55 protein-coding genes (2 of these 55 cut by a window edge) are annotated in these 57,671 nt (G+C 41.1%); 25 read left to right on the top strand and 30 right to left on the bottom strand.

Features of this window, described 5'->3' with window-relative positions:
• Both IC612_RS00790 and IC612_RS00785 read left to right on the top strand, forming a co-directional pair.
• Positions 1 to 317, top strand: partial view of an LPS export ABC transporter periplasmic protein LptC gene (locus IC612_RS00790; RefSeq protein ID WP_194738261.1) — the 3' portion only. It extends 274 nt beyond the left edge of the window; the window shows 317 of its 591 coding nt (coding positions 275–591); the start codon falls outside the window, past its left edge; it ends in the stop codon at positions 315 to 317.
• An 8-nt stretch (positions 318 to 325) separates the two neighbouring features.
• The gene (locus tag IC612_RS00785) at positions 326 to 1,408 is read left to right on the top strand and encodes an anhydro-N-acetylmuramic acid kinase (protein ID WP_194738260.1); all 1,083 of its coding nucleotides are present in this window, start codon (positions 326 to 328) and stop codon (positions 1,406 to 1,408) included.
• A gap of 56 nt (positions 1,409 to 1,464) precedes the next feature.
• Here IC612_RS00785 and IC612_RS00780 read toward each other — a convergent pair whose 3' ends face one another.
• Positions 1,465 to 1,851, bottom strand: a complete 387-nt coding sequence (locus IC612_RS00780; protein WP_194738259.1) for an SRPBCC family protein — start codon at positions 1,849 to 1,851, stop codon at positions 1,465 to 1,467.
• A 34-nt stretch (positions 1,852 to 1,885) separates the two neighbouring features.
• Between IC612_RS00780 and IC612_RS00775 the strand changes: the two genes are divergently transcribed.
• Positions 1,886 to 2,494: an NUDIX hydrolase gene (locus tag IC612_RS00775; protein ID WP_194738258.1), complete on the top strand. Its 609-nt coding sequence runs from the start codon at positions 1,886 to 1,888 to the stop codon at positions 2,492 to 2,494.
• Between the two features lie 8 nt (positions 2,495 to 2,502).
• Here the strand turns inward: IC612_RS00775 and IC612_RS00770 are convergent, their stop codons facing one another.
• The 8 genes from IC612_RS00770 to IC612_RS00735 form a co-directional block, all read right to left on the bottom strand.
• Positions 2,503 to 3,774, bottom strand: coding sequence for a UDP-N-acetylmuramoyl-tripeptide--D-alanyl-D-alanine ligase (locus tag IC612_RS00770; protein WP_194738257.1), 1,272 nt, complete (start codon positions 3,772 to 3,774; stop codon positions 2,503 to 2,505).
• A 116-nt stretch (positions 3,775 to 3,890) separates the two neighbouring features.
• Positions 3,891 to 4,754, bottom strand: a complete 864-nt coding sequence (atpG, locus tag IC612_RS00765) for an ATP synthase F1 subunit gamma (protein WP_194738256.1) — start codon at positions 4,752 to 4,754, stop codon at positions 3,891 to 3,893.
• Positions 4,755 to 4,816: 62 nt separating this feature from the next.
• On the bottom strand, positions 4,817 to 6,391 hold the full coding sequence (gene atpA / locus IC612_RS00760; protein WP_194738255.1) for a F0F1 ATP synthase subunit alpha: 1,575 nt from the start codon (positions 6,389 to 6,391) through the stop codon (positions 4,817 to 4,819).
• Between the two features lie 19 nt (positions 6,392 to 6,410).
• Positions 6,411 to 6,950 carry an ATP synthase F1 subunit delta gene (gene atpH, locus IC612_RS00755; RefSeq protein ID WP_194738254.1) on the bottom strand — a complete coding sequence of 180 codons (540 nt, stop codon included), beginning with the start codon at positions 6,948 to 6,950 and terminating at the stop codon, positions 6,411 to 6,413.
• Positions 6,951 to 6,955: 5 nt separating this feature from the next.
• Positions 6,956 to 7,447, bottom strand: coding sequence for a F0F1 ATP synthase subunit B (locus tag IC612_RS00750; RefSeq protein ID WP_194738253.1), 492 nt, complete (start codon positions 7,445 to 7,447; stop codon positions 6,956 to 6,958).
• Between the two features lie 102 nt (positions 7,448 to 7,549).
• Positions 7,550 to 7,768 (bottom strand): ATP synthase F0 subunit C, encoded by a 219-nt coding sequence (locus IC612_RS00745; protein WP_114304230.1) that lies wholly within the window; start codon positions 7,766 to 7,768, stop codon positions 7,550 to 7,552.
• A gap of 43 nt (positions 7,769 to 7,811) precedes the next feature.
• Entirely contained in the window at positions 7,812 to 8,921 is a 1,110-nt protein-coding gene (atpB, locus tag IC612_RS00740; RefSeq protein WP_194738252.1) for a F0F1 ATP synthase subunit A, read from the bottom strand.
• Between the two features lie 70 nt (positions 8,922 to 8,991).
• Positions 8,992 to 9,261, bottom strand: a complete 270-nt coding sequence (locus IC612_RS00735; RefSeq protein WP_194738251.1) for a hypothetical protein — start codon at positions 9,259 to 9,261, stop codon at positions 8,992 to 8,994.
• 68 nt (positions 9,262 to 9,329) lie between these two features.
• Here IC612_RS00735 and ffh point away from each other — a divergent pair, with 68 nt between their 5' ends.
• A complete protein-coding gene (gene ffh, locus IC612_RS00730) occupies positions 9,330 to 10,703 on the top strand; it encodes a signal recognition particle protein (RefSeq protein WP_194738250.1) in 1,374 nt (457 codons plus the stop codon).
• A gap of 63 nt (positions 10,704 to 10,766) precedes the next feature.
• On the opposite strand, the gene IC612_RS00725 is transcribed toward ffh, so the two are convergent.
• Positions 10,767 to 11,726, bottom strand: coding sequence for a PhoH family protein (locus IC612_RS00725; RefSeq protein WP_194738249.1), 960 nt, complete (start codon positions 11,724 to 11,726; stop codon positions 10,767 to 10,769).
• A 115-nt stretch (positions 11,727 to 11,841) separates the two neighbouring features.
• Between IC612_RS00725 and IC612_RS00720 the strand changes: the two genes are divergently transcribed.
• Together IC612_RS00720 and IC612_RS00715 are read left to right on the top strand one after the other, a co-directional pair.
• Positions 11,842 to 12,672, top strand: a complete 831-nt coding sequence (locus IC612_RS00720; RefSeq protein WP_194738248.1) for an SAM hydrolase/SAM-dependent halogenase family protein — start codon at positions 11,842 to 11,844, stop codon at positions 12,670 to 12,672.
• 24 nt (positions 12,673 to 12,696) lie between these two features.
• The gene (locus IC612_RS00715; protein ID WP_194738247.1) at positions 12,697 to 13,263 is read left to right on the top strand and encodes a CopD family protein; all 567 of its coding nucleotides are present in this window, start codon (positions 12,697 to 12,699) and stop codon (positions 13,261 to 13,263) included.
• An 8-nt stretch (positions 13,264 to 13,271) separates the two neighbouring features.
• Here the strand turns inward: IC612_RS00715 and IC612_RS00710 are convergent, their stop codons facing one another.
• The gene (locus tag IC612_RS00710; protein WP_194738246.1) at positions 13,272 to 13,706 is read right to left on the bottom strand and encodes a DUF4268 domain-containing protein; all 435 of its coding nucleotides are present in this window, start codon (positions 13,704 to 13,706) and stop codon (positions 13,272 to 13,274) included.
• 85 nt (positions 13,707 to 13,791) lie between these two features.
• On the opposite strand from IC612_RS00710, the gene IC612_RS00705 reads away from it, so the two are divergent.
• The 5 genes from IC612_RS00705 to IC612_RS00685 all read left to right on the top strand — a co-directional run bounded on the left by IC612_RS00705 (position 13,792) and on the right by IC612_RS00685 (position 18,663).
• Complete coding sequence (locus IC612_RS00705) at positions 13,792 to 14,208, top strand: RrF2 family transcriptional regulator (RefSeq protein ID WP_194738245.1); 417 nt, start codon at positions 13,792 to 13,794, stop codon at positions 14,206 to 14,208.
• A gap of 61 nt (positions 14,209 to 14,269) precedes the next feature.
• A complete protein-coding gene (locus IC612_RS00700) occupies positions 14,270 to 14,962 on the top strand; it encodes a phosphoadenylyl-sulfate reductase (protein WP_228512815.1) in 693 nt (230 codons plus the stop codon).
• 10 nt (positions 14,963 to 14,972) lie between these two features.
• The gene (gene cysD / locus IC612_RS00695; RefSeq protein WP_194738244.1) at positions 14,973 to 15,881 is read left to right on the top strand and encodes a sulfate adenylyltransferase subunit CysD; all 909 of its coding nucleotides are present in this window, start codon (positions 14,973 to 14,975) and stop codon (positions 15,879 to 15,881) included.
• Between the two features lie 17 nt (positions 15,882 to 15,898).
• Positions 15,899 to 17,137 carry a sulfate adenylyltransferase subunit 1 gene (locus IC612_RS00690; protein WP_194738243.1) on the top strand — a complete coding sequence of 413 codons (1,239 nt, stop codon included), beginning with the start codon at positions 15,899 to 15,901 and terminating at the stop codon, positions 17,135 to 17,137.
• A gap of 2 nt (positions 17,138 to 17,139) precedes the next feature.
• Positions 17,140 to 18,663 (top strand): TSUP family transporter, encoded by a 1,524-nt coding sequence (locus IC612_RS00685; RefSeq protein WP_194738242.1) that lies wholly within the window; start codon positions 17,140 to 17,142, stop codon positions 18,661 to 18,663.
• A 57-nt stretch (positions 18,664 to 18,720) separates the two neighbouring features.
• On the opposite strand, the gene IC612_RS00680 is transcribed toward IC612_RS00685, so the two are convergent.
• The 4 genes from IC612_RS00680 to IC612_RS00665 form a co-directional block, all read right to left on the bottom strand.
• A complete protein-coding gene (locus IC612_RS00680; RefSeq protein WP_194738241.1) occupies positions 18,721 to 19,917 on the bottom strand; it encodes a glycine C-acetyltransferase in 1,197 nt (398 codons plus the stop codon).
• An 83-nt stretch (positions 19,918 to 20,000) separates the two neighbouring features.
• Positions 20,001 to 21,455, bottom strand: coding sequence for a D-alanyl-D-alanine carboxypeptidase/D-alanyl-D-alanine endopeptidase (dacB, locus tag IC612_RS00675; protein ID WP_194738240.1), 1,455 nt, complete (start codon positions 21,453 to 21,455; stop codon positions 20,001 to 20,003).
• Positions 21,456 to 21,574: 119 nt separating this feature from the next.
• Positions 21,575 to 24,013 (bottom strand): replication restart helicase PriA, encoded by a 2,439-nt coding sequence (gene priA / locus IC612_RS00670; RefSeq protein ID WP_194738239.1) that lies wholly within the window; start codon positions 24,011 to 24,013, stop codon positions 21,575 to 21,577.
• 102 nt (positions 24,014 to 24,115) lie between these two features.
• Positions 24,116 to 25,279 (bottom strand): proline dehydrogenase family protein, encoded by a 1,164-nt coding sequence (locus tag IC612_RS00665; protein WP_194738238.1) that lies wholly within the window; start codon positions 25,277 to 25,279, stop codon positions 24,116 to 24,118.
• Between the two features lie 90 nt (positions 25,280 to 25,369).
• On the opposite strand from IC612_RS00665, the gene aroB reads away from it, so the two are divergent.
• The gene (gene aroB, locus IC612_RS00660; RefSeq protein WP_194738237.1) at positions 25,370 to 26,407 is read left to right on the top strand and encodes a 3-dehydroquinate synthase; all 1,038 of its coding nucleotides are present in this window, start codon (positions 25,370 to 25,372) and stop codon (positions 26,405 to 26,407) included.
• A gap of 173 nt (positions 26,408 to 26,580) precedes the next feature.
• Positions 26,581 to 27,174: a porin family protein gene (locus IC612_RS00655; RefSeq protein ID WP_194738236.1), complete on the top strand. Its 594-nt coding sequence runs from the start codon at positions 26,581 to 26,583 to the stop codon at positions 27,172 to 27,174.
• A gap of 47 nt (positions 27,175 to 27,221) precedes the next feature.
• Here IC612_RS00655 and purF read toward each other — a convergent pair whose 3' ends face one another.
• The 4 genes from purF to IC612_RS00635 are packed head-to-tail and all read right to left on the bottom strand — an operon-like array spanning position 27,222 to position 30,819.
• Positions 27,222 to 28,712, bottom strand: coding sequence for an amidophosphoribosyltransferase (purF, locus tag IC612_RS00650; RefSeq protein ID WP_194738235.1), 1,491 nt, complete (start codon positions 28,710 to 28,712; stop codon positions 27,222 to 27,224).
• Positions 28,713 to 28,732: 20 nt separating this feature from the next.
• Positions 28,733 to 29,461, bottom strand: coding sequence for a phosphoribosylaminoimidazolesuccinocarboxamide synthase (gene purC, locus IC612_RS00645; protein WP_194738234.1), 729 nt, complete (start codon positions 29,459 to 29,461; stop codon positions 28,733 to 28,735).
• A gap of 45 nt (positions 29,462 to 29,506) precedes the next feature.
• The gene (locus IC612_RS00640) at positions 29,507 to 30,211 is read right to left on the bottom strand and encodes a DUF3307 domain-containing protein (protein ID WP_194738233.1); all 705 of its coding nucleotides are present in this window, start codon (positions 30,209 to 30,211) and stop codon (positions 29,507 to 29,509) included.
• The gene (locus IC612_RS00635; RefSeq protein WP_228512814.1) at positions 30,208 to 30,819 is read right to left on the bottom strand and encodes a SatD family protein; all 612 of its coding nucleotides are present in this window, start codon (positions 30,817 to 30,819) and stop codon (positions 30,208 to 30,210) included. The genes IC612_RS00640 and IC612_RS00635 overlap by 4 nt, the downstream gene beginning before the upstream one ends.
• 117 nt (positions 30,820 to 30,936) lie before the next feature.
• Here IC612_RS00635 and IC612_RS00630 point away from each other — a divergent pair, with 117 nt between their 5' ends.
• The 3 genes from IC612_RS00630 to IC612_RS00620 all read left to right on the top strand — a co-directional run bounded on the left by IC612_RS00630 (position 30,937) and on the right by IC612_RS00620 (position 33,029).
• A complete protein-coding gene (locus IC612_RS00630; RefSeq protein ID WP_194738232.1) occupies positions 30,937 to 32,076 on the top strand; it encodes an acyl-CoA dehydrogenase family protein in 1,140 nt (379 codons plus the stop codon).
• 126 nt (positions 32,077 to 32,202) lie between these two features.
• Complete coding sequence (locus IC612_RS00625; protein ID WP_194738231.1) at positions 32,203 to 32,823, top strand: DUF4230 domain-containing protein; 621 nt, start codon at positions 32,203 to 32,205, stop codon at positions 32,821 to 32,823.
• Between the two features lie 5 nt (positions 32,824 to 32,828).
• On the top strand, positions 32,829 to 33,029 hold the full coding sequence (locus IC612_RS00620) for a hypothetical protein (protein ID WP_194738230.1): 201 nt from the start codon (positions 32,829 to 32,831) through the stop codon (positions 33,027 to 33,029).
• An 82-nt stretch (positions 33,030 to 33,111) separates the two neighbouring features.
• On the opposite strand, the gene cphA is transcribed toward IC612_RS00620, so the two are convergent.
• Entirely contained in the window at positions 33,112 to 35,742 is a 2,631-nt protein-coding gene (gene cphA, locus IC612_RS00615) for a cyanophycin synthetase (RefSeq protein WP_194738229.1), read from the bottom strand.
• 183 nt (positions 35,743 to 35,925) lie between these two features.
• Between cphA and IC612_RS00610 the strand changes: the two genes are divergently transcribed.
• From IC612_RS00610 to IC612_RS00600, 3 genes are all read left to right on the top strand, one after another.
• Positions 35,926 to 36,822: a cyanophycinase gene (locus IC612_RS00610; RefSeq protein ID WP_194738228.1), complete on the top strand. Its 897-nt coding sequence runs from the start codon at positions 35,926 to 35,928 to the stop codon at positions 36,820 to 36,822.
• Entirely contained in the window at positions 36,819 to 37,667 is an 849-nt protein-coding gene (locus tag IC612_RS00605) for an isoaspartyl peptidase/L-asparaginase (protein WP_194738227.1), read from the top strand. The genes IC612_RS00610 and IC612_RS00605 overlap by 4 nt, the downstream gene beginning before the upstream one ends.
• Before the next feature lie 102 nt (positions 37,668 to 37,769).
• Entirely contained in the window at positions 37,770 to 38,069 is a 300-nt protein-coding gene (locus tag IC612_RS00600) for a YtxH domain-containing protein (RefSeq protein WP_194738226.1), read from the top strand.
• A 70-nt stretch (positions 38,070 to 38,139) separates the two neighbouring features.
• Here IC612_RS00600 and hisS read toward each other — a convergent pair whose 3' ends face one another.
• Positions 38,140 to 39,483 carry a histidine--tRNA ligase gene (hisS, locus tag IC612_RS00595; RefSeq protein WP_194738225.1) on the bottom strand — a complete coding sequence of 448 codons (1,344 nt, stop codon included), beginning with the start codon at positions 39,481 to 39,483 and terminating at the stop codon, positions 38,140 to 38,142.
• An 80-nt stretch (positions 39,484 to 39,563) separates the two neighbouring features.
• Complete coding sequence (locus IC612_RS00590; protein WP_194738224.1) at positions 39,564 to 39,932, bottom strand: single-stranded DNA-binding protein; 369 nt, start codon at positions 39,930 to 39,932, stop codon at positions 39,564 to 39,566.
• A gap of 241 nt (positions 39,933 to 40,173) precedes the next feature.
• Here IC612_RS00590 and IC612_RS00585 point away from each other — a divergent pair, with 241 nt between their 5' ends.
• Complete coding sequence (locus IC612_RS00585; RefSeq protein ID WP_228512813.1) at positions 40,174 to 40,512, top strand: hypothetical protein; 339 nt, start codon at positions 40,174 to 40,176, stop codon at positions 40,510 to 40,512.
• 36 nt (positions 40,513 to 40,548) lie between these two features.
• On the opposite strand, the gene IC612_RS00580 is transcribed toward IC612_RS00585, so the two are convergent.
• The 4 genes from IC612_RS00580 to recQ all read right to left on the bottom strand — a co-directional run bounded on the left by IC612_RS00580 (position 40,549) and on the right by recQ (position 47,981).
• Positions 40,549 to 41,373, bottom strand: a complete 825-nt coding sequence (locus tag IC612_RS00580; RefSeq protein WP_194738223.1) for a CvfB family protein — start codon at positions 41,371 to 41,373, stop codon at positions 40,549 to 40,551.
• Positions 41,374 to 41,513: 140 nt separating this feature from the next.
• Complete coding sequence (lpdA, locus tag IC612_RS00575; RefSeq protein WP_194738413.1) at positions 41,514 to 42,917, bottom strand: dihydrolipoyl dehydrogenase; 1,404 nt, start codon at positions 42,915 to 42,917, stop codon at positions 41,514 to 41,516.
• A gap of 132 nt (positions 42,918 to 43,049) precedes the next feature.
• A complete protein-coding gene (locus IC612_RS00570; RefSeq protein ID WP_194738222.1) occupies positions 43,050 to 45,611 on the bottom strand; it encodes an adenosylcobalamin-dependent ribonucleoside-diphosphate reductase in 2,562 nt (853 codons plus the stop codon).
• A gap of 165 nt (positions 45,612 to 45,776) precedes the next feature.
• Entirely contained in the window at positions 45,777 to 47,981 is a 2,205-nt protein-coding gene (recQ, locus tag IC612_RS00565; RefSeq protein ID WP_194738221.1) for a DNA helicase RecQ, read from the bottom strand.
• A gap of 102 nt (positions 47,982 to 48,083) precedes the next feature.
• Between recQ and IC612_RS00560 the strand changes: the two genes are divergently transcribed.
• The 3 genes from IC612_RS00560 (at position 48,084) to IC612_RS00550 (ending at position 51,599) form a co-directional block, all read left to right on the top strand.
• Positions 48,084 to 49,043: a KpsF/GutQ family sugar-phosphate isomerase gene (locus IC612_RS00560; RefSeq protein WP_194738220.1), complete on the top strand. Its 960-nt coding sequence runs from the start codon at positions 48,084 to 48,086 to the stop codon at positions 49,041 to 49,043.
• Between the two features lie 68 nt (positions 49,044 to 49,111).
• Positions 49,112 to 49,936: a twin-arginine translocase subunit TatC gene (tatC, locus tag IC612_RS00555; protein ID WP_194738219.1), complete on the top strand. Its 825-nt coding sequence runs from the start codon at positions 49,112 to 49,114 to the stop codon at positions 49,934 to 49,936.
• 46 nt (positions 49,937 to 49,982) lie between these two features.
• A complete protein-coding gene (locus tag IC612_RS00550; RefSeq protein ID WP_194738218.1) occupies positions 49,983 to 51,599 on the top strand; it encodes a M1 family metallopeptidase in 1,617 nt (538 codons plus the stop codon).
• A gap of 1 nt (position 51,600) precedes the next feature.
• Here IC612_RS00550 and dacB (IC612_RS00545) read toward each other — a convergent pair whose 3' ends face one another.
• The 4 genes from dacB (IC612_RS00545) to IC612_RS10080 form a co-directional block, all read right to left on the bottom strand.
• Complete coding sequence (gene dacB / locus IC612_RS00545; RefSeq protein ID WP_194738217.1) at positions 51,601 to 52,968, bottom strand: D-alanyl-D-alanine carboxypeptidase/D-alanyl-D-alanine endopeptidase; 1,368 nt, start codon at positions 52,966 to 52,968, stop codon at positions 51,601 to 51,603.
• Between the two features lie 118 nt (positions 52,969 to 53,086).
• Positions 53,087 to 53,461 (bottom strand): hypothetical protein, encoded by a 375-nt coding sequence (locus tag IC612_RS00540; RefSeq protein WP_194738216.1) that lies wholly within the window; start codon positions 53,459 to 53,461, stop codon positions 53,087 to 53,089.
• Between the two features lie 122 nt (positions 53,462 to 53,583).
• A complete protein-coding gene (locus IC612_RS00535) occupies positions 53,584 to 54,285 on the bottom strand; it encodes an SAM-dependent methyltransferase (protein WP_194738215.1) in 702 nt (233 codons plus the stop codon).
• 1 nt (position 54,286) lies between these two features.
• The gene (locus tag IC612_RS10080; protein WP_407676048.1) at positions 54,287 to 54,430 is read right to left on the bottom strand and encodes a low molecular weight phosphatase family protein; all 144 of its coding nucleotides are present in this window, start codon (positions 54,428 to 54,430) and stop codon (positions 54,287 to 54,289) included.
• A 663-nt stretch (positions 54,431 to 55,093) separates the two neighbouring features.
• Between IC612_RS10080 and IC612_RS00525 the strand changes: the two genes are divergently transcribed.
• Positions 55,094 to 55,876 carry an alpha/beta fold hydrolase gene (locus IC612_RS00525; RefSeq protein ID WP_194738213.1) on the top strand — a complete coding sequence of 261 codons (783 nt, stop codon included), beginning with the start codon at positions 55,094 to 55,096 and terminating at the stop codon, positions 55,874 to 55,876.
• A 4-nt stretch (positions 55,877 to 55,880) separates the two neighbouring features.
• Positions 55,881 to 57,671, top strand: the 5' portion of a protein-coding gene (locus IC612_RS00520; protein ID WP_228512812.1) for a response regulator. Its footprint extends 663 nt past the window's final position; 1,791 of the gene's 2,454 nt are visible here — the first part of the coding sequence; its start codon is at positions 55,881 to 55,883; its stop codon lies off the right edge, out of view.

Here is a 57,671-nt window from a genome sequence, read left to right as displayed (position 1 = left end):
ATAAGAAAAAACCGCAAAAACCGGGTAAAATCTGGTCGGACTACGCACGATTCAATGAGCTGCGCAATTTCTATACTGCAAAAGGAAATGTAAAGATTCTCACCAACGAAGGGCAGAGCTTTGCCATGCAGTCCATCTATTGGGACCGCAGAAATAAAAAGATGTTTACCCGCGATACGGTCTACGTTACGGACAAAGACGGATCTATCCTGGTGGGAGCCAACGGAATGGTAGCAAAAGACGACCTCTCAGAATATACGTTTTATAATAATTCTGGTAGCTTTCCTTCCCAGGAAATCCCTGCCGCAGGTAAATAACCATAACCATGCAGGAGTCCTTCCCACTAGCCTACAGTAAACAAATCCATGCATTGGGGCTTATGTCGGGAACCAGCCTGGACGGTCTGGACATCGGCTATTTTTCGTTTGTACAAGACCCAGACCTTAACTGGCACTATGAGATCCTTCAATGTGCTACCCTACCCTACAGCGATTTCTGGGAACAAAGCTTGCGCGGTGCATCTCTTCTAAATGCGGAGGAGCTTCTAGAACTTAACACCCTTTATGGCCGGTACCTGGCACAACACGTCAAGGAATTTGTACAGAAACATAGTATATCTAAAATAGATGTGGTAGCCTCCCACGGGCATACGGTACTGCATAATCCTAAGAAGGGGTATACATTGCAAATTGGTGACGGCAGGGCAATAAAACTGGAATTTCCTAATTGCCAGGTAGTATACGATTTTAGGATGCAGGATGTGCTTCTAGGTGGAAATGGAGCTCCTTTGGTTCCCATCGGCGACGCACATCTTTTCTCCAACTACCAAGCGTGTCTTAATTTAGGTGGTTTTTCCAACATTTCGTTCCAATGGAACGATGTAAGAACAGCCTTTGACATTTCGCCGGTGAATACAGTCCTTAACCATTACGCATCTCAATTAGGACATCCATACGATAAAGATGGGACACTTGCGCGCACGGGTAATTTAGACTCAGAATTACTTGCAAGGCTTGATTCTCTGGAGTTCTATACGTATCCAGCGCCCAAATCGCTCGGTATGGAATGGGTTGAAAAACACATATTTCCATTACTTTCTACTACCGATCCTCATGGAGCACTCACTACCTTCACACACCACTGTGCAGGGGTTATTTCCCGAACACTAGTCCAATACGATCTACATTCGGTACTAGTCACCGGGGGAGGCGCTTACAATTCTTATCTTGTAGAACTTATAAAAGACTACTCTGGATGTAATCTGTTCGTTCCTGAAGCGCAACTAATAGAGTATAAGGAAGCACTAATTTTTGCGTTCATGGGTGTGCTTCGCATGCACAATATCAATAATGTCTTGGCCAGTGCGACCGGAGCGCAACGAGACCACTCCACCGGACTACTTTTATAAAAAATCCACTTAGGCTTTTACTCTAAGTGGATTCTTACTTTCTAAATAACTCTAAGTTACAATTGCTCAATCTTATCGGTTAACGCATTGATGAAGTTTTGAAGTGGCTTTTCAACCATCATCTTAATAAATGGATTGAATTTACCTTCGAACAGAAGCTGCACTTCTGTCTGTGTATCACTTATAGGATTTAAAAGTCCTTCTAGAGCAAAATCCAAGCTGGAACTTGCAGAGCGCAGCGTGATCTTTTCCTCGCTTACCTGATCAATTTTAAGAGCAATCTCTGGCATTCCTTTGAGCGAAAACTTAAAACCGTCCTCACGTGCTTCAAATTTTTGCAGTCCTTCGGGCATTAAATGCTCGTAGTCTTGTGGATTCTTTAGCATTTCGCGTAGTTGAGAAACCGATTTATTTACAGTGACTTTTCTTCCTTCTAAATTCATTTTTATATTTTTGCATGTATCTTAATCCTTACAAATGTATAAAGTTTTCGTCAACGAGAAAAGACTCACCTTGAGTAATATGCCTACTGAAGGTGAAAAATCCATACATTTTGAAGGAACTGTAAGTATTGAAGTAGCACTGGATTTGCTTGAGAACACATCGCGTAGCTGTTTAACATTATACCATAAAGATATCGATGTACTCTGGGAGGCGTTTTGCTCTCAATTTAAGTTAGTGGAAGCAGCCGGAGGCCTGGTACAAAACGCTGAGGGCGATATCCTATTCATTTACAGGCTACAACGGTGGGATCTACCGAAAGGAAAAATCGAAAAAGGAGAATCCTTAAGCCAAGCAGCTTTACGTGAGGTAGAGGAGGAAACCTCCTTGGAACCACTCGAACTGGGAGAGTCCCTTGGATCTACCTACCACACATACAGCGAGCGCGATTCTACACGTGTATTAAAAACCACGCATTGGTACCGAATGAAGTACTATGGGGAAAAAGTACCTGTACCGCAATTAGAAGAGGGAATCACTGCAGTGGAATGGAAAAATGAAGATGCAATAAAAAACCAAGTACTTTCCTCTACCTTTAGAAACATTGCTCTGATCCTTGAGACTTCTGAACGGGAATGCCCTTAGGGTTGTATTTATAAGTTTTCTAGGCATTTTTCCAGAGCGGTACCTCTGGATCCCTTTATCAGTATATTTTGCTCTTTGATTGGATTACGGTTAAGACCTTCTATTAACTCGTACACATCGCTATAGTTCTCGTTTTGGGCACCTACCTGCGCAAACTCCACTCCTACCGTAATTATACGTTCCAAACCACTTTTTTGAGCCAGTCCATAGATATCCGCATGCTCCTGCATACTGTATTCACCCAGTTCTTTCATTGCACCAAGCACAGCACATTTGGATCCCTGGAACTGAGAAAAATTGGCTAGTGCTTCCTTCATACTGGATGGGTTGGCATTGTATGTGTCAAGTACTAGTGTATGGTGGTCCTTCGTCACAACTTGGGAACGCATATTGCTTGGAACATACTGTTCAATACCTTCTTTAATTTTCTGAAGGGGTACACCGAAATGCAGCCCTAAGGCTACGGCAGCCGAGAGGTTAGAGAAATTGTAGGCTCCGGTCAAATTAGAGATCGCCTTCTGCCCTTCAAAAGAAATCCCTATATATCGGTCCTCTTCCAAGGGAGTGAAAAGATACTGACCACTATGGACTCCAAAACGTATTGCAGGCTGATAGCCTTCCATTTTCGCTACCTGAAGGGTATCTTCTTGGTTTACTAGAGCGGTTGCTCCCTCTGATTTAAGATAATCATAAAGTTCGGACTTCCCTTTAATTACTCCTTCCAATCCCCCAAAACCTTCCAGATGCGCTTTGCCAAAGTTTGTAATATAACCGAAGGTAGGTCTTGCAATTTCGCAAAGGAAAGCAATTTCTCCCTGATGGTTCGCACCCATTTCTATTACAGCGATCTGATGTTCTGCACGCACGGAGAGCAGAGAAAGCGGAACGCCTATATGGTTATTAAAATTACCTTTGGTATACTGAGTGCGAAAATGCTGGGATAAAACCGCATGAATAAGTTCCTTGCTGGTAGTTTTCCCATTGCTTCCTGTAAGTCCAATGACAGGGATGTTAAGGTGTTTTCGGTGGAATCGAGCCAGTTGCTGAAGAAATACCAGAGTGGAATCTACTCGAAAGATCTTGTCCTGAGGTGCTGCAAACGCAGCATCTTCCACAATAACGGCAATTGCCCCCCTATCAATAGCCTGCCGCGCATTTTGCGCTGCATTAAAACTAGAGCCCGTAAAGGCAAAAAAAACAGAGCCTTCTACCACCTCTCTGCTGTCTATACACACACCACTACTTTCCAGTAGTATAGGATAAAACAATTCCACATTCATACAACAAAAATACAATTTACACTCTGATTCCACGCTTTTGTTTACCTATTAGGATAAAAAAAAAGCATGGATGCAGTTTGGCTGCTCCATGCTTTTTATTACGGTTGTAAATACTTTTAAGAGTTCTTCAATGCTTCCGCTCCGGATACAATTTCCAAAATCTCATTGGTGATTGCTGCCTGACGGGCTTTATTATAGTAGATTACCAATTCGTTTTTGAGTGCCTGGGCATTGTCGGTAGCCTTATGCATTGCAGTCATTCGGGCTCCGTGCTCAGAGGCTATAGAATCCAACAGTGCTTTATACACTTGGGTCTTAATGGACTTTGGTATTAGGTTTTCTATAATCTCATTACGATCAGGTTCGAAGATATAATCCGTTTCGGTTTCCTTTTTATCCGTTTCAGGTAGCGAAATTGGAAGAAGCTTTTCCGTCTGTACGATTTGTGTCGCTGCGTTGACAAAGCGGTTGTAAATCAAATACACTTCATCGAATCTACCTTCCCTAAAGTCACGCATCACTGTCTCCGCAGTAGCTGCCACCGCATCAAAACTGATATGGTCCAAAATGGTGCTCTGGTTATCGTAAATGTTGGCAGAGCGTCTAACAGCATCGTATACCTTTTTACCTACTGTAAGTACTTCCACTTCTACCCCGCCTCTTCTGGAAAGCTGCGCAGTTAGTTCCTTTACGATAGAGGAGTTAAATGCACCCGCAAGACCTTTATTGGAAGTAACCGGAATGAAAAGAACCCTCTTCACATCCCTCTTTTGAGCGAATACGGAAGTCTGGTCCGGATCAGAACTGGAGTTCACATTTTGAATGATCTCCTGTAGCTTTTCACTGTACGGCCTAAGCATTACGATTGCATCCTGTGCGCGTTTCAGTTTCGAGGCCGAAACCATTTTCATCGCACTGGTGATCTGCATCGTGGAGGAGATTGAGGTAATTCTTCCTCTGATTTCTTTTAGATTTGCCATTCTTTCTCTAAATGGTTAATATTAAAATCTGAAGGCACGAAGGCCTTCAGAGCTCTCTTTAATTAATACTTGGAGGAAATATCTGCAGCAGCCTGCTTAAGCACTCCAGTAATGGAGTCATCAATCTTACCAGATTTAATAGCAGCCATAGTTTCTGGATGCTTAGACTTTAAAAGGTCTACGTACTCCACCATGAAGGCTTTTACCTTGTTTACAGGAACGTTACGTAAAAGATTCTCAGTACCTGCATAAATCATTGCAACTTGATTCTCCACTGGCAGTGGCGAATTCACTGGTTGCTTAAGTACTTCCACGTTCTTCTCTCCTTTTGAGATCACCGCCTGCGTTACCGCATCCAGGTCAGATCCAAATTTAGCGAAGGCTTCAAGTTCTTTGTATTGTGCCTGATCTAGTTTCAATGTTCCAGATACTTTTTTCATGGACTTAATCTGCGCATTACCACCAACACGCGATACAGAAATACCTACGTTGATCGCAGGACGAACCCCAGAATTAAAGAGATCCGATTCTAAGAAAATCTGTCCGTCGGTAATTGAAATAACATTGGTTGGGATATAGGCGGATACGTCACCAGCCTGAGTCTCAATGATTGGAAGCGCAGTTAAAGATCCCCCGCCTTTTACCATCGGTCTCAAACTTTCTGGTAAATCGTTCATTTGACTTGCAATCTTATCGTCTTTAATCACTTTAGCAGCTCTTTCAAGTAATCTTGAGTGCAAGTAAAATACGTCTCCAGGATAAGCTTCACGACCCGGTGGTCTTCTTAGTAGTAGGGAAAGCTCACGGTATGCGACTGCTTGTTTGGATAGATCATCGTAAATAATAAGAGCCGGTCTTCCGGTATCACGGAAATACTCCCCGATGGCAGCACCAGCCATTGGTGCATACACCTGCATTGGTGCGGGATCGGATGCGTTGGCGGCAACTACTACAGTATACGCCATAGCTCCACGGTCCTCTAAGGTTTTTACAATCTGTGCCACGGTGGATCCTTTTTGTCCCACAGCTACATAGATACAGAATACAGGCTCACCTGCATCGTAAAATTCCTTTTGGTTTATGATGGTGTCAATTGCCACAGTGGTTTTACCTGTCTGACGGTCGCCAATAATAAGTTCTCTCTGACCACGTCCAATAGGTATCATCGAGTCGATTGCCACGATACCTGTTTGTAGTGGTTCGTTTACAGGCTGACGGAAAATTACTCCCGGAGCTTTTCTTTCAAGCGGCATCTCGTAGAGTTCTCCAGCGATCGGTCCTTTTCCATCGATTGGATTACCTAACGTATCAACCACACGGCCAAGCATTCCTTCACCTACACGAATAGAGGAAATACGTTGGGTTCTCTGTACAGTATCACCTTCTTTTACTCTTTTGGATTCTCCTAGTAAAGCTACCCCCACATTATCTTCTTCAAGGTTCAATACGATACCCTCTACCCCGCTTTCAAAACGGACAAGTTCCCCGTACTGTACATTCTCCAAACCGTATACACGTGCAATACCGTCTCCAATCTGTAGCACGGTACCCACTTCCTCTACGTTGGATTGGGTGTCGAAATTTGCTAATTGTTGTTTCAAAATTGCTGAAACCTCAGCCGGATTTATTTCTGCCATCTTATGGTTGTTTTTAATCTTAATTTAATTGAAAATCTTTTTTGATCTGGTTCAGTTTAGAACGCACTGAAGCGTCCAACTGTTGGTCACCCACGCGCAGTACATAACCTCCCAGAAGTTCCTTATTGACCACTTTGTCTAAACGGTAGTTTCCCGAAGTGTTGACTAAATTGGACTGGCTGATTATCTGTTCCACGATAGAATCTGAAATAGGGCTTGCAGTAGTAAGTACCACTTTCTGAAGTCCTTCCATTTCCTCAACCCTATTTATAAACTCGGTTGCAATATCTTTTAAATGGGATTCTCTGCCCTGCTTGATTACCAATTGAATGATGTTCTGGGAAACAGGAGAAAAAGCCTTGAAGATTTCTTTGGCAATGGATTGCTTTTTCTTGGAATCCACCACAGGAGAAAGAAAAAGATTATTCAAGTCCTTAGAAGTGTTCATTATATTGATCACGTCCTGCATTTCTCCTCTGACCATCTGCGTCTGTGATGACTCTTCTGTAAAGTCAAGCAATCCCTGTGCGTAGCGCTTGGCAACTTTCGATGTAAGCATTCCTATTAATTAAGGGTTTTGTTAGATAGATAGTTTTCTACTAAAGTGTTCTGCGCAGCCGTATCGTCTAGTTTTTGCTTAAGGATAGATTCTGCGATACTAACCGATAGGGTACCGATCTGATTCTTGATATCGTTCAATGCAGCCGCCTTCTCGGATTCAATAGATTGCTTAGCGCTGGCAATCATTTTTTCACCTTCTACTTTAGCAGCTTCTCTGGCTTCACCTACAATGCGGTCCTTAATCTCACGTGCCTCTTTTAAAATAGCGTCGCGCTCGATTTTAGCTTCACGGATAATTTTTTCATTGTCCGACTTAAGCTGCTCCATCTCCTTCTTGGCCAACTTTGCCTGGTTAAGTGCATCAATGATAGAGGTTTCTCTGTCGTTAACCATATTTAAAATAGGTTTCCAAGCAAACTTGCTTAGTAAAAACAACAGGATCAAAAATGTAAGTCCCATCCAGAACAATAAGCCTATACCCGGTTCAATTATCATAATGTTATTCTTTAATTCAGTTAAAAATTATGGAAATCATTTACAAATTCCAGGCAGCAGCCAACCGCTCACTGCCAGGAAAATTGTTGTTGTGTGGAGTGATTACTTGATGAAAGCACCAAAGATAATCGCAATAAGACCAGCACCTTCAATAAGACCAGCTGCAATAAGCATAGCTGCTTGAATCTTACCTGCTTGCTCTGGCTGTCTTGCGATAGCATCCATTGCATGCCCACCGATTTTACCAATACCAAGACCTACGCCTAATACTGCTAAACCGATACCTACGTAAATCAATCCAGCTCCAGTTGTTAAATCCATAATTAAAATATTTAGGTTAAAAAAATATATTCGTTAGTTGTTGTTATGCTACTAGTGTATCCTTTCCAGCACTGTCACTGTCGTTGTGTGCATGGTCGTGGTCGTGGTCCTCTACTGCCATTCCAATATATAAGGCGGACAATACAGTAAAGATATACGCCTGGAGCGCAGCAACCAACAATTCAAGCACAGAAACAAATAGTGCAAGTGGTACTGAGGCCAGACCTAGGAACGCATTTTTAAATATAAAGATGAGAGATATAATGGCAAGGATCATGATATGCCCAGCAGTTACGTTAGCAAAGAGACGCATCATAAGTGCGAACGGCTTAGTCAACACACCAACTATTTCAATAGGCACCATGATAGGATAAAGTGCAAGAGGTACTGGTGGCATGAAGATATGTTTCCAATAGCTCTTATTTGCACTAAATAAAGTAATGACAAGAGTAACTATTGCAAGGAATGCTGTAACGGCAATGTTTCCGGTTAAGTTGGAACCAAATGGCGCAAAAGGAATCAAGCCAAAAAGGTTATTAAACCAGATAAAGAAAAACACGGTCAAAAGATAAGGCATGTACTTTTTGTATTTAGCAGATCCAATGTTTGGAATCGCCACCTCATCTCTTATAAACACGATAATTGGTTCAAGGAAACGTCCAATGCCTGTAGGCACTCCATTCTTGTAGCTGCGGGCAATACCTATAAATACCAAAAGCATTATAAACACAGAAACCAGCATAGCCGCCACGTTCTTGGTAATTGAGAAATCGTAAAACACACTAGAGGAGTCTTGCGAACCTCCGATCAGGCTAAACATTGCAGCCCTTTCTATACCTTTGGTAGATTTGATAATACCGTGGTCCATGGTATACCCTTCGATTTCCTCTCCATGAGCCACGCTGCTGCTCATAAATGTATGCCACCCGGAGGCATCCTTTAGGATAATTGGAAGAGGTATGGAGATATGCTTCTCGTCCGCCGTACCTTCATTAAGAGTCAGTACATGCCATTCATTACTGTCACCAATATGGTGCATAATCATATCAACCGCATTAAATTCCTGGCCTTCCGAATCCTGAGCCGCAGACACCAAACCTCCTGATAATGTAAATAAAACAGCTAAAAAGAACGAAGAAAATCTCTTAATCATGATATATTTTTATCGGTTTGCAAATATATTGATTAAATTACATTCTGCCAATACCGCTAAATGATTTTTATTATAAATTATTTAGCCTTCGAATCACGTGATAATAAAGGAAAAACGAGGCAAATAAAAAGACCCCAACAAGGATAAAAAACACGGACTTTTCTTTTGGGAGAACTACAAGGGCGATGACCATCCAAACCACATCCTTAGTCATATTCAGCACCAAAAACTTCATTGCCGCATTAGAGCCGGCAAGGAAGTACTTTATAAAAACCTGGTAAACCAATACATTTGCCGCAACCAACGTAACTGAAAGCAGCACAAGGGGAATGAAATTCATTTGGTAAAGGTAAACAACTTTTAAAAATTATTTAAAATGCGTATTTTTGCCACGCTTAAATAAAAAATATGTTTCAGAGTTTACAGGATAAGTTAGATAAAGCCCTTCACAATATACAGGGTCGGGGGAAAATAACTGAAATCAATGTGGCGGAGACCGTCAAGGAGATCCGAAGAGCGCTGGTGGATGCGGACGTAAACTACAAGGTAGCCAAAGACCTTACCAAACGCGTGCAGGATAAGGCAATGGGTCAAAACGTTTTGACAAGTCTTACACCGGGACAGCTTATGACTAAAATTGTCCATGACGAACTTGTGACCCTAATGGGGGGAAGCCAAGAAGGAATCAGTCTTGCGGGAAAGCCCACCGTCATACTGATCGCGGGATTACAGGGATCGGGAAAGACCACATTTTCTGGAAAGCTTGCCAATTACCTTAAGTCCAAAAGGGGGAAAAACCCACTTTTAGTGGCGTGCGACGTATACCGACCTGCCGCGGTAGACCAATTAAAAGTACTGGGATCTCAGATTGGTGTGGAGGTGTACTCCGAGCCTGGAGCCACCAACCCGTCCTTGATTGCTGAGAATGCCATTAAGTATGCTAATGAGTCTAAATACGACGTGGTTATCGTCGATACGGCCGGTCGACTTGCTATTGACGAGCAAATGATGAATGAGATTAAATCCGTTCATTACTTCATAAAACCGCAGGAAACTCTATTTGTAGTTGACTCCATGACAGGCCAGGATGCGGTTAACACCGCCAAGGCATTTAATGAGGCACTTAATTTTGATGGTGTTGTATTAACCAAATTAGACGGTGACACGCGAGGAGGAGCTGCCCTTACCATACGCTCCGTTGTTGAAAAGCCAATTAAATTCATCTCCACTGGAGAAAAAATGGAAGCTCTGGACCTTTTCTATCCAGAGCGAATGGCAGACCGTATCTTAGGAATGGGGGATGTAGTTTCTCTTGTGGAGAGAGCCCAAGAGCAATTTGATGAGGAAGAGGCTAAGAAACTCCACAAAAAGATTGCGAAGAATGAGTTTGGTTTCGATGACTTCCTTAAGCAAATCAACCAAATCAAAAAAATGGGTAACATGAAAGACCTAATGGGAATGATTCCAGGAGTCGGCAAAGCGATCAAAGATGTGGAAATTTCTGACGATGCATTCAAACACATCGAAGCAATCATACATTCCATGACACCCGAAGAAAGAAGAAGACCTTCAATTATCGATATGAACCGCAAGAAACGTATTGCGCGCGGCGCGGGAAGAAAACTCGAAGATGTGAACCAATTGATGAAACAGTTCGAACAGATGGGTAAAATGATGAAGATGATGCAAGGTCCTCAAGGCAAGCAAATGATGCAGATGATGAGCAAGATGGGCGGTGGACAAGGGATTCCCGGAATGGGAGGAAAGCTTTTCGGAAAATAATACGTACGCTTTATTATAGAAAAATACCTGAGTTTTGCACTCAGGTATTTTTTTTAAATAAGATCAATCGTCGCGCATGCGTTTTTCCTCACTATTGTACGCATTAATAATCTTGCGTACTACAGGGTGGCGAACGACGTCTTCTTCTGTCAAGTGCACAAATCCTATTTCTTTTACATCTTTTAAGATCCGCATGGCTTCCTTAAGCCCCGATTTCTGTCGTAAGGGTAGATCGACCTGACTGGGATCTCCAGTGATAATAAATTTTGCATTAAGCCCCATTCGGGTCAAAAACATCTTCATTTGCGAGTGGGTGGTATTCTGCGCCTCGTCCAAAATCACAAAAGCTTCGTCCAGGGTTCTTCCACGCATAAATGCCAGCGGCGCTACTTCGATAACCTTCTTCTCAATATATCCCTCGAGTTTTTCATGGGGAAACATATCCCGTAGCGCATCGTAAAGCGGCTGTAAATAGGGATCAAGCTTTTCTTTAAGATCACCAGGCAGAAAACCCAGGCTCTCCCCCGCTTCCACTGCTGGTCGGGTAAGGATAATGCGCTTGACCTCTTTATCCCTTAATGCGCGCGCTGCCAGAGCTACACTAGTGTAGGTCTTACCCGTACCTGCAGGACCTATAGCAAACACCATATCTTTCACTTCACTTTCTCTTACCAGTTTTTTAAGGTTGGTGGTCTTGGCCTTAATGGTCTTTCCGTTCACACCTTTTACGATGATGTCCTGGTCAAATACAAGCCTCTTTTCGTCCTCGTTCTTGATTGCAAGAATGTTTTCCACATCCTTAATGGTAATGGAATGGTGGTCGGATATAAAACTACGCAAATCGTCCAACCTGGTCTTTAGTATATCCAGAGCCTCCTGATTGCCCATTGCAAAAATATAATTGTCTCTTCCCGTGATTTTAAGGGTGGGAAAACTAGATTTTAGCAGATTGAAATTCTGATTCTGTACACCATAGAATACTTTTGTGTCTATTCCTGAAAGATCATACGAAAGTTCAAACATATATAAGCAGATAATATTTATTGGATTTAAATGTAAGAAAAATATTGCTGGAAATTAGACTTAAATACCCCATTGCACATTTTTCCCTCACACTATTTATTGCTAATTTTGCCTCATGCCGGTTATTACGCTTACTTCCGATTTTGGATTAGTTGACTATAGGGTATCCTCTATCAAGGGGAGCATTCTCTCTCAAAAACGGGACGCAATCATTGTTGATATTTCGCACGAGATTGAAGCGTACAACCTGCTTCAGACGGCTTACATAGTTCGTAACGCCTACAAATACTTTCCGGCCGGCAGCATTCATATTATATCGGTGGACAGCTTTTATTCCAAGCATGTAAAATCTGTATTGTATAAAGCCGACGGTCATTATTTTATTTCGGCGGATAACGGAGTCCTGGACTTAATCTTTTTCGATATTAAACCTGAGGCCATCTATGAAATTACACTAAACAACCGGTTTGACGATCAGGTGTGTTCCACCACAAACGATATATTTGTTCCCTCTGCGGTGCATTTGCTTAATGGAGGAGTGCCAGAGGTCATAGGACGCAAATTTAAGCATCCAAAGCAAATGTCCTTTCCTAGAGCGGTACATAGTGAAAGTGAAAAAATGATTATTGGCGAAGTGATGTATATTGACAATTACGGCAATGTCGTTTCTAACATCAGTAAGAAATTTTTTGAAAAAATACGTCTCAACCATTCGAATTTTCTGATTAGGTTCCGCAATCTGGCCCTTTCAAGCGTGTACAACAGACATACTGATTTTGTAAAAGATTGGTCTGAGGAAAGGGAATACCATGGAAAAGGAGTTGCAGTATTCAATGAAAGTGAATTACTGGAATTAAGCATATACAAAAGCAGTAAAGCCAACGGCGCTAAAACGCTCTTTGGGCTGAAAGTTGGAGAAAAAGTATATGTAGAGTTTTTTGATTAACATTTCACATTTAAAATCCATCGTATGCTTTATTTAATTCTAAAGGCAGTCCATGTGGTATTTATGGTAAGCTATTTTGCAGGACTTTTTTACCTGGTACGCCTCTATGTTTACTACAAGGATACCGATGAGTTTGAACAGACGAAAAAAGAAGTTTTGCGCGCGCAGTATGTATATATGGCACGTAGGCTATGGAATATTATTACAGTACCTGCCTTTGTAATAATGCTTCTCTCGGGTTTGTGGCTGATATTTTATTATTATCCATCTTTCCCACTATTAACGACAGACCCAATCTCGTGGTTCTATATCAAGATCTTCTTTCTGTTGTTTTTGTTTTTGTACCATTACTGGTCTTGGAAAACTCTTAATAAAATGGCTGCTCTAAAGGGCGCATCACTTAATATCGCCAATATTAAATTACGTCAAAGTAACGAAATCGCAACATTCTTGCTTTTTCTTATTGTCTTTACTGTACTGCTGAAAACCGCTGTACTCACCTACTATCTGGAACTCATTATCGGCTTCGCTATTTTGGTGCTTACCATTACCACTATTGTGAAGCTCGTAAACCGCCGCAAAAAGTCCTGATATCCACCTTATTCTTCGATAGCACGAATGAAATCTTCATAATCGTGGAAAAACCGCTCAAAACCGTCCATTTTTCCCACAAAAAACTCAAATATATCTCTCCAGGACGCTTTATTGTATACCGATACATCCGGTAGCTCCACCCATACCCGCGCAATAGTTTTACCAGATTCGAGAGTGAAATTCAGATCCCTGCTGTAGTCCCCAATATACTCTTTGAGTATATCTTCCAGGGACCAAATCTTATTAAAGTAGGTCTCTCTTAGCCCAAAGTCTTTCATATGCAGTTCCAAGGCTACTGCGGCACTCTTTGGGCCTGCATCAAATTTAAATGCAAAATCCTTAATTTTAGTATCGTAAAGTATCCACTTTCTTGGAAACGATTTTCCAAAGGCAGTCCAAAATTCGGTTTTTATCTCCTGGGCTTGCTGTTTTGAAAACATAGCATGGGTTTTGTCGCAAAAATACGAATTTAGCTAACCATTCCTCATGCTTTGAAAGGCTGCATTTTTTTTCTACCTTTAACTCATGCTATCCAAAAAATCTCAATATGCATTTCGTGCGCTGGCTTACCTGATCAGAGAAGAGAGAAATGGACCGGTGCTAATTTCCAAAATTTCCCTAAGTCAGAACATTCCTTTAAAATTTCTAGAAAATATTCTATTGGAACTTAAGAAAGCAGATATACTTTGCAGTAAAAAAGGAAAGGGAGGTGGCTATTTCTTTAAACAGCGTCCGGAAGAAGTCAGTCTTGCCCAGATTATCCGCTTGGTAAACGGACCCATAGCACTACTACCCTGCGTTAGTCTGAACTTTCATCAGACCTGCATCAACTGCACACCTACACACTGCGGACTGCATGAAACCATGATTGAAGTACGAGACGCTACCCTTTCCATCCTTGAAAAAAAGACCCTGGCAGACCTAGTTGCAACAAGTGCTTAATAGTCTACCAATTTTGTAGGTTTTTAAATAATAAGTACATTTGCTGCATCAAAAACGGCCTATGTTAGAGATGCATCAAATCAAGGAAATTTCAGAATCTTCGCCTATGGAAGGACTTAGACTCGTTTCCTCCTTTTTTCCTCAAGGGGTTGTTTTTTCCACTTCCTTGGGACAGGAAGATCAGGTACTTACCGATATGGTGTGTACGGAAAATTTACCCATCAACATCTTTACCCTGGACACAGGGAGGCTGTTTCCAGAACATTATACATTACTTGCAAATAATCAGGCGCGTTACAAACGTAAAATCCATGTCTACTTTCCTGATCAGACTCAGACTGAGGACTATGTAAACACGCATGGAATAAATGGCTTTTACCACTCCCTAGAGAACCGCAAGCGTTGCTGTTATATCCGTAAGGTAGAACCTCTAAACCGTGCACTGAAAGGGGCAAAGGTTTGGATCACAGGACTTCGCTCTGAGCAGTCCGAGAGTAGAGAGCAGCTCTCTGTTATCGAATACGACGAGCAGAAACAACTGTACAAGTACAATCCTCTGCTCCACTGGAGCTACCAAGAGGTTTTGGATTATCTTAAGCAACAAAATGTCCAGGAATTATCCCTCCACAGTAAAGGCTACATCAGCGTAGGCTGCCAGCCTTGTACTCGTCCTATTGTGGAAGGCGAGAACCCAAGAGCAGGTCGCTGGTGGTGGGAAGAATCCCATAAAGAATGTGGACTGCATAGCAATTAAAACTCACTAAATGAACAATAATACATCCCATTATCTTGACCAACTGGAAGCCGAGAGCATTTACATAATGCGCGAGGTTGCCGCGCAGTTTGAAAGACCATCACTTCTTTTCAGCGGTGGAAAGGACTCCATAACGTTAGTCCACCTGGCCCGTAAGGCATTTGCTCCGATGAAGTTTCCATTCCCACTTGTACATATAGATACAGGACACAATTTCCCTGAGGCACTGGAGTTCCGTGACCGATTGGCTAGGGAAATGGGGGCGGAACTTATCGTACGTAAAGTGGAGGATACGATTCGTGACAAAGCACTCACGGAGCCTAAAGGTAAATTTGCGTCCCGTAACTGGCTACAGACCCACACACTACTGGACACCATCGAAGAGTTTGGATTTGATGCCTGCATCGGCGGTGCACGCCGAGACGAAGAAAAGGCGCGCGCTAAGGAACGCTTTTTTTCCGTCCGCGATGACTTTGGTCAATGGGATCCAAAGCTTCAACGACCAGAACTCTGGAACATCTACAATGGAAGAATTCACAAAGGGGAAAATGTACGGGTATTTCCTATCTCCAATTGGACAGAACTTGATGTATGGAATTATATAAACCGTGAAAACATCCCTCTTCCTTCGATCTATTTTGCGCACCAGAGGGAAGTTCTTGAGTACGAGGGGCAGCTTATTGCAGTCTCTCCTCATATTCAGATCGATGCGCATGACCCTGTCTCGGTAAAAACAGTGCGCTATCGTACGGTGGGTGATATGACCTGTACTGCCGCGGTGGAAAGTCATGCCACTACCCTGGACCAAGTTATTGAAGAAATCTCCGCATCACGCATATCCGAACGTGGCGAGACTCGGATTGACGACAAAGTCACGGAGGCAGCAATGGAAGATAGAAAAAAGGGAGGGTATTTTTAATAAAGCACTGACAAACAATGGATATATTACGTTTTATTACCGCCGGAAGCGTGGATGATGGAAAAAGCACTTTAATTGGCCGTCTGCTTTATGACAGCAAGAGCATTCTCGTGGACCAGCTAGAAGCACTCGAAGCACAGTCCAAGAATAAGAATGCCCAAGGCATTGATCTGGCCATTCTAACCGACGGTCTACGTGCCGAAAGAGAGCAAGGCATTACAATCGATGTTGCATACCGGTATTTTGCTACTCCAGTAAGGAAATTCATCATTGCAGATGCACCGGGACATGTACAGTATACTCGCAATATGATTACGGGAGCCTCCAATTCTGAGGTGATGGTAGTTCTAATTGATGCACGTCAAGGAGTTATAGAGCAAACTAAAAGACACTCTATCATCGCTTCACTTCTTAATATGAAGCACATTGTGGTGGCGGTAAATAAAATGGATTTAGTCAATTACGAGCAGTCCGTCTTTGATTCCATTGTTCAACAATACAAAACAGTCGCAAGCCAACTGGGACTCTCACAGGTAAGCTATTTCCCTATCAGTGCATTTCATGGGGACAATATTGTGGAAACTTCCGATTCCATGGAATGGTATAAAGGTCCTACACTCCTTGGATTCTTAGAATCCATTGAACTTTCCTCGGCCGACAGCACCCAACCAAGATTTCAAGTGCAGTATGTACTCCGGCCTCAAACTAAGGAGTATCATGACTACCGGGGCTACGCGGGGCAGATACTAAGCGGACACTTTGAGAAAGGAGACCGTGTACAGGTATTACCCTCAGGAATGACCTCTGCAATAACCGCCATAGAAATTCACGGCGAATCGGTAGAGAAAGTACATAGCGGACAGCCTGCTGTGCTGCATCTGGCGGACGATATTGATATCTCCAGAGGAGACTTTTTTGTAAAAGAGGACCAACTCCCTAGGACTGATAAGCAGGCCAATGCTTTGGTATGCTGGCTAGGAAATAAACCTCTTACTAAAGGAGCAAAATACCTGCTGCAACAGAAAAGCAGAATGATTAAAGTAGCTGTACATGAAGTGGATTATTTACTTGATGTAAACACCTTGGAAAGAAAGCCACAGCCGCAGAGTGTACATCTCAACGAGATTGTACATCTTCGGCTTAAAGCAGCGCAAGAGTTTGTTTACGACAATTTCTCGGATAATCCCACCACGGGCAGCGCCATATTGATTGATGAGACAAGCAATTCAACAGTAGGTGCAGTAATGTTTATCTAACAATGGAAGGTCTACATAGCAGCGCCATGCACCCTTTTTTCATTAATCTTGAAAGGGTACCTCTATGTGCTGCAGGGGGCGCGGCGCGCCTTTTGGAATTGCTTCCACTTCTTATCAACCCTAACTCCACACTTTCCCTTAAAATATATTGCCCAGATCCGACGCAGAAATTAAAAAAATTGCTTGCGAAAGACCTTTCTATAGTATTGTATGAGCGGGAATTAAAAGAGGAGGACTTACTAGATTTCTCCTTGCTGATTTTAGCATTTCCTCAGGAAGAAACCGAAGATAAGTTCATTGAGCTGGCTAAGAAACACCGCATGTTTGTGCACGTGTATGGAAAATGGCATCTTAGTGATTTCTCCCTTGTGTCGGTGATTGGAAACAGAAGAATAAAATTAGGGGTTTCCTCAAACGATTACCCGTATCAAGTGCAAAGGCGGCTAAATCACCTCCTGGAAAGAAACCTGCCTCCAGATTTGGATGAGTTTATAGAAAAACTGCAAACTGTATACAAACATCCTCTTTTAAATAAAGAGCAAGAACTGCGTGAATTAGACCACATCACCATGCAGTACCTTCAGCAACTAGAGCCCAAGGCCTTGAAGGATTCGGAGTTTGAAAATATGCGTAAGGTCAAAAAGGCCGTACAAAAAAGAGCAAACATATACTTGGGAATCATCGGCGTATTTCTTATTACTGCAGTGCTTGGCTTCATACTGATTAATTTTAATTTAACGGGAGATCTTCAGGCGTTTCTAGCAAAAGACGCGCATATGTTCTATAAGATGATGGCCATAGGTTTCTTGGCAGAGATTGTAGCAGGTAGTATGGGTATGGGATACGGGGTAATTTGTACCACGGTTTTACTACTGATGAATGTAGCACCCGCCGTTGTCAGTGCCAGCATTCATTCGGCAGAAACCTTTACCAGTGCTGCGGGAAGTATCAGCCATTACAAGTTGCGAAATGTCAACCTCAAACTTGTCAAAGCCCTTGCACCTCCCGCCATTCTAGGGGCTATCATAGGAGCACTTGCACTTAGTTACTTTGGCGAGCATTATGCTCCCATTGTCAAGCCCTTAATATCTTTATATACGCTGTATCTAGGTATCAACATTTTACGTAATGCATCAAAAAAGAAAACACAAAAACGCAACCAACAAAGAACCACCAAATTAGGGCGGCTGGGTTTGGTTGGAGGCTTTATTGATTCATTTGCGGGCGGAGGCTGGGGACCTCTTGTTACTGGAACACTGATGAAAGACGGTAGAACACCACGATACGTTGTGGGTTCTTCTACGGTTTCCAAATTTCTGCTCACTCTGACTTCGGCCATAACCTTCATCATTACTATGGGCATTGAACATTGGAATATTGTATTAGGTTTACTAATTGGCGGCATTGTCACTGCACCCTTCTCAGCTCTTCTTACGTCGCGGCTACCCGTACGTATGATGTTTCGTTTTATTGGGATCACGGTAATTGTGATGAGCTGCATTACCATTGGTAGGGCTTTATTATAAAGCAAATAGCCGTACCTGAGTCAGGTACGGCTATCAATCTTTCTACAGCTGAAAACGCTATTTAATAACTCCCAATTCCCTTCCGACCTTTTCGAATGCCGCAACGGCCTTGTCTAGCTGCTCTTTGGTGTGGGCAGCAGAAAGCTGCACCCGAATACGTGCTTTACCTTTAGGTACCACAGGATAAAAGAAACCTATCACATAAATCCCTTCGTCCATCATTTTCTCCGCCATCTTTTGCGCCAAAGGAGCATCGTAAAGCATGACTGGTACAATAGCAGCATCCCCCTGGGGAATATCAAAACCTTTTTCAAGCATCTTTTCTCTAAAATACTGTGCATTGTCCATTACACGATCTCTAAGCGTGGTACTTTCTGAAATCATTTCCAGCACTTTGAGGGCAGCTCCCACAATTCCGGGAGCAAGTGAGTTGGAAAACAAATAAGGTCTAGAGCGCTGTCGAAGCATATCTATAATTTCTTTTTTACCAGATGTAAAACCTCCCAAAGCTCCTCCTAATGCTTTTCCTAATGTAGATGTGATGATATCCACTCGCCCCATCACCTCTTGGGCTTCGTGCGTGCCTCGACCTGTCTTCCCAATGAAACCTGTAGCATGTGAATCATCAACCATCACAAGAGCCCCGTACTTATCCGCTAAATCACAAACCCCTTTTAGATTGGCCACTATTCCATCCATGGAAAATACCCCGTCCGTAACGATGATGGTAAAACGATGGTTTTGCTTGGAAGCTTCAATTAGCTGCTTTTCCAAATCCGCCATGTCGTTGTTTTTATAGCGGTATCGGGCGGCTTTGCATAAGCGCACTCCATCAATGATAGATGCATGGTTGAGCTCATCAGAAATAATGGCATCTTCCTGCGTAAAGAGAGGTTCAAATACGCCTCCGTTCGCATCAAAGCATGCTGCATACAGAATGGTGTCCTCCATTCCTAGAAATGCCGATATTTTTTCTTCCAGTTCTTTATGAATATCTTGGGTACCACAGATGAACCGGACAGAAGACATGCCGTAACCTCTCCTATCTATCATAGCCTTGGAAGCATTCTTTACCTCCAAGTTATTGGAAAGGCCAAGATAATTGTTAGCACAGAAATTAAGAAGCTGTTTTCCGTTAGCTTCAATTTCCGAATACTGTTCTGAGGTTATAATACGTTCGGCTTTATACAAACCGTCCTGTTTAATCTGCTGTAATTCCTTTTGTAAGTTCTCCAAAAACTGAGTAGAAAGCATAGTTTATATTTAAAATTGTTAGGTTATGCTAAGGTATAAAAAAACCCCGACTGTCGTCAGGGCTATTTGTGCTATATAAAACGTTATAAATTCAATGTGGGGGCAAGTATGCGTTCCATCCTGTTTTTAACCTGATCCACCGAACCCGAATAATTATTGATTAAAAGTGAAAATGCTAATGTTTTACCTGTTCGGGTCTTTATGTATCCAGCAAGCGTTTTCACTCCTCGTAAAGTTCCTGTTTTTGCAAAGATTTGGCCGTAGCCCTCTCCGTCAAAAGAATTCTTTAACGTCCCGGTTTGGCCGGCAATGGGTAGAGAATCAAAGAAATCTCTAAAGTACTTCTCATCCATTTGATCCGCTAAGAACTTCACCTGCGATATTGGCGTCACCCGATGGCTCCTGGAGAGTCCGCTGCCATCGATGAAAGAAAGCTGTGAAGTATCGAAATTTTTTGACTCCAGATACGCTCTCACGACATTCCTACCTGAATCCAGGGTTTGATCACCATCCTTTTGAAAGCCTACCATCCGTAGCAGTGCTTCTGCCAGCGCATTGTCGCTTCGCTGGTTCGTGTCGTATACAATATCCTTCAACTTTGGAGATCGATAGGAAGTGATGGCTACACGGGGCTCCGGATTGGGATCGGTGCTTCTTGCGCTAACCTTTCCTAACACCGAGATACCGTTTTTTATCAGACTAGTGCGTAAAGTATTGGCAAGATAATGGGGCGCATCCGGTAGTCTGGTAGAAAGAGGCTGCGCAGAATATTCGTTTGCAAAAACCAATTTATTCACATAGGGAGAAATATAAAAATACTGCTTATTTTCTTCAAATGGACTTTTCTTGGAAATCGTTAATTTTTCCTTAGTAGGATCTATATTTAGGGTAGTGCCTGCCGGAAGGTAATAATTGTTGTGCTCCAGCCAAACTATATTCTTTGGTAATGTAGGCACCTTATTTTCCTTAAACACACCGGTTTGTATAACAATATCTCCTTGAATTTTTTTTATACCAAGTTCTGATATCCGGAATACAAAATCACTGACAATGGCGGAATAGCTTGAAGCACCTGCTTTTCCTGTTCCCAACGAGGGGTCGCCACTGCCCACAATATGTAAATTCCCTTCTAATGTTCCGTCGGAGGTGATTTCTCCAGAATACTCTAATTGTGTAATCCACTGAAAAGCACTCCCTAGTAAACCCATTGCAGTATCTGTTGTCAATAGTTTAGTAGTAGATGCTGGAACCAATGCTTGATTCTCATTATAAGAGTTTACGATCTTACGGGTGGCAGGATCATAAACAACAAAACCCCATGATGCGTTTCTCAGCACGGGATCAGTTAGCATTTCGTTTAAATTTATTTCCACCTTCTCTTTTGCAGAGAGTACTACCGCTTCAACCGATGCACTCTTGGAGCCCATCTGATTTTCATACATGGTAGTATAATGGGAGGGGATATTGGAACTCTGGGCAGAAAGTGCGAGGGATGCAACTACTGCCAGTGTTGAAAACACGTTTTTAACTCTTCTCATTCATTATCTTTTATCTGTGGTTTCAGTAAACTGAAATTACAAACAGTCAAATGTAGAAAATTATGGTGATAATCAAAGGATTACATATCCTAATTAAGGCTAAAAACTGTTAAAAACTGTTAAAAATCAACTATGATTTTTGTCTTTATACTTCGATAGGCCTCCACTTGCGCAAATGCATCGATGGCATTTTCCAAAAGCTCTTTATGTTTTTTATAACTTTTTCCACGCGGGAATTTAAGCATGATTTGGTATTGGTACAGCAGATTTATTCTTCCTATGGGCGATTTCTCTGGGCCCAAAATGGTTGCTGGATGAAAAAACTGCTGTAAGAGAGAACCCAAATATTGGGAAGCTCGTTGAACCTTATCCTCACGACGATGTCGCAGCTCAATAAAAACTATTTTCGTAAATGGTGGATAATGGAATTTTCTTCTTTCGGCTAGCAAGTACTGGTAAATTGCATGCTGCTTCTGCTTTTGAAGCAATTCAAAAAAGGGATTGGTAGGATTGAAGGTTTGTATAATTACTTTTCCCTTTCCCGAGACCCTTCCGGCACGACCGCCTACTTGGGTAAGGAGCTGATAGGCTCTTTCTTCCGCCCTGAAATCTTGCACATACAATAGTTGGTCTGCCCTTGGAACTACCACTAGCTCAATATGATCAAAGTCCAATCCTTTACTTATCATCTGCGTGCCAACCAGAATCTGTGTTTCCTTCTGGGCAAGCGACTCAAACAAGGCTTCATATGCAAACTTACTTCGCATTGCATCCACATCCATTCTTCGAACTTCTACCTGAGGAAATAATTGATTAACCTGTTCGTATATTTGTTCCACTCCTATTCCCTTAGTAATCAGTTGAACACTGGAGCATTTAGGACATTTAACAGGGACTGCCGATTTATTACCACAGTAATGGCATTTCAAATCATTGCTGGCTTTATGATACGTCATCACCACATCGCAGTTACTACAGTATGTGACATGGCCACATGCACCACATTCCACTACATTGGCGAAACCTCTACGGTTATGAAGTACCAGCACCTGATTATCTTGCTCTACCACATGTTCCATTTCCTTTAAAGTTTGGTTTGAGAATTCCCCTTGCGTGGTCTTTTCCTCCAAAGCTTTCTTGTAATCATGAACTTTGTAGGAAGGCAAAGCACCTTGTCCATAGCGGACTGCAAGTTCCACATAGTGTATCTTACCTTTCTGCGCCAGATAGTACGATTCCAAAGAAGGTGTGGCTGAACCCAGCACGACCGCAGCATTATACATGTGCCCCATCATTAGCGCTGCATCACGCGTATTGTAATTCACTGCATGTTCACGCGGCCGATAGGCCTGGTCGTGCTCCTCGTCCACAATAATTAATTTTAATGAAGGAAAAGGAAGTAAGAGTGCTTGTCTTGTACCAATTAAGACCTTAATTTCATTTAGGCGAAGTTTCTTCCAAACCTCCACTTTTTCAAAATCAGTAAGTTTGGAATGGTAGAATCCTAGAACACTTCCCACTATTTTCTCCAATCGTTGAGTAATTTGTTTAGCCAGTGCTATTTCAGGCACTAAAAAAAGAACATTTTCATCTTGATGGAGTGCGTCGAGAATAAGTTCCATATAAATATGGGTTTTCCCCGATCCAGTGACGCCGTCCAATAACACAGGCATTTTAGAGGCCAAACCTTCAGTGATGGACGCCAAGGCATTTTGCTGCTGGGGACTTAATTCAGGAGTCTGCTGCAGTTCCTTGTCGTAGGTTTCAATGCGGTCAATTTGTACAAGCAGTTCCTGTATATAACCTTTTTCCACAAGGCCCTTTAGATGGCTCTGACCAAAGTCATTATTCTTAAAGACATGGGACTTTTTTAAACGGGTTGCACGTGTTTCCTCTAGGAGTTGGAGTATATGAAGCAGTAGCTGCTGTTGCTTGGGTGCTCTTTTCAGATTTAACAGCACGTGGGCTAAGTTTTCCTTTATACCTGAATTTACTTCCAAGTACACAACCTCTTTAGGCACATACCTCTCTCCAATTTTTTCATCAATCTCAATATAATGTAACTCGATCAGGGAGCGAATTGTCTGAATTAGGTGTTTTTTAGGAATAAAGGCCTGAATTTCCTTTAGGGATATATGCGACTGGACCGAGAGGGCCTGCATTAAATACACCTCGTTAGAGTCCAAAATTTTCCAGTCTATTTGAGCACCGGCGTAGGGTCTCACTATCGTTTCACTTTCCAGTTTCAGCGAGCTGGGAAATGCGAACCGATACAATTCACCTAAAGAAAATTGATAGTATGCACTCAGCCATTTATAAAATTGAATATGTGCAGTCCCAAGTAGCGGTTCTTTATCAAGTACCGACACGATGGGCTTAGGGCAAAGATCCTCTTTAAGGGTACTACTAAGCCCAAAAACCAACCCAGTATATATCTTAGTTCCACCAAAAGCCACAAGAACTCTACAACCCTCAAACACACTGGCACGAAATTCCTCAGGAATCTCGTACGTGAAGGTACCTTTTAAATTTAGGGGAAGAATTACGTGTGCATACATAAAAGACATATTACCGAGGATCAATCAGCTTAGAACAAATGTACTATTATAGCCATAAAAAAAGGCAGTAATCCTGCCTTTATATATCTGTGTTGTGAAACTCTATCCTCTTCTCTTAAGTTCTTTTTCAATCAAACCTAGTTCGCGTCCCGTTTGCCCTGCGACGGATGTATTTTCCTGAGCACGACGGGTAAGGTAGGGAACCACATCTTTCACTGGTCCGTACGGTAGATACTTTGATGCGTTGTATTTGTTTTCTCCTAAATAGTAAGTGATGTTATCACTCATGCCATAAAGCTGCCCGAAGAAAATCTGTGGATGGTCATTCTGCATACCCCTTTCTTTCATCTTATCCATGGTAAGCTCTGTGGATTTTTCATTATGCGTTCCAAAATAGCCTGACACCCGGTCTAAATTGTTTATTACAAATTCAATTGCAGCATTGTAGTTATCATCGGTCGCCTGTTTAGTAGGCTGGATAGGATCAGGATAGCCGTATTTTTCCGCACGTTCCCTTTCCTTTTCCATATATGCTCCCCTTACAAACTTATATCCTAGATAGTAGCCTTTTTCTTTTGCCCTATCCAAATCACTTTGCAAATACTCGAGACGCCCGGTTCGGTACATTTGAATGGTGTTCCAGATTATAGCTTTTTCTTTATTAAACCGTTCCATCATTTCATTTACCAAGGAATCCACTGCATCCTGCATCTGTGTTTCCTCGGCATCGATCATTAGCACCACGTCATTATCGAAGGCCATCTGACAGACCTGTTCGTAACGGGTACGTATACGCTCCCATTCTTGTTTTTCACTATTGGTGAGCTGCGAACCCGCCTGTACTTGTGAATAGAGATCCAGTCTCCCAAACCCTGTAGGTTTGAAAACCACAAAGGGAACTGCAGGGTTGCCTTTTGCAAACGATATATTATGTTTTATCTCTGCACATGTCCGATCAAAGGTTTCTTCATCCTCCTTACCTTCGATGGCATAGTCAAAAATACTTCCTATATGATGCCTGTGAAGATCGGAGACAACTTGTTTGCTTTTTTCCCTGGTTTCCCCACCGGCAAACTGTTCAAAGAGTGTGCGACGTACGATTCCTTCTACAAAAGGAAAATCCTTCTTTACGGCAAAATTCAGGACATCAATTCCCAAGTTAGTTAGTGTAGGATTTTCAATCATTTTAAACATCCAATAGGCTTTCTTAAGCTGTGATGTTGATTTATCTTGAAAGGCAATCTTTGTATCGTTAAAAATAGACATAGGTGCATTATTTCGCCCAAATTTAATAATACTTAGCGGATTGATAAAATGAAAAAAATCATATGTATTTTTGTATCAAACTACTGTTTTATGTTAAAGATACTTGATAAGGAAATGGAAGCACTATCCGCACTAATTTCTGAGATAAATCCAAGCAGACTCTTCTTTTTGTGTGATGAGAATACACACAGCTACTGCTTGACAACTGTATTATCCAATACGGAGACTTCTATTCCTTACGAAATATTGGAGATCGAACCAGGAGAAGAGATGAAGACCCTCACCACTGCTAGCCAGCTTTGGGATATCCTTCTGGAATTCGGAGCCGACCGCAGAGCATTATTAGTTTGCGTGGGGGGTGGTGTGATCTGCGACTTGGGAGGGTTTGTTGCCTCCACCTACAAACGAGGAATTCCCTGTATTTATGTACCTACTACACTACTATCCATGTGTGATGCAGCGATTGGGGGAAAGACCGGCATTGATTTACATCATATAAAAAATGCGATAGGCACATTTCAAAAACCTAAAGCCATATTCCTTTACACAGAGTTTCTTACCACCCTACCTTACATCGAACTGCGCAGTGGCTTCGCAGAAATGTTGAAGCACGGACTCATTCTAGACGAGGCGCATTTCCATGAGCTGAGTTCCCTTGAAGAACTAACCGTGGAAAAGCTTACACCATATATTCAGTCCTCGGCACTATTAAAGACAGCGGTTGTTGAAAAAGATTTTACAGAGAGTGGCGAAAGGAAGCTTCTGAATTTTGGACATACTATTGGACACGCAGTGGAAAGTTACCTTCTTGAGAAGGCGCGTCCTATTCCCCATGGTGAGGCTGTGGCTCTTGGCATTGTGTGTGAATCGTTTATTAGTATGGAAATGGGAATGCTTCATCATGAACAATTTGAAAAGATAACCTCTACCGTACAACGGTTTTTTCCTACTATTGATTTGCATGAAATTGACCTATCCTCTCTTATAACACTAATGTATTCTGATAAAAAGAATGTGAACGGAACTTTGCGATTCACTCTCTTAAATGAAATTGGAACTGGGCGCTACGATATTGAAATTAAAGAGGATTTGGTGCGCAAAGCACTGAATTACTATAAATATCTGTAATTAAAAAAGGCATTTATTAAACAACTATTTGACAAATACAATTAACTAACTTATTATTAATCAGTAATTTATATTACTCGTAGATATTTATAGGACTTAAAAATTAATTTTTTGGCATCAAAATTGTGTTGATGGGACAAGAGAAATTAAAAAAGTAATCTAAATTAAAAATTATGAAAAAGCTATTATTAGGTGCTGCCCTAGCAGTGAGTTCACTTACATTCGCGCAACAGTTTGGTGCAAAAGCTGGTGTGAACGTTTCCAATATTTCTTCTGATAACAGTCTTGACACCAATACTAAGACTGGATTTTATGCAGGTCTTATGATGAACGCTCCACTAGCGGAGAATTTCTCCATTCAGCCTGAAGTTCTTTACAACAGTGTTGGAACGGAATACACTTATGGAACGGTAGGTACCTCTACATTAACTTTGGACTATATCACTGTTCCAGTTATGTTTCAGTATAACGTAGTTCCTCAGTTTTACTTAGAGGCAGGACCAGAATTCGGTTTCTTGGTTAACGCCAAGCAAAAAATTGAATCAGGATCATGGAGTGGAACAGCAGAGCTTGACAAGGATAATTTTAATCCATTCAACTTTGGAGTAGGTCTTGGTGCAGGATTCAATCTTACCAATAACATCGGTATCAATGCTAGATATGTAGCTGGTTTTACAGATGCTACGGATGAAAACAACCAACAGTTTGGAAGTGATGCTAATAACAAAAACAACGTATTCCAAGCAGGTTTAACATTCAAGTTCTAATCTAATTTGAATGAAAAAAAAATAGCCGTCCACATGGACGGCTATTTTTATGTGAAGAGTTCGGCTTGCTCTCCTTTGCCTACGGGGTATTTTTCAGTAAAGCATCCAAAACAGTGATCGCTCGAACCTAAGATTTCAATGAGATTATCCATGCTTAGGAATTCCAATGAGTCTACGCCTAAATATTCTCGCAGTTCTTCTGTTGTCATATTGGCCGATATTAAATCGTCCTTGGAAGGCGTATCTATTCCCAGGAAACACGGTGCAATAATTGGAGGGGATACACTTCTAAAATGTATTTCTCTTACGCCCGAATCCTTTAGTATTTTGACAAGGCGTTTTGAGGTAGTACCACGAACTATAGAATCATCGATAATTACTACTCTCTTTCCTTTTATTTCACTTACGATAGGATTGAGTTTCAAATTAACGATACGCTCCCGCATTTCTTGGGTGGGAATAATAAAGCTTCGCCCTACATATCTGTTTTTAATAAGTACCGGACGAAATGGTATGCCTGACACTTTGGAAAAACCGATGGCTGCAGGTACGCCCGAGTCAGGTACTCCGATTACAATGTCCGCCTCCACAGGCGCTTGCTGCCAAATCTTCTCGCCAGATTTTTCTCTTATTTCATGTACACTAATCCCTTCCAGACTTGAATCCGGACGGGCAAAGTAAATATATTCGAAAGCACATAGCTTTCTCTGACAGTTCTCGCGTACAAGGAACGAATGCAGACCACGTTCGTTTTCTGAAGTATAGACTATCTCTCCCGGCAATATATCTCTCACATATTGCGCCCCTACCGCATCCAAAGCAGCACTCTCAGAGGCTGCCACATAGGTCTTTTCATCGATCGCCCCAAGAACAAGAGGCCGAATACCATGGAAATCTCGGAAAGCAAAGAATTTATTTCGTGTGATACCTACTACCGAATAAGCTCCTTCAATTTTTTCCATAGTTGCTTTAATAGCACCTCGTAATCCCAAATCCAAATTTTTTTGGATCAATCGAAGGATCACTTCTGAATCCGAAGTCGCCTTAAACACTACGCCTTCCTGTTCTAATTCTTCTTTTAGCTCCCTTGCATTGGTTAGATTTCCATTATGGGCGATGGAGAGAATAGTTTGGTCGTATTCATTTTTTGCAAAGAATGGCTGGAAATTGTATTTTTTCTTATCACCGGCAGTTGTATAGCGCGTATGCCCGATAACCCCATTGCCCATAAAATTTTCGGGTTCCTTTATCTCTTTGTATACATCGAGTACAAGTCCTTCATCCTTTACGTTAAAAATTTTGCCTTGGTTCATTACGGATATCCCGCAGGCCTCCTGCCCGCGATGCTGCAGAGCAAAAAGGCCAAACTGGGAAAGTGAAAACGTGTCGGTGTCGTGCTCGGAGTACATACCAAAGATTCCACACTCCTCCTTCATACTGTCCATCAGCTCCTCTTCAGGCAACCGAAACAGATTTCTTCCGTAACTTTCTTGGTCCCTAGCTAACCAGTTATTCTGTATACTATTTTTTTCTTTCATTCCTTGGGAAACTATTCTGCTTATATCTGATTCTCTAACACTGCAGTTAGACGGTTATATATTTCCTCATATGCCTCAGTCACCTCACCCAAATCTCTACGGAAACGGTCTTTATCAAGTTTTTTCATAGTGTCTTTATCCCAAAGCCTGCAGGTGTCTGGAGAAATTTCGTCCGCTAGAATTATGGTTCCGTCGGAGAGTCTTCCTAGTTCTATTTTAAAATCGACCAAGATAATATTCATCTTTTCAAATAACTCCTGCAAGTAGGAATTAATCTTTAAGGTCAAAGCATACATGGTATCAAGTTCTTCCCTTGTGGCAACTCCAAGGAAGAGCACATGGTAGTCATTTATCAACGGGTCTCCAAGCTCGTCTTTCTTATAACAGATATCCACAATAGTAACAGGTGATTTTGTTCCCTCTTCAACACCTAATCGCTGTGCCATGCTCCCGGCAGCATAATTTCGCACCACCATTTCCAATGGAATGATCTCCACTTTTTTCACTAACTGCTCACGATCCGAGAGTTTTTCCAGAAGGTGCGTTTCTACCCCCTTACCTTCAAGATATTTAAAAATAAGGGTGGTAATGGCGTTATTAAGTTCTCCTTTGCGAGAAAACGACCCTCTTTTTTGCGCGTTGAATGCAGTAGCGTCGTCTTTGTAGCGAACTAGAACCACATTGGGATCTTCAGTTAGAAAAATTTGTTTTGCCTTGCCCTCATAGAGCATTTCGCCTTTAGTGTGCATAATTAAACTGTTGGTTGTTATTTAAATGAGAGATGTTCTACAAAATTACATTAAATATTGGACTATTATACCGGTTAGAACTGCAATGGTAAAACTTAGAAATGTACCTATAAGTACATATTCAGTGAGTTTTCTTTGTTTAGCCTGGGCCAGATCATTATACCGAAAAATAGATTTAGCTGCTAGTACAAACCCTACTGCTTCCAAGTGGCCAGATACTATAAAAACTACAACTAAGAAACGTTCTAACATTCCGATGTACGTACCTGCTTTAGTAAGGGAAGCGCTTTCCAATTGGTGCACTTGAGGCACATCCAAATGGAATGTACGTAGGGTCTGACGTATTAAAATAGATGACGGGACCGTTACGAATACAAGTCCCGTGACGACATACCACCACTGAGGCGGTATTTCAATCATGACAATGTCCTTGGAGAACAGCAATGCAAGAGCAACCAATGAAACCAGATGCAAGATTTGGTCGGTAAAGAACCACTGCAGTTTGGTGCTTGAATCTTGAAAATAAAGTTTTACCAGATCTATAATTCCATGAATTACAATGGTAATTAAAACTAATGACAGGTACTCGGCGGCTGGAAATAATACAAAAAGTACTAAACCATGCACGGCAAGGTGCCAATATAAATATTTAGATCTAACCTTATTCTTTTCTTTATGAGCAACCCATTTGGCTGGCTGAAAGACGAAATCTCCCAGTAAATGCGCCAATATGAGTTTTATCAAAATCATGCTAAATTATCCATTTTTTCTCGAAAAAATCCGTCGGTTTCCTTAAGTAAATCAAAATTTGCTCTCTTGATCCTTTGGCTGATGGAAGATTGTGTCACCTGCAGTTTTTTTGCCAGTTCGTCCTGTGTTATCTCCGTATGGTGTACCAGCTCGTAAATCACTTCGGCAAGTGCGGGGGTCCATCTATCAAACTCCAGGCTTGCCCATTTAAGTGTAAGCATAAGTTCCCGAGAGAGTTTTTCATTTGGAGTAGTAATATGGAAGGTTGAACCTTCTTTTTTAATCGTTTCTAGTCCACGACCAGAATAAGTAAAAGCACTGCCTTGGCACTGTGTGATTTTTGTAGCCACATAACTCTGATCGCCAATTCCCATACTTATACGTACGTCCAGATTCTCGTTTTTTTTAACCAGGGATTTAATAGCTAAAAAATTCCAAAATACATTGGTAGGCTCTGTGCGTACTTGAAATTCATCTCCTCGGTACAGTTCCCAATCCACAGAAGATCTACCCCATCCTTCAAAAAGCTGCTTTAGTGCAGGTACCCAAAGCTCTGGATCGGTATGCTGGGAATTTATGATGTCTCCTGTTATAACTGCTATCACCATGTAAAAATAAGCAAATATTCTTATAATTAAAAAATATTAGCACTTAACCTAATAAATTGCTACTATTAGCACATTTGCTGAAACGAGATTTTAAGTATATTTGAGCAAAGAAAATTTATGCATACGGAAACTACTGATAACCTAGAGATGATCGCCAAAACGGCCCGTGAATTTGCTGAAAAAAAAATTAGGCCCCACATTATGGACTGGGACGAATCCCAGACGTTTCCTGTGGAACTATTTCATGAACTTGGAGAAATGGGTTTTATGGGAATAGTAATCCCTGAGAAGTACGGTGGATCTGGGTTAGGATACCATGAATACGTCACGATACTTGACGAAATTTCACAAGTTGATCCTTCTATAGGACTCTCGGTTGCCGCACATAACTCTCTCTGCACCAACCATATTTATGAATTCGGAAACGAAGAGCAGCGCCAGCGCTGGCTTCCACAATTAGCCTCTGGAAAAACCATAGGGGCATGGGGTCTAACCGAACATAATACCGGTTCCGACTCGGGAGGAATGAGTACAACTGCAGTAAAAGACGGCGATAGCTGGATAATCAGCGGTGCTAAAAACTTCATCACTCATGCCATTTCCGGCGATATTGCTGTAGTGATGACCCGCACAGGAGAAAAGGGCGCTAAGAATAACTCGACAGCCTTTGTTTTGGAAAAAGGCATGGAAGGATTTACCTCTGGAAAGAAAGAAAACAAATTGGGAATGCGCGCCTCGGAGACAGCCGAACTGATATTTGATAACGTTCGCGTTCCTGACAGTCACCGGCTCGGCGAGGTAGGATCTGGCTTTAAACAAGCAATGAAAATACTGGATGGAGGAAGAATTTCCATCGCGGCACTTTCTTTAGGAATAGCACGTGGCGCATACCTAGCAGCCCTGAAATACTCTTTAGAGCGCCATCAATTCGGTAAAGCCATTAATGAATTCCAAGCTGTTAATTTTATGCTGGCCGACATGGCAACGGAAATAGATGCGTCCGAGTTATTGATCCGTCGCGCATCCACACTAAAAAATAACGGAGTTAAAATGACCCGTGAGGGCGCTATGGCTAAATTATATGCTTCAGAAGCGTGTGTAAGGATCTCCAACAATGCCGTCCAGATCTTCGGAGGATATGGTTATACCAAAGATTTTCCAGTAGAAAAATTCTACCGTGATTCCAAGCTTTGTACCATTGGAGAAGGTACTTCTGAAATCCAACGACTGGTAATAGGACGTGACATCTCCAAATAATCATTTTCTTAAGTATTATAAAAATGCCCACAAAAGTTTACTTTTCTGGGCATTTTTGATTCTTTTGTGCAAAGTGACCAAATGGCAAACTTATTGAAGAAGAACTACAAAAGACAGTAACCTTTTATGAATATAAACAAACAGCGCTTTCTAGCTGCTTTTATCTTAGGACTAATAACCATGCTACTGCTGGGATTAGTTTTTCGCGCTCTATTAAGCACCAAAGAGCCTGAAATTTCAAATGACCACTACATAATCACCAATCAAATCCGCAAGATGAATAAAATGGTGGTAATGGAACAGGACTTCTCAACCATGCAGCGAACTAAAATGAGTACAGAAATTTTAGGCGGAGGATTACTTCCAGCCATGGATAAAGAAATAATGACATTTACAAAGACTAATGCGCAGGTTTCCTACGACTTAAATAAAATGAGACTGGATGTAGACAGCGTAAACAGGCAACTGATAATCGAAGAGTTACCCTCACCAGAACTCAAAATAACACCGAGTGTGGAAATCAGCTCTCTAAACGACTCTTTTTTCAACCGATTTGACGAGAGTGACATTCAGAAAATTCAAAAATCCGCCAAAGATGCAGCCGTAAAGAGGGTTAATCGTGAACAGCTACTAAGTGATGGGCGAAGACAGTTAATGCAGAATCTTGATCAGATCTTTGTTTTAGCCAAAGCTCTGGATTATAAAATTGTTGATAAAACCGGTAAAATCGACACCACTAAATTATAGACATTATGATACACCATGATTCACATCCTAAGGATAACACCGACTTTGAACATACTAATGAGTCCGAGCGCAAGAAGCAAAATCAAGATTTTCCTAACATCCCCCCGGCCTCTGAAAACCAAAGTCCTCCGGATATTACCAAAGAAGACGTGAGTGATTCGTCCGATACTGCAGACAGTGGAAAAACAGACAACACTGAAGATTAAAACAAAACTGCTCTATTCCGGACTGGACCTAAGATAATATACTATCCAAGGGCTGTCCAATATAGAGCAGTTTCTCTTATACCTAATTTGGATTGTTTTCTTCTTGACTTTCTCGGTGTTGGTAATCCTGCACTAAATCTATGGCATTGTCTACTACATCACTTAATGCGGTGATAAAAGTACCTTCTTCAGCCATTCCCATCGCATGCTTTAATGCTTCGATTTCTTTGGGTATACACTCATAACTTACATTACGACCCGAGGAATTGATTCCATCGATAATAAGACCGTTTATTTCGTCTTCTGTACGACCACGCAGATGTTTTTCGTTTCTTATGATAATGTAGTCAAACATTTGACCTGCAATCTGTCCACATTTCCGAATATCTTCGTCCCTACGATCGCCCACCCCAGAAATAATACCAATTTTCTTGGTTGCCTCAACATTGCTTAAGTATTCCGCAATGGCCTCGTAACCTGCAGGATTATGTGCGAAATCAATCATTACTTTGAAGTTCTTGAATTTAAAGACGTTGAGTCGTCCGGGTGTAAGTTGGGCACTGGGAATAAAAGTTCGAAGAGCCATTGCTATATCTTCTATTGCAAATCCGTACAGGTAGGTTGCCAAACTGGCCGCCAGAACATTGGAAATCATAAATTTGGCTTTTCCTTCCATGGTGATAGGAATGTTCTGAACTTTAGTAATTCTTATTTTCCAGTCTCCTTTCTTTATGGTGACGAAACCTTCCTCGTAGACACAGGTAGTCTTACCTTCCCTGGATAATTTTACAATGTGGGGGTTATTTTCGTCCAAGCTGAACAACGCTACCTTTGCATCCAAATCACCCGATAGTCTCATCGAATATTCATCATCCGCATTGAGTATGCACCAACCACTTTTCTTAACGCTGTCAAGTACTACCCGCTTTACTCTAGTAAGATCCCGTAGGGAATGGATGTCGTTCATACCCAAATGGTCTTCCTTAATGTTGGTTAATACTCCTATATCACAAGTTCCAAAGCCAAGACCAGAGCGAAGGATTCCTCCTCTTGCTGTTTCCAGCACGGCAAACTCGACCGTAGGGTCCTTTAGTATAAACTCGGCAGAGACCGGACCGGTAGTATCTCCTTTCGTTAGTAAGGTGTTTTGAATGTAAATCCCGTCTGAGGTAGTGAAACCCACGCGGTATCCATTGTTTTTTACAATATGTGAAATCAGCCGTGTGGTAGTTGTCTTTCCATTGGTTCCAGTTACTGCAATGATCGGAATGCGGTAAGGCTTACCCGGGGGATAAAGCATATCCACCACTGGGGCAGCAACATTTCTCGGCAGACCATCACTTGGAGATAAATGCATCCTAAAGCCTGGCGCGGCATTTACTTCAAGGATACATCCTCCAGTCTCCTTAAGTGGCTGAGTTAGATTTTCAGCCATAATATCAATTCCGCATACGTCCAGACCAATAATCTTAGAAATACGTTCGCACATAGTAATATTGTCCGGGTGAATCATGTCCGTTACATCACTTGAAGTCCCCCCGGTGGACAAGTTTGCGGTGGATTTGAGAAAAACAATCTCTCCTTTTTGAGGTACGGACTCCAAATGAAAGCCGTTCTTTTCCAGAAGATCCAACGTCGAGGAATCCACTACTATTTCAGTAAGCATATTTTCATGCCCGTAGCCCCGCCGGGGATCTTTATTCTCAATGTCAATGAGCTGAGAAATGGTTCTTTCACCGTCACCCACCACATTTGCAGGCATTCTTCTGGCTGCAGCAACCATTTTGTGATTCACTACAAGAACCCTAAAATCATATCCTGTTATAAAGCGCTCCACAATTACCCTACTACTGATTTGCTGGGCAAGTTCAAAACCCTTTACTGCCGTATCCCAGTCATTCACGTTGATGGATTGGCCACGACCGTGGTTTCCGTCGAGTGGTTTTAGTACTATAGGATATCCAATTTTAGTAATGGTCGATTCAAGTTCGTCAATAGAGTATACCAGTCCCCCTTTGGGTACAGGAATAGCGGCTTCATCTAGCATCTTCTTAGTCAGCTCTTTATTGCAAGCTATATCCACTGCAATGGAGCTTGTATTACCAGTTATTGTTGCTTGAAAACGCTGCTGATGAATCCCATAACCCAATTGGACCAGAGAGTTTTTGCCCAAGCGTATCCATGGAATATTACGAGATTCCGCCTCTTCCACAATGCTCCCGGTCGAAGGCCCAAGCCGTTCTCGTTCTCGAGTTTGTTTTAACCTAAAAATGCATTCCTGTAGATCATAATCTCTATCGTCTATGACGCATTCAGCTAATTTTACAGCTTCCTTAGCCGCCATAACTCCTGCATTTTCCTCTATATAGCTAAATACAACATTGTATACCCCTGGTGTCTTGGTTTCGCGGGTACGTCCAAATCCCGTATCCATACCAGCTAGAGTTTGAAGCTCTAAAGCAATATGTTCAATTACGTGGCCCATCCAAGTTCCCATCTCAATGCGTTGAAAAAGCCCACCAGGTTTGCCCTCAGAACAACGGTGTGAGTAAAGACTGGGCATTATGTTTTCCAAACGCTCCCGAAAGCCAGGAATTTTATTTGTCGGAGACTGTTCCATCTCCTCAAGGTCCAGACGCATTTGGATTAGTTTCTTACGACGAATACTCCAGATGTTGGGACCTCGTAAAACCTGTATTTTCTCTATTTTCATTTATTTCTTAATGTTATTAGCTTTCTTGGTACCAAAGATATAGTAAATCTCTTCCCATATTATTTTCAAGCGTGAAAATAGTGTAACCTTCAAAGGAAAATATTATATTAGAACTGCTAATTACTACAAAGTTCGCAGATTCGGAGCGAATTTTGTTGCGCAAAATTGTTTTAATATTAAAGTATGACGCCAGCAGGAAAACTAATAGTTATAGGTGGTGCTGTTAATAAAGGCAGCTTCGCAGAGACCGATTACGATGCTAATATCGAGCAAAACCTTAATTTCTTTGAAAAAGGTATAATGCGCAAGATCATAGATGAATCTTGTAAAGGAATAGAATCGCGTATTGAGGTCATACCAACCGCTTCGCAAATTCCACAAATCGTAGGTCCTGAATACAAGAGAGCGTTCGAGTTCTTAGGTGCAAAAGATGTACACATTATGGATCTTACACGACGAGAGGAAGCTAATAGTGAAGAGTTCATGAAACGAGCCCGTGAGGCAGATGTGGTAATGTTTACCGGAGGAGATCAGCTACGACTCACTTCCATTCTAGGGGGGACACGTTTTCATGACATTATCTTGGATAAATATATTAATGAAAACTTTGTGTACGCAGGTACCAGCGCTGGTGCAGCGGCGGCATCGGAAAACATGATTTACCAAGGATCTAGTAGTGAAGCACTCCTTAAAGGCGAAATTAAAACTACTCAGGGTTTAGGTTTCATTGACAATGTGCTCATTGACACCCACTTTGTACAAAGAGGAAGAATAGGAAGGCTTTTTCAAGCCGTTGTAAACAATCCTAGAACGCTAGGCATTGGTTTGGGCGAGGATACAGGTCTTTTTATATACCAAAACAGAATGACTGCAGTAGGTTCAGGTCTCGTGATTCTTGTGGACGGCAGGTTTATTAAAGATACAAACCTTACTAATATAAATATCGGAGAACCCATCTCAATAGACAACCTCACAGTTCATGTAATGTCTCAAAATGATTTCTTTGACTTAACTACCAAGGAAATGCATATTGTGAACTCTCAATACCAGCCCCAACTCACTAACCCCCATCCTTTATGAAACTACTTATACACGGTGGCTTTTTCTCTGAAAGTGACCAGAGCACAGAAACCAAACTGTTAAAACAAAGCGCTCTGGAACATATTATCCGTACCTCGTGGAACTATCTTCAGACTCACTCTGCCTTAGAAACGGCTGCTTATGCAGTTGGCCAACTCGAAGACGACCCCCTCTTTAACGCAGGTACTGGTTCCCAAATACAAAGCGACGGAACAGTACGCATGAGCGCAGCATTGATGGACGGGTCAAATCAAATGATGACCGGGGTAATCAATATAGAGAATGTTAGAAATCCTATCCTCGTTGCCCAAAGCATAATGAATGAAAAACTAGACGATCGAATCTTAAGTGGTGCTGGGGCCAACGATTTTGCCCGCGAGGCAGGCTACGGTTATTACAATCCCAAGACTCCACAGCGCGAGATGGAATACTTAGATAAAAAGAAATCATTGGGAAGAGGCACTGTAGGGTGTGTGGTACTAGACCATGAGGGCAAGTTGGCCGCAGGAACTTCTACCGGTGGAAAAGGTTTCGAAATCCCAGGACGCGTCTCGGACTCAGCAACTGTTGCCGGCAATTACGCCAACCAACATGCCGCAGTAAGCTGCACTGGGGTAGGAGAAGATATTGTTAGCAATGCTACAGCAGTGAAAATTGTGACCCGGGTCACAGACGGGAACTCGGTGGAACAAGCGGTGGAGAGAACATTTAGAGAACTAGAGCAATTTAATGGTTTTGCCGGCGCAATAGTACTTGATTCCACTGGAAAACATTACTACAAAGATTCACACCCTAAAATGGTTTTTGCTTGTTTCGATGGCGATGCTCTTGAAATATTTTCTTGATACTACAGCTTTTATTTTAACAAAATTTTAATAAGATGATATAGTTATTGGCACGTAATTTACATACATAGTGGTAACATTAAATCTTTAAAAATTTGAATTATGGGAAATAAAAGAAACGGCCTTTTGGCACTACTAGGTTTAGGAGCATTTGCTTTTTGGAAATACAAAAATTCCACTCCTGAGCAGCAGCAAAAAGTAAAAGATCAGTTAAGCAATGCTAAAGACAATTTTAATAAGTGGGGAGGTGATCTGAAAACGAAAGCAAACGATTTAGCTTCTCAAGTCCAAAGTAAAGCGGGAGATTTGACTGCTCAAGCGAAGTCAAAAGCAGAAGAATTTAGCGCAAAAGCGGAAACAAAAGCAAGTGAAGTACGTAGTGATGTAAATCAACATATGTAGCATTCACCAAATCACATTCATACTTAATATTATATTATACTAGAACAGCCCACATAAGGGCTGTTTTTAGTTATAAGGTGGAGAAAAAAGTTTCGATTGGAATTGTGTGTTGCGATCCAACTACCATGTCTTTGATAGTTAGTTCCTTATTCTCAATTTCATTGGAACCATAAAATACCATATAAGGAATGGCTTTCTTCTCAACGTATGCAAATTGTTTTTTAAGTTTTGAAGCCTCAGGATAGAGTTCAGAGGAAATTCCATGTTCCCGCAACTTATCTATTATTGTAAGGCTTTTAAGGGCTTCCTCTGAGCCGTAATTAACAAAAAGGTATTGTACTGGTGGTGCCGTAATTGTTTCAAAAAGCCCCAATTCTTCCATCACCAAGACTATTCGGTCCAAACCAAAGGAAATTCCTACTCCTGGCACATCTTTTACACCAAATACTTCTGTAAGATTGTTATACCTGCCGCCACCACCAACAGAGCCCATCTCTACCTCTTGGGCCTTCACCTCGAAGATTGCTCCTGTATAATAATCAAGTCCACGGGCTAGAGTAATGTTAAAAACCAAATCAGAGGAATCGGCAAACGCTGAAAATACAAAATCCAGTTCCTCTACTCCTTCAAGGCCTATAGGTATCCCCTCGAATATCTCGCGTAGTTTTTGGACTATCTTCTCATGTGTGCTGTTGCTATCGAATAAAAATTCCAATTTAGCAATCGCTTCATCCGAAATTCCCTTAGTTTTAAGTTCTTCACGAACGCCTCCCTCACCAATTTTATCAAGTTTATCCAGAGCGACAGTAAAATCAATCAACTGATCGGAAATTTCTGCATATTGAGCGAGAGCGGAAAGGATCTTCCGGTTGTTCATATGCACCTGGATCTTAATGCCTAGTTCACGGAATGTCTTAAAATACAATCGTAAAAGCTCAATTTCTTGAAACAAACTAGTACTTCCTACAACATCTGCATCACACTGGTAGAATTCTCTAAATCTACCTTTTTGCGGTCTGTCGGCTCTCCAAACCGGCTGAATTTGATACCTCTTGAAAGGAAAGGAGAGTTTACCGTGATTCATAGCTACAAACCGGGCAAAAGGTACTGTAAGGTCATACCGCAATGCTTTATCAGAAATTTGATTGGTAAGTTTCTGAGAGCTTCTGCTATTTAGATCCTGGTCGTTCACTTTAGCTAGATAGTCCCCCGAGTTCAATATTTTGAAAATCAATCGGTCCCCTTCTTCACCGTACTTTCCAGTAAGCGTACTTAAATTCTCAAAACTTGGTGTTTCCAGCGGTTGGTAACCGAACAATTCAAAATTTCTCTGAAGAACCGAAATTACACTTCGGCGCTTAAGAACATCAAGCGAAACAAAATCTCGCGTACCTTTTGCTAAGGATGGCTTCATAGAATCGAGTTGCTGCACATAGTTTTGTGGTGCAGCCGGTTGCAAAAATAAACAAAATTAGTATGAATCACTAATCCTCCTTACTGTGCTACTTTGGCGTTTTGCTTTTGGTCATCATGCTCCACATCAAAGACCACAACATCGTTGACTCGGATTTCCGTCACGTAGCGGATCTCTCCGGAGGCAGTCTCGTAACTGCGATGTATCAACTTCCCTTCCACCGCCATCTGCGATCCTTTGTTAACTGCTGTTTGCATATAATTGGCATTTCTTCCAAAAGCCACCAAATTGTGCCACTGGGTCTCATCTACTCGATCTCCCAAAGCATTAATGTAATAATCATGGGTCGCTAGCGCTACACTTGCTTTAGTTCCTCCTTTCTCGAAAGTTATAATTTCTGCTTTGCTACCAGCCCTTCCAATTAAACTTACACTGTTTCTCATTGCCATAATATTGTTTTTAAATTATTAGTTCTGTCTCCTTGACAGCTTCAGCAAAGATTGATAGAATAATAACGGATAGTCGTACGCTAATTATTTGTATTCACTTTTCAGATGAAAAAAACTATAATGGACAAAATAGAGCCCCAAAACGTCCAGCTGAGTCCAGAATTAAAGTTTACAGTCCAGAACAGAAAAAGATGCTGTTTAGTAACAAGTTTAACTTTAGCTTTACAAAAAACTAATAGATATGAACTGCAAAGAATGTAATGCAAAAATGGTAGGTCGCTCAGACAAAAAATTCTGTGATGATTTTTGCCGCAACACTTTTAATAACCGTCAAAACCGGGACTATAGTAATCTGATGCGCACTACGCACAACACCTTAAGGAGAAACCACCGCATACTGATGAACACACTACTAAAGGAAAATAACCTGAGCGTCTCGGAACTGGCGGGTCTTGGATTTGAATTTGGTTACTGTACATCTATGCATAAGGAAAAAGATGGACAGCCGAAACATATCGTGTACGATCTGGTTTACGAAATTGGTCCTTTTAACCAAGTATTCATCCGTCGCAATAGTTAAAAAAGACTTTTGAGCCACATCGAAGTATAAAGCACTTTAAAGCAGACGAATACGGTCTTCCAATATTTCGATAACCTTATTCCTGTAGAGTCCTCCAATTGCTTTTTTGAAATTTTTCTTGCTCATTTCAAGTTGCATTTTGATCTCCTCCGGGCTAGAGCTATCGCTTAAGTGTAAAAGACCGTAATTTTCTTCAAGTTTATCCAGTATCATTTTTTGGAAAACATCGATTTGGTCGTATCCATGCGGCTGTAAGGAAATGTCAATTTTTCCATCCTCGCGCAGGGATTTAATATATCCCTTCTCCTGCGAGAGCGGATAAAGTTTCTTGTACACATCAGAGGCATAAATAAGCCCAATATACTTTTTGTTTACGACTACGTTCCAGCCTAATTCACTCTCTCCCATCACGAGTAAATCCACCTCCTCACCTTCGGTAAAAGGTAGTGAAGAGTACTGCGGGTTCCGTTTGAATTTAGTTGTTCCAGTAATCAATCCCGTAGCCTCATCTATATAAATATAGACCATGTAACGTTTCCCTTCTACTATTTTTGATTTTTGTTGCTTATAGGGTATGAAAAGGTCCTTTATTATACCCCAATCCATGAACGCGCCGCTAGGCAAACTTTCCACGCAAGTCATTACGGCAAATTCACCCACTTCAGCCAAAGGGATCTCTGTAGTAGCTTTTAACTTTCCATCATCTTGATAAACAAACACTTCCATTTGATCGCCAATCAAACGATCCTCCTTTATAAAAACTTTTGGTAGGAATGCTTTCCACTCATGTTCATCGGTCAGCATGTAACCAGATGAATTCATTTCAGAGACAGTAAGTGTTTGGGTTTTTCCTGGAAACATAAAAAATTCGCTTTGCTGCAAAGTTACATTTTAATAAATAAAAGTACTAGGTCAAATACCATTACAAACGACTTCATTGCTACCATGTAAAAAAAAAGCTGCCCTTGTAAAGAGCAGCTAACTTCTATCAATAGTATGTTCTACATATGTATTGCTATTTTAGCAGTGGCATCCAAGGCCGCTTCCTTGATAGCTTCAGCAAATGTAGGGTGCGCATGACTCATACGTGCAATGTCTTCCGCACTTGCACGGAATTCCATGGCTGTTACCGCTGCCGCAATCATATCCGCTGCGCGCGCGCCTATCATATGAACACCTAATACTTCATCGGTTTTCTCGTCTGCAATTATTTTTACAAAACCGTCCAGATCCCCTGAAGCTCTGGAACGACCTAGTGCACGCATTGGAAAACTACCCACTTTGATAGCTCTTCCTTCTGCGGTAAGCTGCTCTTGGGTTTTACCAACTCCTGCAACTTCTGGCCAAGTGTACACTACACCAGGGATAAGATCATAATTAATATGCGGCTTTTGTCCTGCCAGTACTTCTGCCACAAAAACTCCCTCTTCAGAAGCCTTGTGCGCAAGCATTGGTCCAGCTACCACATCACCAATGGCGTATATGTTGGAAATATTGGTCTGGAGTTGGGTATTGACTTTTACTCTTCCCCGCTCATCCAGTTCAACTCCTGCATTATCAAGCCCCAATTGATCCGTGTACGGTTTTCTTCCTACTGACACAAGTACGTAGTCGCCTTTAACTTCAATTTCTTGGTCTTTCTTATCTTTTCCTTTTACCAATACTTCTTCTCCATTTCTTTCTACTGCAGATACAGCAGTGGAAAGCATAAATTTGATTCCCTGCTTTTTTAGAACTTTCTGTAATTCTTTAGAAAGCGCGCCGTCCATTCCTGGAATTATTTTATCCATATATTCCACCACGGTTACATCCGAACCTAACCTACGGTAAACAGAGCCAAGCTCAAGACCTATCACTCCACCTCCTATTACAATCAAGTGCTTAGGAATTTCTTTAAGGCTTAGCGCCTCTGTGGAAGTAATGATTCTCTCTTTGTCTATCTGAGCAAATGGTAGTGTGGAAGGTTTAGATCCTGTTGCAATGATGCTGTACTTAGCTTGAATTTCCTCTGTGGAACCGTCTTGCTTGCTAATGAGAATTGTATTGGCATCCTTGAATGAGCCCATCCCAGTATACACGGTAACTTTATTCTTATCCATAAGGAATTCAATTCCCTTGGTAGTCTGCTCCACTACCTCATTTTTACGCGCGACCATGCGCTCGATATCGGCAACAGGGCTTTGTATTTTAATTCCGTGCGAGTCAAAATTATGCACCGCATTATGAAAATGTTCGGAACTATCCAGCAGAGCTTTTGAAGGTATACAACCTACATTCAGGCAAGTGCCACCCATTACTGAATATTTCTCAATGATTGCGGTTTTAAAACCCAGTTGTGCAGCACGGATGGCTGCAACATATCCACCAGGGCCGGAACCTATGATGGCTACATCAAATTGACTCATTTCTTTTATTGTTTGATTCAAAGTTTATAGTACTAGTACAAAAATACAAAAATTGTCTGCTTCTCAACTATAAATTAAAAGTTCACTGGAAGCATGCCCCAGTGAACTCCTATCTATTTATATTGGATGACTTTAACCGCATTTAGAGCTTCCACAACTCTTACACGTTAAACATCCTTCTTGGTACATGACCTCTCCAGAACCGCAATTGGTACATTTCTGTCCAGAGACTTGCGTACCATCAGGTATATAACGCTTCAAGGCGCGCGCTACACCTGCTTTCCAGTTATTGATCGATTCTAGATTAAGCTCCATCCGGTTAATAAGTTCAACTACGCTCTCTAAGGGCATTCCATGTCTTAATGTACCGGAAATAAGTTTTGCATAATTCCAGAATTCCGGATTAAACTTATGAGAGAGCCCTTCGATAGTGGTTTTATAACCGCGTAGATTTTTAAATTGGAAATCATACCGCGAAGTTCCGTCTTCATCTCTGTTTTTAATTATCACTCCCTCATTAACCCATCGCGGAATCATTATACCTTCTTCATCGTCGGCAAGTCCAGTAAATATCTCGTACGGTCTTCCATCAATTAACCCTACGAAAGCAATCCATTTCTCTTTATTATTCTGAAAACGCACTACGTCTGCCTGCAAAATCTGAGGACGTTTTGTAGGAAATGAGGGAGCCATTTCTACCGTCTGTTCTGAAGCTGCTTTCTTTTCTTGCGTAGATACTAGTACACCCGAGCGCGATCCATCTCTATAAACGGTAACTCCTTTACAACCAACCTCCCAAGCTTTGAGATAGAGTTCATCCACTAGTTTTTCAGTAGCATCATGAGGTACATTAATAGTGACTGAAATGGAGTGATCCACCCATTTTTGAATCGCACCTTGCATTTTTACCTTACTTAACCAATCCACATCATTGGAAGTTGCTTGGTGGTACGGTGATTTTTCTATTAGTTCATTAATTTCATCTTGAGAGTAGTTCTTATCAGTATCGATTCCATTGACCTTCATCCACGTTTTAAAATGGTGGTGAAACACAATATATTCTTCCCAAGAGTCGCCTACTTCATCCACAAAATCCACCCGTACATCTTTATCGTTGGGGTTGACTTTTCTCCGGCGCTTATATACCGGCAAAAATACTGGCTCAATGCCTGAAGTAGTCTGCGACATGAGCGAAGTACTGCCAGTAGGCGCAATAGTTAAGAGCGCTATATTTCTACGACCGTGCTGAACCATTTCCTCATAAAGTGCCGGGTCACTTTGGCGAAGGCGCTGAATAAAAGGATTACTCATTTCTTTGGTTGCATCATAAACAGGGAAAGCCCCCCGTTGTTTTGCCATTTCTACTGAGGAGCGGTATGCTGCAAGGGCAAGCGTTTTATGCACCAAAGTTGAAAATTTCACGGCTTCTTCACTGCCATACTTGAGATTTAGTGCAGCAAGCATATCGCCTTCAGCAGTAATGCCAACTCCAGTACGTCTACCTTCTAAAGTTTTGGCTTGAATTTTCTCCCATAGTGTTCTCTCAGTGGATTTAATGGAATCCCCTTCCGGATCGGAATCGATTTTTTCTAAAATTGTCTGAATTTTTTCAGTTTCAAGATCGATTATATCATCCATCATCCTCTGCGCATAACCCACGTGCTCTTTAAATAATTCAAAATCAAATTCTGCCTCAGGGGTAAATGGATTCTTAACATAGGAATAGAGATTGATTGCTAACAGGCGACAAGAATCGTACGGACATAATGGAATTTCTCCACAAGGGTTTGTCGACACAGTTTCAAATCCGAGATCTGCATAGCAGTCAGGCACGGATTCTTTTTGGATAGTATCCCAGAATAAAATTCCAGGCTCTGCACTTTTCCAAGCGTTATGAACTATTTTATTCCATAGCTCACGCGCTTTAATTGTTTTTGAGAATTTCGGATTGGAACTAAACACAGGATACTTCTGCGTATACTCTTTGTCTTGACGGACAGCTTCCATAAAAGCGTCGTCTATCCTAACCGATATGTTCGCCCCTGTAATCTTACCTTGCTCAAGTTTTGCATCAATAAAATCCTCAGCATCAGGGTGGTTGATGGATACCGAAAGCATTAAAGCTCCTCTTCTGCCGTCCTGAGCAACCTCTCTTGTGGAATTGGAATAACGTTCCATGAAAGGAACAAGTCCTGTGGAGGTGAGGGCTGAATTTTTCACAGCAGAACCTTTAGGCCTTATATGGGACAAATCATGCCCTACTCCTCCCCGGCGCTTCATTAGCTGCACTTGTTCTTCGTCAATTTTCATGATACTCCCGTAGGAGTCACTCTGCGTACCATTTCCTATCACAAAACAATTGGAAAGTGAAGCAATCTGAAAATCGTTGCCGATCCCAGTCATAGGACTGCCCTGGGGAATTATATATTGGAAATTCTTAATAAGGTCGAAAATTTGCTGCTTGGACAATGCATCAGGATATTTTGCTTCTACTCTAGCAATTTCTGATGCGATACGCCAGTGCATATCATCAGGGGTACGCTCGTAAATTTTGCCTTGAGAATCCTTTAAGGCGTATTTATTTACCCAAACTCTTGTGGCTAAATCGTCCCCTTTAAAATACTCAAGGGTATATCTATTAGCTTCTTCATACGAAATTTCCTTTCTTTTTTCTGCAATTGTCGAGCTTTCCATGTGCGGTTATTTTTCAAATTTAAAGTTATAAAAAATAATTAACCGCACAATAAGTAAACAACTTTTTAAACCTAAATGCTATTATATCAATTAATTAAGTTTTCCACATATATAAAAAGTTTGCAAATAATTGCAAACTTTGAATTTTAAGAATTGAAATTTTTATTAATTTGCTACATCAGATATGAATTTGATCCTTAACATCCGTAATTCTTCATCACTGAGTTCATCGCCGAATTCTGCGGTAAGTACTTTCATGCTATCGCTTTCGCTCTCGTTCATAAATTCCATGAAATCTTCAACCAAGTCTTCATCAATATTTTCATCAATATAATAGTCAATATTTAACTTGGTTCCTTGGTATACGATCCGTTCCATTTCTTTGAGCAGCTCGTCCATGGAAAGATGTTTGGCTTTGGCAATGTCTTCTAAATCCATTTTCTTATCTGTTGTCTGGATTATAAAGACCTTGTGGCTGGATTTTTTTGCCACTTGCTTGAGAACCATATCCTGCGTACGCTCAATTTGGTTTTCTTCAACATAACGGGCTATAAAATCTGAGAACTCTTTCCCAAATTTACGCGCCTTACCTTCACCTACTCCATAAATCTTAGAAATTTCCTCGACCGTTGTTGGATATTGTACGGTCATATCTTCCAAACTGGGATCCATGAAAACGGTGTAGGGTGGAATTCCATGTTTTTTTGCAAGTGTTTTGCGAAGTTCCTTAAGTTGTGAATAAAGCACCTGATCCAATCCACCTGCTGCCTGCAGTTCATTTTTCTCTGCGACACTTCGTAGTTCTTCCAGATTATATTCTTTATCCTCCGAAATAAAGAAATTCTCAACTCTTCCCTTTACAAGAGCTTCTTTACCTTTCAATGAAACCTTCAACACGCCGTACGTTTCAATATCTTTGGTCAAATAATCTTGCACTGTTGCCTGCCGAATAATAGATTTCCAATAATTCTCAGTCTGCTGGGTTCCGATACCAAAGAATTCTGTTGTTTCTAATTTATACGATTTGGTAACTGAATTCTCCTTACCCATTATTAAACTGATAAGATCCTTTGTTTTGAATTTTTCCTCAAGGGTACTTACCATCTGAATAACCGATAATAAATCATTCCCTGCATCCTTAAGAACAGGGGGATGCTGCGCATTATCATCCATCTTGGCACCTAACCCATGGACCGGATCAAACTCTTCTCCAAAGTAGTATAGCAAATACTGTCTCCTACTCATGGAGGTCTCTGCGTATCCTACTATTTCATTAAGCAGTTGCAGACCAATCTCCCTTTCAGAAACTGGCTTCTGCGCTAAAAATTTCTCCAGTTTTTCAATATCTTTAGGGTCGTAAAAGGCCAAACAATACCCTTCCCCTCCATCACGGCCAGCACGGCCTGTTTCCTGATAGTAACTTTCCAATGACTTGGGAAAATCGTAATGAATCACAAAACGAACATCAGGCTTGTCGATTCCCATTCCAAATGCAATTGTAGCAACAATAACATCGCATTCTTCCATTAGGAACTTATCTTGATTAGATACCCGTGTCTTTTGGTCCAATCCCGCATGGTATGGCAAAGCATTGATACCATTTACTTGAAGAAGCTGGGCAAATTCTTCCACTTTCCTACGACTAAGACAGTATACAATTCCCGATTTCCCTTTACGCTGGTTAATAAATCTCACAATTTCCTTATCCACATTAACCTTAGGACGAACCTCGTAATACAGGTTGGGTCGATTAAAACTAGACTTAAAAACCTGCGCATCCTGCATACCTAAAGTTTTTTGTATATCGTCCTGGACTTTAGGCGTAGCTGTAGCAGTCAAGGCAATAATCGGCACATCGGCTATTTTGTCTATGATCAGTTTTAAGTTTCTGTACTCTGGCCGGAAATCATGCCCCCACTCGGAAATACAATGGGCTTCGTCAATGGCTACAAAGGAAATCGTGACATCTTTCAAAAAATCTACATAATCCTCCTTGATCAAAGATTCAGGTGCCACATAAAGCAATTTAGTCTTGCCGCTTTTAATGTCCGTGAATACCTGATTTGTCTGCGATTTATTTAAGGAAGAATTAAGTACATGCGCAATGCCATGACCCGATGCAAGGCTATTTACCGCATCCACCTGGTTTTTCATCAAAGCTATTAAGGGAGAAACCACGATTGCCGTACCTTCCGAAATGAGTGCCGGCAATTGGTAGCAGAGGGACTTTCCTCCACCGGTAGGCATGAGTACAAATACATCCTTACCCTCAAGCAATGTTTCCATTACCTCTTTTTGAGGACCTTTAAAGGTGGAAAAACCGAAATATTTCTTTAATTCTTTGGATAAATCGGCGTTTTTACTACTCATCTGATTTTGTTTGCTAAATTTGCATATTAATCAAAGTTACTAAATATTATGGTACAAATCAATCATAATATAGCTTAATAATCTATTGTAAACAAGTCGCATTTGGACACGCAAACAATGATCGATTTAGCAAAGAATTCAATTGCAATCGAAATACAGGAGCTGGAAAATCTCAAGGAACGGATTGACACGAATTTTGTACATGCCTTGGAGTTAATCTTACAGGCCCAGGGCAAGTTGATTGTTGTGGGTATAGGAAAATCCGCACATGTCGCAAATAAAATCGTAGCCACATTAAACTCCACTGGTACCCCTTCCCAATTTCTCCATGCTGCAGAAGCCATTCATGGTGATTTGGGTTTAATCCAAAAACAGGATGTGGTACTTTGTATTTCCAATTCAGGCAACTCTCCGGAAATAGTAAACTTAATTCCTTATTTAAAAGAATATTCAAGTGCTGTAGTAGCTATGACAGGAAATATAAGGAGCAAGTTGGCCCTTGGCAGTGATGTGGTCCTTGATACTTCTGTGGAAAAGGAAGCATGTCCCAATAAATTAGCACCCACTAGCTCCACTACCGTTCAGATGGCTTTAGGCGATGCACTTGCAGTGTGCCTTATGGAGCGAAAAGGTTTTAAAGAACATGATTTTGCGCGCTTTCATCCAGGTGGTAGCTTGGGTAAAAATCTAACAGCAAAAGTGGAACAGTTTCTCTCTGAGCAAAAACCTAGTGTGCTGCCAGAATCCTCCGCGCGCGAGGTCATTATCTCCGTGAGTGGCTCCAAGCATGGTGTGAGTGTTGTGCAAAGCGGTGATAAGATACTTGGTATCATAACCGATGGCGACATCCGACGCATGTTACTAAACACACAAGACATCTCCGATCTCAAAGCGGAAGATATAATGAGTAAAAACCCTAAGACTATTGAGTACAACGCCCTGGCTAAAGAAGCAATGCAAACCCTCCGAAAGTTCAACATAGGCCAGCTTGTCGTCACCAAGAATGGCACATATCATGGCATTATCGATTTGCATCGATTATTGGACGAGGGCATCATTTAAATAATCAAGTTTCAGACTGTGGATAATGAAAAATTAATTTTTTTAGTTATTCACGCTACCCAAATACTATGAGTGAAGAGAAAGATATGTCCTTAATGGGCCACATTGGAGAACTGCGAGGACATCTTATAAGAAGCATAATAGCAGTCGTCCTAGGTGCCTTCCTAGTGGGATTCAATATCGAATGGATTATCGATACGATTTTTTTTGGCCCCGTCCGAAATGACTTCCCCACTATACGGTTCATTAACTACCTCTCTCAGCAAATTGCGGGAACCAATGCCATTGAGTTACCTGCTGATTTCCCTGTTCGTGTTCAGAAACTCTACCAGCAGTTCAATGTAATGATGTCCGTATCTGTAGTAGGCGGTTTGGTGCTGGCCTTTCCCTATATCGTATGGGAACTTTGGAGATTCATTGCTCCGGGATTGCACCCTAGCGAAAGAAAGAATTCCACATTTCTAATTAACGGAGTATGGATACTCTTCCTCACCGGTGTTATGTGTGGCTATTTCCTTATTCTACCTTTTGCGATAAACTTTGGAGTGGTTTTCAAGATTTCGGATATTATTGAGCCGCTATACGACCTTTCCGATTACGCTGCACTTTTTTTTCAGATCGTAGTGGGAATGGGTATTGTTTTTCTGTTTCCAATTATTGTGTATTTTTTGACGCGTATCGGAATTCTCACTCCTCAATTCCTTAAAACCTACCGCAAGCACGCTATAATTCTAATTATGGTTATTGCGGCCGTAATTACCCCTGCCGATGTATTAAGCATGACAATGGCGGCCATTCCGCTTCTTGCTCTCTACGAAATCAGCATTGCGCTAAGTTTGCGTACCTATAAGAAAATGCTGAAAGAGAACCTTGATGCTAAATCCCCAGATTAAAAGCGCCAAATTTTTTTTGTATTATAGACTCTTAATCCCACTACTTATGCGCCTTTTGTTTTTTATTTGTGCACTACTTAGCACACCAACTTTTGCACAGCAGTTTAATCGACAGGACACATTACGCGGTTCCAATACCGAATTCCGTAATTTCTGGGATGTGCAACGCTACGTAGTTACTGTAGAACCTGATTTCGATCAAAAGTCGTTAAAAGGTAGTAACCGTATCGAGTTCCAAGTCACCGAGCAGCGCACCAACCCTGTATTTCAAATTGATTTACAGCAACCAATGCACTATGCAATTGACCATAGTTCATTTCCCTACAAAACGCACAGGCGCGAAGGAGATTTCATCTTCATTGAAGCTCTGGGACGTTTTAGCAAAGGTTCACGTCATTCGGTAACTCTATCGTACCACGGGGTACCTACAGAGGCAAAAAATGCCCCGTGGGACGGAGGATGGGTTTTTAAAAGAGATAGTTTACAACGACCTTTCGCCAGTGTAGCACAAGAGGGAATCGGAACCTCTGTTTGGCTTCCACTGAAAGATACTTGGGACGATGAACCGGACAGAGGTCTGGACATGACTATAATAACACCGGAGTCCTTAGTGGGTGTGGGCAACGGAAGGCTTGTCAAACTAGAGTCATCACAAGGAAAAAAATACTATACATGGAGGGTTGAGAGCCCTATCAACGGTTACTCCATTGTACCTTCCATCGGCTCTTATGTGAATTTTAAAGATACTTTTAATGGAGAAGGTGGGACCTTGGATCTGGACTATTGGGTTCTGGATTATAACCTTCCAAAGGCACAGCGCCAATTCACGCAAGTCAAGCCGATGTTACAAGCCTTCGAGTACTGGTTCGGAGCCTATCCATTCTATAAAGATTCCTATAAAGTGGTGGAAACACCATACCTAGGAATGGAGCACCAAAGTAATGTTGCCTACGGGAACGGGTACCGCAACGGATACCTGGGACGCGACCTCTCTGGCACGGGCGTAGGACTCAAGTGGGACTTTATACTCATACACGAAACTGGGCACGAATGGTTTGCTAATAATATTACAGCAAAGGAAAAAGCCGACATGTGGATACATGAAGCATTTACTAGTTACAGTGAGACACTCTTTACGGAGAAATACCTGGACACTGAATCTGCCAATAGGTATGTGCAGGGAACACGGCAGAATATAAAAAACGACCGTCCTATCATTGGGCACTACGGAGTAGCACAGTCCGGAAGTGGTGATATGTATTACAAGGGTGCCAACATGCTTCACACCATCCGCCAGATTATTAATGACGATGGGAAGTTCCGGCAAATTATGCGGGGGCTAAATAGCGAATTTAGGCTTCAGACTCCCTCTTCCACTCAAATTGAGAACTACATATCTAAACACTCTGGAGTAGATCTTTCTACCGTTTTTGACCAATATTTGCGGACCACTAAAATTCCCGTGCTGGAATACTATCAAAAGGACGGAGATTTGTACTACCGCTATCAGAACACCGTGCCCCACCTAAACCTGCCCATACGGCTTACTAACGGACTGGTACTAGAGCCAACGAGTGCCTTTAAGAAAGTAAAGTGCAGTGCAGATCCTCAAGCTCTCTTTAATTCCAACTATTATCTACAGTACCAAAGAGTAAATCCCTAATCTATTTTAGCCCATCCAGTACTTTGAATAGCGAAGCGGAGAGGTCTGGAGCCTGATAGTTATTGAGTATAATGGAGAAGGTGTACTTCTGCCCCGATTTAGAAGTATGGTACCCTGCAAATGATTTGACATTACCCAGTGTTCCACTCTTCATCTTCATACCATTCTGTGTAGGAAAACCTTTGGTAAAATCGGAGCTCCAAGGCTGCTTCAAGGCATATTGCAACACCTTTACCTGTGCACGAGGCGATACATAGTTCTGAGGAGACAGTCCACTCCCGTCAATAAAATTTAGTTCGGATGAAGAGATGGACTTCTTAGACCAAAAATCTTTTATTGTTTTCACCCCTCTTTCAAAAGAGCCTTCTCCAGTGCGTTCTTTTCCGATTGTCTTAACCAACGTTTCTCCGTAAAGGTTTACACTCTTACTTAGAAAAAAGTAAACGACTTCACGAAGTGGAGGTGACTTCCACTCCCAAATCACATTCTCCGGTTCTTTAGAAAACGAGTCCCCGGTTGCAAGGTTTTGCGAAAAAGAATGAGCACCCTTCTTTATCTTAATCCCTTGAGAATTTAACGAAGCAATCAATTCGGACGCAAATGTAATAGGAGGATTAGGCATGGCACCCGATACAGTTATCTTTCGATTAGGCAACGTGCCATTTATAAGCGCTACATTGGAATGGGGAGCAGTATAGATGATACTCTGATCACTGTTACCACCCACTTTCAAGTTATTAACCCACTTAAGGTCTGGAAGATGCACATTAGTGCCAGTTAAAACCCCTTTATCAAAAAAAGCATCAAATTGATTTTCTCTCCAGTTTAATCCCCAGACGCCTGCCCCGTAGTAATTACCCATGTCGTTCCATGGCCAACCACCTGGTACGGTTTGAAAATCAAAAGCCGAATCATCCACATATAGCTGTCCATCGATGGAAGTAATGCCTTTATTTTTTAAGGCTTGCGAGAGTGAATTCATTACCTCGTCCGGCTTGAATCCAGGGTAGCGCCAACTTCCAAGGGTTGGATCGCCATTAGACCTTAAAATAATATTTCCATGGAGTATACCCCCTTCGATAGAGCCTGTATAGCTAGCAGTGGTCATCCATGTAAAATCTGCACCCAACATATCTAAAGCTGCCGCCGCGGTTAGAAGCTTCTGCGTGGAGGCTGTGGTGAAACCCTGTTGTTCATTTAGGGCGAAAACGGTATTTCCCAAATGATCTTCAACATACATCCCTATACTTGCACTCTTAGCACCTGGTTTGGACATTACCTCATTAATCCTATTTTGTAAGTCTTGCTTTACATGTTGCGCATTTGCAACCGAAAAGACAATGGAACAAACCAAAAAAAGTACTTTCATCTTAATTATTTTTCTTCAAATATAATTAATCCTAAGTCTTACTATAAAAAATGTCCTTTGAATCTACTGGAATTCAAAGGACAGATAGAGGTAGTATAAGGTAATTACATCACGATTGTTACGCGTACATCTCTTTCACTTGAGATAAGAAAGCCTCATTTGATAATTGCTGATCCACTCCTAGAGTAATGGGTAGATTTTTAAACTGCGCAGTGTCCAGAAGAAAATGTTTCAATTCTTCTTGAATAGTACCTGGACCTGTAATATAAAGTTCTTGCGTATTATCTAACTGTTTGTCGATCTCTTTAAAAAACTTCGCCTTAGTGGTCTGCTCAGAATTATTGGCAGCATGCTCGCTGGTATTACCCACTTGCTTTTCATGAAGAATTTCGTCGACAATAACAAATTCATGAGCGCTTTGATCGTGGTGGTTCTTTACGATAATTGCTTTTTCACTATCTAGCCATATTGCAGCTATTTTCTTTGTATCCATAAGTCTATTTTTTTGGTTAAAAATAGTAATCCAAAGATGATGCTACTGCCTAGTTAACATGTGTTAATTTTAAGTCTACTGGAGTAAAGAAACTACGGTTTGGAACTGTGAGTTGTGTGGGTTTAAGTCCTACCTATTGCAAAGACTGCAGGTATTTTGTGAAAATCCACTTTCTTTTTTCTCCATTCCTTTACTTTTAGAGTCATTATAGATTCGCTCTTAGGATGGGTAAGATTGGCCGCTATACAAAGCGAGGTCTCAGGAGATAAATTCTTTACAAGATCTTCTATAAGTGCATTATTACGGTAGGGAGTTTCCATGAATATCTGCGTATATCCTGCTTTATTTACCACGGATTCCATCTGTAAAATCTGCGCACGACGTTGGGACTTATCAATTGGTAAATATCCATGGAAAGTAAACTGCTGGCCAATAAAACCACTGGATATTAATGTAAGTAGTATAGAAGAGGGTCCCGTGAGGGGAAGCACTTTGATTTGATGCTGGTGTGCCCATCGCACAATGATGTGCCCCGGATCGGCAATGCAGGGCATTCCTGCTTCAGAAAGAACACCAAAGTCCACACCACTCTTAAGCAAGTCCTGAGCATCGGAAAGTTCAGAAACTACTGTATCTTTATCGAGCAGATAAAGCTTAAGTTCTGCTTGTACTTTCTCAGGACATAAAAATTTAATTATACGCCGGGCTGTTTTCTCATTCTCCACAAAATAATGATCAATTGAGCGGATATAGTCCCTAATTACAGGCGCAATTTCGTCCACGTTGGCTTCAGGGCTAAGATATGCGGGAATGAGTACTAACATACTACATGTTATTTACTGTATGGGACCAATGCTTAGCAGCGTCTTGCAGTAATTGCCAAACCCGCTCAAAATCTTCTCTGTTCCCGTAATAGGGATCTGGTACCGGTAGATTATCGGGGGAAATTAGTCGAACCTTTCGGCGCATTTGCTCCGAAGCGCTGGATTCGCCTAAAACAACAGTTGGCGGCGGATGGAGAATCAAATTCTGCAGACAATTTGGAATAGTTTACTGACTTAACTTTGCATAGAGCAGTTATAAAAAGACAGACCAGGCGGATCCTGGAAAGATTGAGATCCTTGCTTAGATGGGCTTTAAATATGGTTAATAAATCCGTATATTTATCGCACTGACTGGTATTCGTGCTTAAGGACATTACGTTGAAAATAATTCCTTAATATACTGAATATCAGTCTTTTAAACAAATTTATCATGAAATAATTACCTGATAATCAGGCGGTTGTATTTTTTGTCATGTACTAAAATATAGTTCACTATCTTTCTTCGAAATAGAAGGTAGATTATTTTACCCTTTTCTCATTATGAATTTTAGATTGAGCTAGAAGATAGCATTATTTTACTTAATATATAATCGGCTTTAGGCTAGGTGCTGTAATTGACATAATATCAATTTTAAATCTGGAGTTCTCCGGGTATCTAAATTATTAATCAATGAACATCTGGTGGAATTAGTATATTTACGCACCCTTTAATTTAAGGTATACTTTATACAAATTATTAAATTTTGTATGTTTGCAGGTTGTGTTCGGAAGCCCTTTTTTAAATGGTGGTATGATAAAATAATACCTAATGAATAAAAACAACGTTGTAGAAATAGGTAACTTAGGTGGACCTACTATTGTATTTGCTCATGGATTCGGGACAGATCAAAGCGCATGGGACGGCGTTAAACAAGCATTTCTGTCTGAATACAGGCTTATCCTTTTTGATAATGTCGGAAGTGGAAACTCTGATCCCCAGGCATATAGTCCAAATAAATACAATAATCTTAGCCCTTATGCTGAAGATCTTATTGCTATTTGCGAAACGTATAAAGTTAGAAATGCCATACTCATAGCACATTCTGTGAGTGGAATGATAGGTATACTTGCTACGCTAAAAAGACCAAATCTTTTCTCCAAATTAGTGCTGATAGGTGCTTCTCCAAGATATCTAAATGATTTTAATTATCAAGGTGGATTTGATCAGGAGGAGTTGAATCTAATATTTGAGACTATGTCAAATAATTATTTCGCTTGGGTAAGTGGTTTTTCTGTTGCTGCAATGGCTAACCCAGAAAATCCTGAATTGGCAGAAAATTTCGCATCAACACTTAAAGCGATTAGACCTGATATTGCACAATCTGTAGCGCGGGTTATATTTCAGTCAGATTACCGTAGAGAATTACGAAAATTGGATAAGCCCACATTAATTATACAGGCACAAGAAGACATTGCTGTGCCTTTGCGTGTTGCAGAGTATATGAACGATAATATTCCAAATAGCAAATTGAAAGTCGTAAATGCTTTTGGACATTTTCCACATATGAGTGCTCCAGAAGAAATCATTAAGGAGATTAAACTATTTATTTAATATTTTGAATAAGCTGAGCGATATAGATTGGAATTATGAAGCGGTTAGTTTTTTAACTGGCTTGTACCCAATTAAGAAGAAAACAGATTATAAGGAGGTTTTATGTGAATCTACGAATCTGCTTAAAATGCATTCGCAGGCTAGGGTAGTTTCATTTGTAAGAATTGAAGACAATATAACTGCACGTATAGTATATAGTACCTCAAAAGAACTTCTAAACAATTTGTTTGATGTTCAGCTAATTCTTGACTTTCTTGCGCAAGAGGATATTGTCTTGAATGTTGATTTTTTGAATCAAAAGGAACAATCTGAAGTCGTTGTTTTTTTACCATTACAGGAAAAGGGGCTTAGAGGGGGATTTCTGCTAACGGTGGAGCAGTCTCTTTCTTTAGACATATCGTATAAGAGTTTTTTAAATTCTTTGCACCAAGGGCTTAAAGATACGTGTTTCACTATTCAGAAACATTTAGTGATTGAAGAGTTCAGCACGCGTTTCAATACTATTCTTGAAACTATTCCTCAAGGAATTGTTTTTGTTGATGATGGTGGTGAGAATGGGTGGGTGAATAGAAAGGCTTCTGAAATTTTAGAAATCCCAAAAGGAAAAAACAGTCCTATTGCTATTGCTCAAGCAATGCAAAAACTAAAAAGTACTGCTGTAAACAAAGAAGAAATTAATCAGGGTGGGTTGCGATTATTTAGTTCCTCTGGTCAAAAAATTGACGATTGGAAGTGGATTTTTGGTGATCCAGTAAGTTTAGTGCTTAATGTCACTTGTGTTCCTGCTGTTTCTCAAAACGTAAAAGGACGTATGTGGGTGTTCACAGACTTCACATTTCAGTATTTGGCGCAAATCCAATTACAAGCGCTATCTGAAGAATTAGAACAAAAAAGAAAAATTTCCGATCTACAAAACAAAGCAAAATCAGAATTTTTAGCTAACATGAGTCATGAAATCCGTACTCCACTTAACGGTGTGATTGGGTTTGCAGATCTGTTGCTTAAAACAGAATTAAATGACACACAATATCAATACCTAAACTATATTAGAGATTCTGGAAATATACTTCTTAGTGTGATAAACGATATTCTTGATTTTTCTAAAATAGAATCAGGAAAATTGGAACTTTTTATCGATCGATATAACGTTTATGAAGTTATTAACCAGATTGTAAATATTATTCTTTATCAAGCGCAACATAAAAATTTAGAGTTGTTATTAAACGTAGAACAAGGTTTGCCTCAGGATATCTGGATTGATGAGGCGCGTTTAACGCAAGTGTTAGTAAATATGCTTGGAAATGCTGTTAAGTTCACTCCAGAAGGTGAGGTTGAGCTTTCTGTAAAGAAAATCCAAATGAATGAAGAAACCATTATTTTGCGTTTTTCTGTTCGCGATACGGGAATTGGTATTCCTTTGGAAAAGCAGCAACGAATCTTTAATGCTTTTACTCAAGAAGATAGTTCGGTAAGCAAAAAATACGGAGGAACAGGCTTAGGTCTAACCATATCTAATAATCTATTAAAATATATGGGTAGTAATCTAAAGCTTGAGAGTGAATTAGATAAAGGGTCTATTTTTTATTTTGATATTGAAGTACGATATGAGCAAAATTTGGTACAAGTAGAAGAAGAATTGAATGTTGGTCGGGTTTTAATTGTTGATGACAACCAGAACAATAGGACCATTCTTAAACATATGTTAGAGTATAAAAATATCACTTGTGTTACGGCAGCTAATGGTATAGAAGCTATTCAGCTTTTAATTAATGGAGAGTTTTTCGATACTATCTTA

The organism is Planobacterium oryzisoli, assembly GCF_015354315.1.
Taxonomy (GTDB): domain Bacteria; phylum Bacteroidota; class Bacteroidia; order Flavobacteriales; family Weeksellaceae; genus Planobacterium_A; species Planobacterium_A oryzisoli.
Note: the sequence above shows the minus strand (reverse complement) of the source record. Positions and strands in the feature narration are given on the sequence as shown.

Coding starts and splice junctions, on each gene's coding strand:
- IC612_RS00785 (WP_194738260.1), top strand. CDS start 326: ATGCAGGAGTCCTTCCCACTAGCCTACAGTAAACAAATCCATGCATTG.
- IC612_RS00780 (WP_194738259.1), bottom strand. CDS start 1,851: ATGAATTTAGAAGGAAGAAAAGTCACTGTAAATAAATCGGTTTCTCAA.
- IC612_RS00775 (WP_194738258.1), top strand. CDS start 1,886: ATGTATAAAGTTTTCGTCAACGAGAAAAGACTCACCTTGAGTAATATG.
- IC612_RS00770 (WP_194738257.1), bottom strand. CDS start 3,774: ATGAATGTGGAATTGTTTTATCCTATACTACTGGAAAGTAGTGGTGTG.
- atpG (WP_194738256.1), bottom strand. CDS start 4,754: ATGGCAAATCTAAAAGAAATCAGAGGAAGAATTACCTCAATCTCCTCC.
- atpA (WP_194738255.1), bottom strand. CDS start 6,391: ATGGCAGAAATAAATCCGGCTGAGGTTTCAGCAATTTTGAAACAACAA.
- atpH (WP_194738254.1), bottom strand. CDS start 6,950: ATGCTTACATCGAAAGTTGCCAAGCGCTACGCACAGGGATTGCTTGAC.
- IC612_RS00750 (WP_194738253.1), bottom strand. CDS start 7,447: ATGATAATTGAACCGGGTATAGGCTTATTGTTCTGGATGGGACTTACA.
- IC612_RS00745 (WP_114304230.1), bottom strand. CDS start 7,768: ATGGATTTAACAACTGGAGCTGGATTGATTTACGTAGGTATCGGTTTA.
- atpB (WP_194738252.1), bottom strand. CDS start 8,921: ATGATTAAGAGATTTTCTTCGTTCTTTTTAGCTGTTTTATTTACATTA.
- IC612_RS00735 (WP_194738251.1), bottom strand. CDS start 9,261: ATGAATTTCATTCCCCTTGTGCTGCTTTCAGTTACGTTGGTTGCGGCA.
- ffh (WP_194738250.1), top strand. CDS start 9,330: ATGTTTCAGAGTTTACAGGATAAGTTAGATAAAGCCCTTCACAATATA.
- IC612_RS00725 (WP_194738249.1), bottom strand. CDS start 11,726: ATGTTTGAACTTTCGTATGATCTTTCAGGAATAGACACAAAAGTATTC.
- IC612_RS00720 (WP_194738248.1), top strand. CDS start 11,842: ATGCCGGTTATTACGCTTACTTCCGATTTTGGATTAGTTGACTATAGG.
- IC612_RS00715 (WP_194738247.1), top strand. CDS start 12,697: ATGCTTTATTTAATTCTAAAGGCAGTCCATGTGGTATTTATGGTAAGC.
- IC612_RS00710 (WP_194738246.1), bottom strand. CDS start 13,706: ATGTTTTCAAAACAGCAAGCCCAGGAGATAAAAACCGAATTTTGGACT.
- IC612_RS00705 (WP_194738245.1), top strand. CDS start 13,792: ATGCTATCCAAAAAATCTCAATATGCATTTCGTGCGCTGGCTTACCTG.
- IC612_RS00700 (WP_228512815.1), top strand. CDS start 14,270: ATGTTAGAGATGCATCAAATCAAGGAAATTTCAGAATCTTCGCCTATG.
- cysD (WP_194738244.1), top strand. CDS start 14,973: ATGAACAATAATACATCCCATTATCTTGACCAACTGGAAGCCGAGAGC.
- IC612_RS00690 (WP_194738243.1), top strand. CDS start 15,899: ATGGATATATTACGTTTTATTACCGCCGGAAGCGTGGATGATGGAAAA.
- IC612_RS00685 (WP_194738242.1), top strand. CDS start 17,140: ATGGAAGGTCTACATAGCAGCGCCATGCACCCTTTTTTCATTAATCTT.
- IC612_RS00680 (WP_194738241.1), bottom strand. CDS start 19,917: ATGCTTTCTACTCAGTTTTTGGAGAACTTACAAAAGGAATTACAGCAG.
- dacB (WP_194738240.1), bottom strand. CDS start 21,455: ATGAGAAGAGTTAAAAACGTGTTTTCAACACTGGCAGTAGTTGCATCC.
- priA (WP_194738239.1), bottom strand. CDS start 24,013: ATGTATGCACACGTAATTCTTCCCCTAAATTTAAAAGGTACCTTCACG.
- IC612_RS00665 (WP_194738238.1), bottom strand. CDS start 25,279: ATGTCTATTTTTAACGATACAAAGATTGCCTTTCAAGATAAATCAACA.
- aroB (WP_194738237.1), top strand. CDS start 25,370: ATGTTAAAGATACTTGATAAGGAAATGGAAGCACTATCCGCACTAATT.
- IC612_RS00655 (WP_194738236.1), top strand. CDS start 26,581: ATGAAAAAGCTATTATTAGGTGCTGCCCTAGCAGTGAGTTCACTTACA.
- purF (WP_194738235.1), bottom strand. CDS start 28,712: ATGAAAGAAAAAAATAGTATACAGAATAACTGGTTAGCTAGGGACCAA.
- purC (WP_194738234.1), bottom strand. CDS start 29,461: ATGCACACTAAAGGCGAAATGCTCTATGAGGGCAAGGCAAAACAAATT.
- IC612_RS00640 (WP_194738233.1), bottom strand. CDS start 30,211: ATGATTTTGATAAAACTCATATTGGCGCATTTACTGGGAGATTTCGTC.
- IC612_RS00635 (WP_228512814.1), bottom strand. CDS start 30,819: ATGGTGATAGCAGTTATAACAGGAGACATCATAAATTCCCAGCATACC.
- IC612_RS00630 (WP_194738232.1), top strand. CDS start 30,937: ATGCATACGGAAACTACTGATAACCTAGAGATGATCGCCAAAACGGCC.
- IC612_RS00625 (WP_194738231.1), top strand. CDS start 32,203: ATGAATATAAACAAACAGCGCTTTCTAGCTGCTTTTATCTTAGGACTA.
- IC612_RS00620 (WP_194738230.1), top strand. CDS start 32,829: ATGATACACCATGATTCACATCCTAAGGATAACACCGACTTTGAACAT.
- cphA (WP_194738229.1), bottom strand. CDS start 35,742: ATGAAAATAGAGAAAATACAGGTTTTACGAGGTCCCAACATCTGGAGT.
- IC612_RS00610 (WP_194738228.1), top strand. CDS start 35,926: ATGACGCCAGCAGGAAAACTAATAGTTATAGGTGGTGCTGTTAATAAA.
- IC612_RS00605 (WP_194738227.1), top strand. CDS start 36,819: ATGAAACTACTTATACACGGTGGCTTTTTCTCTGAAAGTGACCAGAGC.
- IC612_RS00600 (WP_194738226.1), top strand. CDS start 37,770: ATGGGAAATAAAAGAAACGGCCTTTTGGCACTACTAGGTTTAGGAGCA.
- hisS (WP_194738225.1), bottom strand. CDS start 39,483: ATGAAGCCATCCTTAGCAAAAGGTACGCGAGATTTTGTTTCGCTTGAT.
- IC612_RS00590 (WP_194738224.1), bottom strand. CDS start 39,932: ATGGCAATGAGAAACAGTGTAAGTTTAATTGGAAGGGCTGGTAGCAAA.
- IC612_RS00585 (WP_228512813.1), top strand. CDS start 40,174: ATGAACTGCAAAGAATGTAATGCAAAAATGGTAGGTCGCTCAGACAAA.
- IC612_RS00580 (WP_194738223.1), bottom strand. CDS start 41,373: ATGTTTCCAGGAAAAACCCAAACACTTACTGTCTCTGAAATGAATTCA.
- lpdA (WP_194738413.1), bottom strand. CDS start 42,917: ATGAGTCAATTTGATGTAGCCATCATAGGTTCCGGCCCTGGTGGATAT.
- IC612_RS00570 (WP_194738222.1), bottom strand. CDS start 45,611: ATGGAAAGCTCGACAATTGCAGAAAAAAGAAAGGAAATTTCGTATGAA.
- recQ (WP_194738221.1), bottom strand. CDS start 47,981: ATGAGTAGTAAAAACGCCGATTTATCCAAAGAATTAAAGAAATATTTC.
- tatC (WP_194738219.1), top strand. CDS start 49,112: ATGAGTGAAGAGAAAGATATGTCCTTAATGGGCCACATTGGAGAACTG.
- IC612_RS00550 (WP_194738218.1), top strand. CDS start 49,983: ATGCGCCTTTTGTTTTTTATTTGTGCACTACTTAGCACACCAACTTTT.
- dacB (WP_194738217.1), bottom strand. CDS start 52,968: ATGAAAGTACTTTTTTTGGTTTGTTCCATTGTCTTTTCGGTTGCAAAT.
- IC612_RS00540 (WP_194738216.1), bottom strand. CDS start 53,461: ATGGATACAAAGAAAATAGCTGCAATATGGCTAGATAGTGAAAAAGCA.
- IC612_RS00535 (WP_194738215.1), bottom strand. CDS start 54,285: ATGTTAGTACTCATTCCCGCATATCTTAGCCCTGAAGCCAACGTGGAC.
- IC612_RS10080 (WP_407676048.1), bottom strand. CDS start 54,430: ATGCGCCGAAAGGTTCGACTAATTTCCCCCGATAATCTACCGGTACCA.
- IC612_RS00525 (WP_194738213.1), top strand. CDS start 55,094: ATGAATAAAAACAACGTTGTAGAAATAGGTAACTTAGGTGGACCTACT.